The sequence below is a fragment of the Thermovibrio sp. genome, assembly GCA_015488335.1.
In the GTDB taxonomy this organism is placed as follows: domain Bacteria; phylum Aquificota; class Aquificia; order Desulfurobacteriales; family Desulfurobacteriaceae; genus Balnearium.
The window spans coordinates 1-44,142 of sequence record WFNZ01000031.1 but is presented as its reverse complement, the minus strand read 5'-3'; the positions used below and the strand labels follow the sequence as shown (position 1 = coordinate 44,142).

The following is a 44,142-nucleotide window of genomic DNA, read 5'->3' as shown; positions in this document are numbered from 1 at the left end:
TCTCCAAAGAAGAAGGTGGAAGGCACACACCGTTCTTCAACGGCTACCAGCCCCAGTTCTACTTCAGGACGACGGACGTAACAGGGAAGGTAAAGCTGCCAGAAGGCGTAGAGATGGTAATGCCTGGAGACAACGTAACGTTTGAAGTTGAACTACTCAAACCTGTAGCTATAGAGGAAGGACTCAGGTTTGCTATCCGTGAAGGTGGAAGGACAGTTGGAGCTGGCGTTGTTACTGAAATTCTTGACTAATTTTCGGGGGCCCTGCCCCCTTTAACAATCCTGCTTAAGGAGTTGCAAAATGGCTAAAAAGGGACCCCGTGAAGTAATACAGCTTGCCTGTACAGAGTGTAAGCGCAGGAACTATTCCACAACAAAGAACAAGAGGAATACTCCAGATAGACTTGAGCTCAGGAAGTACTGCCCTTGGTGTAATAAACACACCTTGCATAGAGAAGTGAAGTAGGTTATATTTCCTGTTACAGGTAGGCCAGTAGCCCAATTGGTAGGGCTCCGGACTCCAAATCCGGCGGTTGGGGGTTCGAGTCCCTCCTGGCCTGCCATTTATTTATTTTTCCTTTTTTATTAAAATCCCCCCTGTAAACTTAAATAAAAGAGGTTTTTATGTCTCCTGTTCAATTTTTGAAAGAAGTAAGGGAAGAACTGGGAAGGGTCACTTGGCCTACAAAGGAAGAAGTTGTAGAAGCTACAACGGGAATAATTGTTTTCTGCGCTTTTATTGCTGTTTACTTCTGGATATTGGATACGATTTTCTCCAAAGGTCTTGAGCTGATAATTGCTAAATAGGGGAGTTAATAATGGCAGATAAAAAGTGGTATTCGCTCCATGTTCAGTCCGGATTTGAACACAGGGTTAAGGCAAATATTCTGAAAGCCTTAAGGGAAGCTGGAAAAGAGGATAAAGTAGAGGAAATTTTTATACCTGCTGTTGAAAAAGTTGTTTTTAAAGCTATGGGGAAGGAAAAGGGGGAGCTCCCCCTCCACAGCGAGGAACCCCGCATATTTGAAGTTGAAGGAGAGGAAGGGAAAAAGGTCGTTTTTAGAGTAGAAGACGGTAAGGTTTTTGTTGAGTCCTGCGAGTGTGAGAAGAAAAAATGCATTCCGGATAAACCTATAGAAAAAATAGGTCAGAAGATAAAGTGCCCTGAAAACAGGGTTGAGGCCAAGATAGAGCTCCGCGACAGACTCTACCCCGGCTACATCTTCATAAAGGCCGATTTAGATAAAGACCTTCAGAGCCTAATAAGAAGAGTTCCAAGAGTTTTAGGCTTTGTAAGTGCAGGAGGGAAGCCTGTTGTTGTTAGTGAGTCTGAAATTACAGCAATAAAAGAGAGGCTCAAGAGAGGAGTTCCTAAAGTTAGGAAGCTCAAGTTTGACATTGGCGACAAGGTGAAGATTAACGAAGGACCCTTTATCGGATTTGAAGGAACCATCTCAGAGATTGACCCTGAGCACGAAAAGCTTATAGTTTTGGTGAACATTTTTGACAGGCAGACTCCCGTTGAGCTGGAGTTTGACCAGGTAGAGAAAATAAGCTGATAGGCGGAGGATACAATGGCTAAGAAAGTAGTGGCTGAGGTTAAGCTTCAGCTGCCTGCCGGAGAGGCGAGCCCTGCACCACCTGTAGGTCCTGCTTTAGGTCAGCACGGTGTAAACATCATGGAGTTCGTTAAGGCCTTCAATGCTGCAACTGCAGACAAGAAGGGTCTTATCATTCCTGTAGTTATTACAATTTACGCAGACAGGTCTTTTGACTTCGTTCTCAAAACTCCCCCTGCTTCTGTTCTCATCAAGAAAGCTGCAGGAATTGAGAAGGGAGCTCACCAGCCCAAGAAGGAGTGGGTAGGACAGATTACAAAGGAACAGCTCAGGCAGATTGCAGAGCAGAAGATGCAGGATCTCAACTGCTACGACATTGAAGCTGCAATGAGGATTATTGCAGGAACGGCAGAGAACATGGGAGTAAAAATCGTAGACTAACGGAAACACTACCACCGTTTAGGTGGGAGGCATAAAAGCCGAAGGAGGTAGAGATGCCGAAACACGGAAAGAAGTATATGAACGCCCTTGCCCTCATTGACAGGGGTAAGCAGTATCCCCTCAAAGAGGCCATCTCCCTCGTTAAGAAGATGGCAGACGTTACAAAGAGGAACTTTGACCAGACGGTTGAGATGGCCGTTCGCCTCGGCGTTGACCCCAAGTATCAGGATCAGATGGTAAGGGGAAGCGTAGTTCTCCCACACGGCCTTGGAAAGGAAAGAGTAGTTGCCGTAATTGCTCAGGGAGAAAAGCTCAACGAGGCGAAAGAGGCTGGAGCCGACTACGTAGGCGGAGATGACCTCATCCAGAAGATCCAGCAGGGATGGTTGGACTTTGACGTTTTAATTGCGACCCCCGACATGATGGGTAAGGTAGGTAGGCTCGGTAGGATTTTAGGTCCAAGGGGGCTTATGCCAAACCCGAAGACAGGAACTGTAACTTTTGACGTTGCAAAAGCAGTTAAGGAAGCAAAGAGCGGTAAGGTTGACTTTAAGGTTGAGAAGGCAGGTATTGTTCACGCTCCAATTGGGAAAGTTTCCTTTGATGAGGAGAAGCTCTACGAAAACGCTGTTGCTCTTCTTAAGGCTATTCTTGCCGCTAAGCCTTCTGGAGCTAAAGGACAGTACGTGAGAAGTGTTGCTGTTGCTGCAACTATGGATCCCGGCGTGAAAGTTGACGTTTTTGACGCAGTTAACGCAGCACAATCTGCAGAGTAGGTGTTGACAACTGAGATTTTCTGAATAGAATTACCGCTGCCAGCGGAAAGACCGGTTGAAGAGGGTAGGTGCATAGCTTAAATGCCCTGAAAAGGGCAGCCTACTGAGACCGGCGAGGAAGCTTTACCCCGCCAAACTATGCCCACCCTCTTCACCCCGCCAAACCCATCGGGAGGTAACTCCGTTGAAAACGAGGAAACATAAAGAACAGATAGCACAGGAGCTGAAAGAGAAGTTTGAGAAAGCTCCGTTGGTTATCCTTACAAACTTTCAGGGTATGACTGTTGCCGAATCAAACGCCCTAAGGCGCAAGCTCAGGGAAGCAGGAGCAGAGTATAAAGTTGTAAAAAATACCCTTATGCGCTACGCCTACCCCGGAACTCCTGTTGAACAGATAAAAGACGCATTTGTTGGCCCTACAGGAATTGTTTTTGCCTTTGATGACATTGTTGCTGCTGCTAAGGCTCTGAAAGAGTTTATGGAAGGAGAAGATTCAAAGCTCAAGTTTAAGGCTGCTGTTGTTGAAGGAAAAGTTGCCGACTACAACATGATTAAGCAGCTGGCAGAGCTCCCCAGCAGAGAAGAGCTCCTTGGTCAGCTTGCATTTACACTCAAGTATCCTGTCAACGCTGTTGCCTGGTCTCTTGAGAACCTCTTTACAAAGCTTGTTACAGTGCTTGAAAACATCAAGGCTGAGAAAGAGGGAGCAGCTTAAAACGGAGAAAATTTTTGAATACTTACAAGGAGGAGCGAAATGGCTGAAATCACAAAGGAGCAGATCATTGAAGCTATCAAGAACATGACAGTTCTTGAGCTTGTAGACCTCATCAACGCTATTAAGGAAGAGTTTGGCGTATCCGACATGCCTGTTGTTGCAGCTGCAGGTCCTGTTGCTGCAGGCGGTGCTGCTGGAGCTGCTGCTGAGGAGAAAACAGAGTTTGACGTTATCCTCAAGTCTCCAGGAGCCAAGAAAATTCAGGTTATCAAGGTTGTAAGGGAAATTACTGGTCTTGGACTTAAAGAGGCTAAGGAGCTCGTTGACAACGCTCCCAAACCTGTAAAAGAGGGCGTATCTAAGGAAGAGGCTGAGGAGATCAAGAAGAAGCTTGAGGAAGCTGGAGCTGAAGTAGAGATCAAGTAAACAGGTTGAAACCAACATCGGTTAAGACTATAATTTATCGGCTGGGAGACTGCCTACAGGGGTAGTCTCCCTTCTGTCATTTAAACCCAAAAACTCTTTGAGGTAGAGGAGACTATGGGAAAAGTCCAGAAAACAACTCCCTCTGTAAGAAAAGAAAAAATAACAATCCTTCCGAGGAAAAGTTTTGCGAAAAGGGAAGAAAAATACCCGGTTCCAGATCTTCTTCAGTTTCCCTTTGAGTCTTACGAAAGGTTCCTTCAGCTCAACAAAGCTCCCCACGAAAGGGAAAATGTAGGTCTTGAATCTGCCTTCAGGCAAGCTTTTCCCATCGTTGATGAGGCTACAGGCGTTGAGATCCACTACAAAGGCTATGAAATAGGGGATTGGTACTGTAAATGCGGAAAGTTCCAGGGCCTTGGTGGTAAAGGGGTTGTCTGTCCTAAGTGCGGAATGGAAGTTGTTTTCCGCCCAAAGTATACGCCAGACGAGTGTAAAGAGAGAGGGATTGACTACAGCGCTCCTTTAAGGGTTCTCTTTGAGCTCCACGTATGGCAGAAAGACCCGAAAACCGGCGAAAAGATTGCTCCGATTATCAAAGAAAACAAGATGTACTTTGGGGAAATTCCCCTTATGACCGACAGGGCAACGTTTATCATAAATGGAACGGAAAAGGTTGTTGTAAGCCAGCTCCACCGTTCTCCCGGTCTCTTCTTCAAAAACGAGGTTTCCAAAACTACACAGGTTGCCCGCATAATTGACATAGCCAGCATAATTCCTGCAATGGGCTCCTGGTTAGAGTTTGAGATTCCTTACAACGATATTCTCTACGCAAAAATTGATAGAAAGAGAAGGTTCATAGGAACTTACCTCTTAAGGGCTTTCGGCCTTAGGACAGACGAGGAAATAATCAACGTTTTCTACGGGGATGTTGTTGAGAAACTGAAAGTTGAAAATGGCGAGATAGTTGATGCTGAAACCGGAGAGGTTAAGGGCGAAGAGGAGTTAAAGGACTACTACCTTGTTTCAGATATTGTTGATCCTGAAACTGGAGAGGTTGTTCAGGAGGCTTACGAGGAGCTCTCCACAAGCTCAAGGAAGCTTCCTGAGGGAGCTGAGTTTAAGGTTATCAATAAGAAGAAAACCCCTTACGGTGCGGTAATTGTAAACACCCTCAGGAAGGAAAAGAGAGACAGGGTTCGGGAGAAGATAGAAGATCCTCTCATTGCCGCTTACGTTGAGATATTCAGGAAGGTTCGCCCCGGAGATACTGCTACCGTTGAAGGAGCAAGGAAACTCTTTGAGTCTATGTTCTTCAGCACAAAGAACTATGACCTTTCAAGGGTTGGTAGGGCTAAAGTTAACGAGAAGATTTACCCGAAGGAGAAACTTGAAAAGCTTACAAAAGAAGACCTTAAAAACATTGAGTGGCTTCCGCCTCTAAGAGTCAGGGAAGACATACTTAACGAGGAAGGAGATATTGTCATTCCTAAAGGAACTCTCATCACTCCTGAAGTTGCCCTTAAGCTTGCGGCGGCAAAAGTTGAGGAGATTCCCGTTGAGCCTGATTACGACGATGCTGGAAGACTTCTCCACAAGGCAGACATTGTTGGTGCCGTTAAGGCCCTTATGGAGGTTCACGCGGAGCTCCGCCCCTACGACGACATAGACCACCTTGGAAACAGAAGAGTTCGCGGAGTTGGAGAGCTTGCTGAAATTGCCTTCAAGTCTGGCCTCTTCAAGCTTGAAAAGGCTGTTAAGGAGAAGCTTGCAGTTGCAGATATAGACTCTGTAATGCCTCAGGATTTAATCAACCCGAGAACTGCCCTTAACCCGCTGAGGGAATTCTTTACCCTTACTTCACTCTGCCAGTTTATGGACCAGACAAACCCACTTGCTGAAACAACCCACAAGAGGAGGCTCTCAGCGTTAGGTCCTGGCGGTTTAACAAGGGAGAGGGCCGGCTTTGAAGTCCGCGACGTTCACCCATCCCACTACGGCCGTATCTGTCCAATTGAAACACCTGAAGGTCAGAACATCGGTCTTATCAACTCTCTCACTACTTACGGCCGTATCAACTGGTTGGGCTTCCTTGAAACTCCATACAGAAGGGTTGTAAACGGAAAAGTTACAGATGAGATCGTCTACATGACCGCAGAGGAAGAGGAGAACTACGTAATTGCCCAGGCCAACGCTCCTGTAGATGAGAACGGATACATAACCGCCGATACGGTAATGGCCCGCCACAAGGCGGAGTTTAAGCTCGTTAAGAGGGAAGAAGTCCAGTTTATGGACGTTTCACCAAAGCAGGTCTTCTCAGTTTCTGCTTCTCTCATTCCCTTCTTGGAGCACGACGACGCCAACAGGGCCCTCATGGGTTCAAACATGCAGCGTCAGGCCGTTCCCCTCATCAAAACGGAGGCGCCACTCGTTGGAACGGGAATGGAGAAGGAGGTTGCCCTCTACAGCCGTTCTGCTGTTGTGGCAAAGCGTTCTGGCGTTGTAGAGAGCGTTACTGCCGATAAGATAATTATTAAGGTTGACCCCGAAGAGCTGGAAGAGGGTGGCCTTTCTGTAGATACCGGTTTTGACGTTTACAACCTCAAGAAGTTCCAGAAGTCAAACCAGAAGACCTGCATCAACCAGAAGCCGATAGTTAAGAAGGGGCAGAGAGTTAAAAGAGGGCAGATAATTGCCGACGGCCCATCCATGGAGAACGGAGAACTTGCCCTCGGTAAGAACGTCCTTGTGGCCTTTATGCCCTGGAGAGGTTATAACTTTGAGGACGCTATCCTCGTCAGCGAAAGGCTCCTGAAGGATGACGTTTACACGTCTATTCACATTCAGGAGTTTGAGTGTGAAGCTGTTGAGACGAAGTTAGGTAGGGAAGAGATAACAAGGGATATTCCGAACGTTTCCGAGGCTGCACTCAGGAACCTTGACGAGTCTGGAATTGTAAGAATTGGAACCTACGTTAAGCCTGGAGACATCCTTGTTGGAAAGGTTACTCCTAAGGGAGAACAGGTTCTTACTCCTGAGGAGAAGCTCCTTCAGGCAATCTTCGGTGAGAAGGCTAAGGGAGTTAAGGATACTTCCCTCAGGGTTCCCCACGGCGTTGAAGGTGTTGTTATTGATGTAAAGATCCTCTCAAGGAAGGGTGAGGCTAAAGACCCGAGAACTCAGCTCATTGAGGCTGAAGAGAAGGCGAAATTAGAGAGGGAAAAGCAGGAGGAAATTAACCTCATTAAGAAGGATAGGGATAGAAAAGCTGCTGAGCTTATCCTCGGCAAGAGAGTTCGTGAGGATGTTTACGATGCTTCCGGAAACCTCATCATCTCAGCCGGTGAGGAGATTACGGAGGATAAGGTTGACGCCCTTGTCTTCTTTGCCCTCAGGAAGCCTTCAATAATTGACGATGAGGAAGTGGCTCAGGAGCTTAAGAGGATCAGACTCCAGGCCGTTGACAAGATTACCCTTGTTGAGAACATCTACGAGGAGAAGAAAGCTGCCCTTGAGATGGGCCACGACCTTCCTGCAGGAGTTAACAAGAAGGTTAAGGTTTACATTGCCACGAAGCGTAAGCTCACGATTGGCGACAAGATGTCTGGTCGCCACGGTAACAAGGGTGTTATCTCCCAGATAAGGCCTGTTGAGGATATGCCTTTCCTTGAAGATGGAACTCCTATTGATATCGTTCTTAACCCCCTTGGTGTTCCATCCCGTATGAACGTTGGTCAGATTCTTGAGGTTCACCTTGGGCTTGCTGCAAAGGCACTCGGTAAGAAGATTGAGGAGCTCCTCAAAGTTGGCCTTGAAAAGGTAAGGGAGGAGCTGAAGGCCATCTACAACGACGAGAGGATAAGCAAGCTCATAGACTCCCTCTCCGACGACGAGCTGAGGGAGGTTGCTAAGAAACTTGCCAACGGAATCAGGTTTGAGTCTCCTATCTTCAACGGTGCAAAAGAGGAGGAGATCAAGGAGCTCCTCAGGCGTGCAGGACTTCCTGAAACAGGACAGCTCACAGTTTACGACGGTCTCACAGGTGAGCCTTTTGACCAGGATGTAACTGTAGGATACATGTACATGCTCAAGCTCATCCACCTTGCCGACGATAAGATCCACGCCCGTTCAACAGGTCCATACTCTCTCATTACACAGCAGCCCCTTGGCGGTAAGGCCCAGTTTGGTGGCCAGAGGTTTGGAGAGATGGAGGTGTGGGCACTTGAGGCCTACGGTGCTGCCTACACCCTTCAGGAGATGCTTACAGTTAAGTCCGACGACGTTGAGGGCCGTTCAAGGGTTTACGAGGCAATCGTTAAGGGCAAATACTCCTTTGAACCGGGGCTTCCTGAGTCTTTCAACGTCCTCGTTCGCGAGCTCAAAGCCCTAGCCCTTGACGTTAAGTTCATCAAAGAGCTTGAAGAGGAAGAGGGAGAATCTCAAGAGTAGATTTGAGGGGGCTGAGCCCCCCTTTTTAAACCCCTTTAGGAGGAGCCTGTAGTGAGCAAGAGAGAGATAATCTTCTCTGAAGAGCCGAAAACTTTTGACTTTGACGCCGTTGAGATTGGACTTGCTTCACCTGAGCAAATAAGGGCGTGGTCTCACGGAGAGGTTAAGCTCCCCGAGACCCTTAACTATAGAACCTTAAAGCCTGAAAAGGACGGCCTTTTCTGTGCCAGAATTTTTGGCCCCATAAGGGACTGGGAGTGCCTCTGCGGGAAGTATAGAGGTTCTAAATACGCAGGAGTTATCTGCGACAGGTGTGGAGTTGAAGTAACCCTCTCTAAGGAGAGGAGAAGGCGCTTTGGCCACATAGAGCTTGCGGCTCCCTGCACCCACATATGGTACGTGAAGTCTGTTCCCAGTAAGATTGGAGCTCTCCTTGGCCTCTCAGTTCGCGAAGTTGAAAGGGTCGTTTACTTTGAGAGCTACATCGTTTTAGACCCGGGCGACCTGGGAGAGGCTGTAGAAGAGGAAGGAAAGCCTGTTCTTAAACAGTTCCAGCTCTTAACAGAAGAGGAGTACAGAGAGTTAGTTGAAGAGTACGGAGAGGAGGCCTTTGAGGTAGGAATTGGTGCCGAAGGGATAAAGAAGGCTCTTCAGAAGGTTAACCTTGAGGAGCTTGCAGAGGAGCTCCGTGAAGAGATCAGGATGTATTCCGGTGAGATCTCCTCAATCAATGCAGATCTCCAGAAAAAGCTCCCCAACGTCTTTAAAGCTGCAGTGGAAACCCTTTCCTACTACACAGGTCTTTCTGAAGACACAATAGTTGGAATTGTTAAGAACGTTTTAGTTGTTGTTACAGACCCGGGAGATTCCGGCCTTGAAAAAGGGCAGATCATTGAATACTCACAGTACAAAGAGCTTAAGAATAAGGTAAATATTGAAGTTGAAAAGGGCGGAAAAGCCCTTGAGTGGTATGTTGATTTCCTTGTTGAACAGGGCAAAATCCAGAGCAAAGAGCTTGTTAAAGAAGAGATAAGAAGGGCCACAAGGAAAGACACAACAGAGGCCAAGCTCAAGAAACTGGTTAGAAGGCTCAAGATAGTTGAAGGATTCCTCAACTCAAACAACAAGCCTGAGTGGATGGTTCTTGAGGTTCTGCCGGTTCTTCCACCGGAGCTCCGTCCCTTAGTTCCCCTTGAAGGTGGAAGGTTTGCAACCTCAGATCTTAACGACCTATACAGGCGGGTAATAAACAGGAACAACAGGCTCAGGAGACTCAAAGAGCTTGATGCCCCAGACATCATCATCAGGAACGAGATGAGGATGCTTCAGGAGGCCGTTGACACCCTTATAGACAACGGCCGCCGCGGAAGGCCCGTTAAGTCCTCAAAGGGCCATCCATTGAAGTCCCTCTCCGATGTTTTAAGAGGAAAGCAGGGAAGGTTCAGGCAGAACCTGTTAGGTAAGAGGGTTGACTACTCTGGCCGTGCTGTCATCGTCGTAGGACCAGAGCTAAAGATGCACCAGTGTGGCCTGCCGAAAATCATGGCACTTGAGCTCTTCAAGCCATTCATCTACAGGAGGCTTGAGGAGAAAGGTTACGCAAACACGATGAAGCAGGCCAAGAAGATGGTTGAGAGGCAGGAGCCTGAGGTCTGGGAGTGTCTTGAAGAGGTAATTAAAGAACACCCTGTTCTCCTCAACAGGGCTCCAACCCTCCACAGGGTATCAATTCAGGCCTTTGAGCCTGTTCTTGTAGAGGGTAAGGCTATCCAGCTCCACCCGCTCGTCTGCCCGGCGTTCAACGCAGACTTTGACGGCGACCAGATGGCCGTCCACGTTCCGCTCTCCTTAGAAGCCCAGCTTGAGGCCTACACACTCATGCTTTCAACACAGAACATCCTCTCACCAGCCCACGGTAAACCTTTAGCCGTTCCTTCTCAGGATATGGTTTTAGGCCTTTTCTACATGACGCTTGAGAAAGAGGGGGCAAAGGGAGAGGGTAAGGTATTCTCTTCTGTTGATGAAGTCCTCAAAGCCCTTGACCTTGGAGAGGTTGACCTCCACGCCCGTATAAAGGTGAAGCTCCCTACCAACAAAACAGAGAGCGGAAAAGAGGAGATTGTAGAAACAACCGTAGGAAGAGTTAAATTCAACACACTCCTTCCTGAGAACTACCCGTTTGTTAACAAGGTTATGACCAAAAAGGCCGTTGCAGCCCTTATCTCAGACGTTCACAAGAAACTGGGTAACGAAGTTACAGTTGATATGCTTGACCGCCTTAAAGAGGCCGGTTTCGTTCAAGCTACACTTGGCGGCCTTTCAATTGGAATTGATGACCTTCACATTCCACCAACCAAGAAAGAGCTCATTGAAAAGGCTAAAAAAGAAGTTGCAGAGATTGAGGAGGGTTACAGGAAAGGTCTCCTCTCCAAAGATGAGCGCTATAACAAGATAGTTGATATCTGGACAAGGGTTACAGAACAGCTTACCCGTGACATGATGGAGTACATGGAAAACCACGACCTCAACGCCCGTGGAAGGCTTCCAAACAACGGTAAGTTCAACCCGGTGTTCATGATGCTCCAGTCTGGAGCTCGTGGTAACGTCACACAGATCCGTCAGCTTGCCGGTATGAGGGGGCTTATGGCCAAGCCTTCCGGTGAGATTATTGAGACGCCGATTATCTCCAACTTCCGTGAAGGTCTTACAGTCCTTGAGTATTTCATCTCAACCCACGGTGCAAGGAAAGGTCTTGCAGATACGGCCCTTAAAACCGCCGATGCCGGATACCTTACCCGTAGGCTGGCCGATGTTGCTCAAGATCTCATCATCACTATGGAGGACTGCGGCTGCGAGGACGGAATAGAGGTTTCAGCCCTTATAGAGGCAGGTGAGGTCGTCATTCCACTCTCCAAGAGAATCGCAGGAAGGGTTGCAGCAGAAGATGTTGTTGACCCTGTAACCGGTGAGATTCTCGTCAGGAGAAACGAGGAGATCTCTGACGAGGTTGCCCAGAGAATTGAAGACCTTGGCATTGAGAAAGTGAAGATTCGTTCCGTTCTTACCTGTAAAGCACCTTTTGGCGTCTGTGCTAAGTGTTACGGTAGAGACCTTGCAAGGCAGAGACCCGTCCAGCTTGGAGAAGCCATCGGTATCATTGCCGCCCAGTCTATCGGTGAGCCTGGAACACAGCTGACGATGAGAACGTTCCACATTGGTGGTATTGCTATGCGGGGTGCCGAAGCCTCTGAGTACAGGGCTAAGCACGATGGAACTGTGAAGATATTTGACGTCAACACGATTACAGATGAGGAAGGTAGAGTTATCGTAATCAACAGGGCAGGTAAGATTGCTGTTGTTGATGAGAGCGGTAAACACCTTGAGCGCTACGACATCCCATACGCTGCTGTTCTCAGGGTTAAAGACGGTGATAAGGTTCAGAAAGGGCAGATACTTGCTGAGTGGGATCCCCACGCCATTCCTATCCTTGCATTAAGGAGCGGAACAGTCAGGTATAAAGACATCATTCCCGGCGTAACGGTTTCTGAGACTGAACCGGTTATCCTTGAGTACAGGACTCTTCCCTACGAGCCGACGATAGAGCTCCTTGACGAAGAGGGCAACGTCGTTGACTTCTATCCTCTTCCTGTTGGTGCCCGGATAATGGTTAAGGAGGGGCAAAAGGTTAAGATTGGAGACCAGCTTGCAAGGCTTCCAAGGAGAATTGGGGGAACTAAGGACATTACAGGTGGTCTTCCAAGGGTTGCTGAGCTCTTTGAGGCAAGGAGACCTAAGGATACCGCCATCCTTGCAGAGATAAGCGGTAAAGTCTACGTGGAGACTGAGAAGAACAAGATAATTATTACGATCCTTGACCCTGAGACGGGAGTTAAGAGAGAGTATGAAGTTCCGAAGGGTAAGTACATCTACGTAAGAACCGGAGACTTTGTTAAAGCTGGAGAGCCCCTGACAGACGGTCAGCTCAACCCCCACGACATCCTAAACATCCTTGGAGAGAGGGCCGTTGCCAGGTTCCTCTTAGACGAGATTCAGTCCGTTTACCGTGCTCAGGGTGTTGACATCAACGACAAACACTTTGAAGTGATTATCAGGAAGATGCTCTCTAAGGTAAGGATTGAGGACTCTGGAGACTCCAACTACTTAGTTGAAGAAGTTGTTGACAGGCATGAGTTTGAAAGAGTAAGGGAGCGGCTCTTTAAGGAGGGTAAGAGGCCGCCTAAGGCCAAGCCCGTTCTTACAGGAATTACAAAGGCTGCCCTCTCTACAGACTCCTTCATCTCTGCTGCTTCATTCCAGGAGACTACGAGGGTTCTCTCTGAGGCTGCCATTGCCGGCAAGAGGGACTACCTGAGAGGTCTCAAGGAGAACGTAATAATCGGTAGGCTCATCCCTGCCGGAACGGGAAGGAAGGAGTACAGGAGAGTTACCTGGGACTACTGTGAGCAGGCAGAAGCTGGGGAATCTCAGGAGCAATAAGTCTTAACTGCTAAAACAGTATCGGCCCCGCCCCGTGCGGGGCTTTTTTATTTTGGTACCATTAGCTCCAGAAATCGGGAAGGAGGTTGAGAATGAGGGTTGACCGTTCAAGAGCTCTCTTTGAAGAAGCAAAAAAATACATACCGGGTGGAGTGAACAGCCCTGTTAGGGCTTTTAAGTCTGTTGGAGACGTTCCCCGCTTTATTGCAAAGGCTAAAGGCTCCCACATCTGGGATGTTGACGGAAACGAGTATATAGACTACGTCTGCTCCTGGGGGCCTATGATTTTGGGACATGCCCACCCGTCAGTTGTTGAGGGTATTAAGGAGCAGGCTGAGAAGGGGACGAGCTACGGAGCTCCCACCGAATTAGAAGTAGAACTTGCAAAGATGATAGTTGACCTTGTTCCCTCTGTTGAAAAGGTGCGTATGGTCAACTCTGGAACAGAAGCAACAATGTCTGCAATAAGGCTTGCAAGGGGATATACTGGAAGAAACAAGGTCATAAAGTTTGAGGGGGGATACCACGGCCACGTTGACGCCCTCTTAGTTAAGGCCGGCTCCGGTTTGACGACCTTTGGAGTTCCAACAAGCCCTGGAATTCCTGAGGACTTTGCAAAGCACACAATCACAGTTCCCTTTAACGACATTGATGCCCTCAAGAAAGTTATTGACGAAGTTGGAGACGACGTTGCCGCCGTTATTATGGAGCCCGTTATGGCAAATGCAGGGCTCATCATTCCTGAACCGGGATTCCTTGAGAAAGTCAGGGAGCTGACGGCTGAGAAGGGAATTGTCCTTATATTTGATGAGGTTATCACAGGCTTCAGGCTCTCTTTAGGGGGAGCTCAGGAGTACTTTGGGATAACCCCTGACCTTTCCTGCTTTGGAAAGATTATCGGCGGTGGCCTTCCTGTTGGAGCCTTTGGCGGAAAGGCTGAAATTATGGACTACTTAGCCCCCGAGGGACCTGTTTATCAGGCCGGAACCCTTTCTGGAAACCCACTTGCAATGGTTGCAGGGATAAGGACGCTGAAGGAGCTCCAGAAGCCCGGCGTTTACGATGAACTCAGGAAGAAGACTGAGAAACTCTCTGAAGGCTTGAAAGAGGCTGCGAAGTCTGCTGGAATCTACGATAAGCTCTGCTTCAAGCAGATTGAGAGCATTTCCATAGTTTACTTCACCCCCGTTGACGTTAAGAACTATAAAAATGCCCTTACCTCAAACACAGAAGCCTATGCCAGGTTCTTTAGGAAGATGTTAGAGCAGGGAGTTTACTTAGCTCCGTCTCAGTTTGAGGTTGCCTTTATGTCAACAGCCCACACAGACGAGGACATTGAGAAGACAGTAAAGGCTGCAGAGGTTGCCTTTAAAGAAGTTTCCGATATGTTAAGTTAACCGCGTTTTTCGGGAGAGCAGTGGGAAAGCTTAAAGACTACATAGAGAGAACGTCCTACATGATGGTGGGGGTTCAGTTCGCCCTCGCCATCTTCATCGGCCTTGCCATAGGCTACTGGTTGGATAAAAAACTCCACACTTTTCCTTGGTTGACAATCTTCTGGTTCTTCATAGGTTTAGCCGCCGGATTTAAGAACGTTTACAGGGAGCTTAAGAAGATATCCAGATGAGGGAGTTTGAGAGCTTTATTAAAACGTTTACCGTTGTGGAGCTCCTTTCCTTTTTCTTCGGTTTCCTCATCTCCTTTGTTTTTAAAGGTTTTTCAAACTTTACGCTCTCCTTTATTGCAGGCTATCTGGTTATGGCCTTTGACTACTACTTGCTCGTTAAATTCTCCAGGCGCCTTCCGCAGCAGGTTCTTGCCGGCTACTTTCCAAAACCCGGATTCTTCTGGCGCTACCTCTCCATCATTCTTATCCTTGTTGGCTTAAGTCTGTTTACTCGCTTAGACTTCTTTGCTATAATTTCGGCGGTTGCGCTGAGCCAGTTAGGGCTCTTTGTCTCCGTTTTAGTTCACCGTAAGGAGTGGAGGAAATGGAAGGAAGCGTGATAAAGATTGTGGGAATCCCAGACCACGTTACAATGACGTGGCTTGAGATGGCTGTTGTCCTTACGTTTGCTTATATCCTTGGTAAGAACCTGAAGAAGTTTCCTGATAGAATCCAGTATATTTTTGAATCCCTTACTTCTTTCATCGTTTACACACTTGAAGATGCAATGGGAAGCTACGGAAGGAAGTTCTTCCCTCTTATTTCAGGCCTCGCAGTATTTATTCTTGTTGGAAACCTAATGGGGCTAATTCCTGGCCTTGCCCAGCCGACGGCAAACCTCAATACAACCCTTGCCCTTGCCATCATTTCATTCCTCGTTTACAACTATGAAGGTATTAAGAAGCACGGCTTTATCAACTACTTTAAGCACTTCGCCGGACCCATTCCCTGGATGGCTCCACTGATGTTTCCAATTGAGGTTGTTTCACACCTTTCAAGGATCCTCTCTCTCTCCTTCCGTCTGTTTGGAAACATGTTCGGCGATGAGATGGTTGTAATGGTTCTCCTTATGTTAATTCCGTTTTTAGTTCCTGTTGCAGGTGAGTTTATAGTCTTTGCCAACAGCTTCCTCCAGACCTTTATCTTCTGTATATTGACTGTTGTCTACATTGCAACTGCAATTGAGGAGCACGAGGAAGAACACGTAGGTTATTAATAGAAACAGGAAGGGAGGTACTGATGAAAAAGAGTTATCTCAAGAGCATCCTCTTTACGCTCTTCCTCATGGTTGTAGGAGCTCTCCCGGCTCTTGCAGGTGAGGGAGGAGCTGAGTCTGGCAAGGCCCTCATCTTAGGTCTTTCAGCAATCGGTGCAGGCCTTGCTATCGGTCCTGCTGCAGGTGGTGCTGGTGCCGGACAGGGTCAGGCTGTAAGGGGTGCCTGTGAGGGAATGGCAAGGAACCCTCAGATGGCTGGTAAGCTTACAACTACAATGTTTATTGGCCTTGCTATCATTGAAGCACTTGCCATCTACGGTCTCGTTATCGCCCTCATTCTCCTCTATGCTAACCCACTTGCTGGCTAATTGTCTGGTGTAGGAAGTGAGGCTGCCCCCGCACATGCGGGGGCTTTTTATTTTTAGTGGTCTCTGTGCCAGAAAACCCTTGCAAGCTTTTCACCTTCGTTATACTTAACCTCAAAGTTTCCTTTAAATGCTCTGTTTACCGCCTCTCCGATGTGGCGAGCAAGATGTTCGCTTGTGGTTGCGATTTCGGTTGTTCCGTCTTCCTTATCTTCAATCCAGAGAATCCTCTGGAGAGGCCTCTGGGACATTACCTCATCAACAACGTTCTTTATCCTGTTGAGAATTTCCTCCCTGTGGTTTTCAAAGAACTTCCCGCTCAGGTAAACAAATCCGCCGGGATACCTATCCCTCTTCCTTCTACAGGCGGGGCAGAGGGATCTGTTTGCGTTCTCTGGAACGGGCTCTGGGAGCTGCTCGGGCCACTGCCAGCGGCCGTCTTTAAATACTGCTCCACACTCCTCGCAGACAGTCGGTTCTGGGTATTTTCTTTTTTCGTAGTAGGGATTGTCACTCTCCCAGGTGTACTCCTTCCTTCCTGCAGGAACATACTTGTTTCCCATTCTACCCTCCTCACGTTTTTGTTCTCTACTCTTAAATTAGTTCCTTTCAGTAGAGAACTTCCAGAGGGAAGGGGCGAGAGAGGAGTTTTACGCACCCTTCCCTTCTATGCCTGATTAGTTCTGAAGGATCTGAGAGAGTTGAATCTCTAAAGGGAATAGATGTGGGAAGTTTAAACTTTTCAAGGAGCTTCTCTTGTGTTTTAAAGGAGGGAGAGGCGACCGTTGACCGGGATTTTCTCCCTACTGCTACTCCCTCTTTTACTCCAAAGCCTGCCATGTGGAGAGCTCTCCTCACGGCCGTTGAAGCCGAGTAGGTGGCAAGTATTCCTGTCTCTTTTGTCATTTTCCTTATTCCCTTGAAGAACTCGTAAGTCCAGAGCTCCGGGTTTACTTTTGGCGAAAAGGGGTCGTGAAAAACGGCGTCAGCAAAGTTCTCATATTTACAGGAAAATTCCTTCAGGAATTCTCTACCTTCTGTTATGTAAACCTTCAGTGAAATCTGAGGAGTTTCTGTTGATAGGGCTAAAACGCCTTTTTCACAGTGTCTGTTCCTGAGAGCTCCCCTCAAAACCCACTTCCATTTGTTAAACCTTTTCCAGTCAAGATTAAGGGACTTCTCAATTACTGAGATGTCAAACTCGAAGGAAACTATTTTCAGTTTGGCTTTTGGGTTTTCTGAGAGGGCTTCGTCTATAAAGGCGACTGTGTTGTACCCGAGGCCGAAGCAGACGTCTAAGAGGTGAACTTTCCCTTTTCTTGCCTTTTCCCTTATCCGACAGGGCTTGCAGAACTTCTCTACCGCCTCTGTGAATGCACCGGCCGTTACTGAGTGGTAGGGCTCTTTGAACTTTTCAGAGAACAGGGTTAAAGAGCCGTCTTCTGTCTTTACCTCTTTTACCATCAGAGCTTTTCTTCTACGGCTTTAACTTTCTCCTCTATGTGGAGCTCCCTATCAATCCTTTCATCTATCCTGATTGAGGTTACTACCCGGGGAGCTCCCATCTCAAATGGAACCCTGTGCATCCTCTTTGCCGCCTCGCAGAGCTCCTCCAAACTCCCCTCAACAATTGTTCCCATGGCCGTTAGCTGGTATTTAAGTCCCATCTCCTTTAAAACTTTTATACAGCCTGCAACATACTCACTTACTCCCGGCTTTCCCGTTCCCATGGGGATGACGACAATCTCCATTACGGCCACTACTCACCTCCAAAGAGCTCCCTTATCAGCCTCTCCCACTGCTCCTGACACTCGTCCCCTTCACACTCGTCTAACGGAATTACAGAGGCCTTCTCTATTACGTCCTTTTTCACGTAAATAGGGGCGTTGACCCTTACTGCAAGGTTAATTGCGTCGCTTGGCCTTGAGTCAACCTTTAGGAGTTCGCCGTCTGGCCTTCTAACTTCAATAACGGCGAAGTAGATGCCTTTATCAAAGTCGTTAATTACAACCCTCTCAACCTCTCCACCGAAGATTGAGAGGATTTCCCTCAGTAGGTCGTAGGGGAAAGGCCTCGGCGGGACTGCTCCAAGGAGCTCCGTTTCTAAGAGTTCTGCTTCCCAGTGACCTACCCAGATGGGAACGGCAAACCTTTCCTGTTCATTACCCAAAATAATTATCGGCATTCCTGTATACCTGTCCTGGGCTATTCCGATTACGGATACCTCAACCATGGCCCTCTCCTCTGCAAAGATTTATGGCTCTATCTAAAAATCTAGCCAGATCCATCTCGCTGCACGGTTTTTCTATATGTCTTTTGGGATTCTCAATCGGGTGTTCGTGGCAATTTTCGTCAAGTTTGTCAAATCCGTATATCCTGGTTCCATCTTTAACCACAGCCATTAAGAACTTTTTTTTAGCCACGTTAAAGTAGAGCTGGATAGAACAGTTTTCTGAAATTCTGACTCTTGCCGAGTATATGTCAGGATTAATTTCTTCATCTAAGAGGGTGAGTATTCTTTTCCTTATTTCCAGATTTACTTCTTTTTTTATCTGTTCTGGAGTAATAAAAGACTTTTCCAATTCTGAAGCTCCTTCAGCTTCCTATTACAGAATTTCATTTCAGATTCTGCCTTATCCCAATCAATATAATCTTTTTCTACTTCCCATGAATAGTTTAATTTTTCAAGTTGTTTGCTTTCCTCAAATTCCTTTAAGCTCATTCCGTATTTCTTTTCAAATTTTTCAATTGTCTTCTGTGCTCTCTCAAGCCGAGTTCTCAGCTCTTTCTCAAGACTTTCAACAACGAGATAGGCAGGAAATGTTTTAAAAAACTCTTTAACCTCCAACCTTTACCTCTTTAAGAACCGGTTTACCCTTTAAGAAAAAGGGGGAGCTTTCCGTTATCTCAACCTTTACTGTTTTCCCGATAAGCTCCTCTCCGCCTTCAACTGCAATGGGCTTGTTGGCCCTCGTCCTTCCGTAGAGCTCCGTCCCCTTAGGGCTGAATCCCTCTATGAGAACCTCCTCAACCTTTCCAATCCTCTCTCTGTTTCTCTCCTCTGCCTGACGCTTTATGAGGTTTTGGAGCTCTGTAAGTCTTCTGTTCTTAACCTCTTTGGGAATGTCGTCAGGGAAAGTAGCTGCTTTTGTAAATGGCCTTGGAGAGTATTCAAAGACAAACCCCTGGTCAAAAACGCACTCCTCAACTAAAGATAGTGTATCCTCAAAGTCCTTCTCTGTCTCTCCCGGGAAGCCGACTATAAAGTCTCCGGAAAGGGCAACTTCTGGAACTATCTCTTTCAGCATCTTCACTTTCTCAATGTACTCTTCCCTTGTGTATCCCCTGTTCATCCTTTCCAGAATTTTGTTTGAGCCGCTCTGGGGAGGCAGGTGAACATATGGGCAGACCTTATCAATCTCCTTTATTGCCCTTGCAATCTTTTCGTTGAACCCGGCAGGGTGGGAAGTTGTAAATCTGACTCTCTCTATTCCCGGAACTTCCGAGACCATGTAGAGGAGGTCTGCAAGATCTGTTCCGCCGTAGGAGTAGAAGTCTACGTTCTGGCCTAAAAGGTGAACCTCTTTAACGCCTCTTTCAGCAAGCCTTTTAACCTCCTCCAGAACCAGCTCCGGCTTTACGCTCCTTTCCCTTCCCCTTGTAAATGGAACGATACAGTAGGTGCAGAACCTGTTGCACCCCCTCTGAACGGTTACGTAGGCAACGTAGGGGTTCTCAAGGGAGCTCTCTATAAGCGGAATTCTCTCCTCTTCTGGAATCTTAGAATGGAGAATCTCAACAACTTTTCCCTCTTCCTTCACTCTCTCAAGGAGTTGGGGAAGCTTTACGAAGTTAAACGTTCCAAAAACCAGGTCAACGTGGCCGAACCTTAGAATCTGGTCTCTCTCTTTCTGTGGAACACACCCTGCAACGGCGACAACGGTTTCAGGTCTTCTCTTCTTTATCTTTTTCAGATTTCCGATAAACGAGTAGGCCTTGTTGTCCGGCTTTGCACGAACGGAACAGGTGTTGACTATGATAACGTCGGCCTCCTCAGGGGTTTCGGCCTTTTCATAGCCCATACCCTCAAGGAGGCCGGCCATCTTCTCTGAGTCGTTAACGTTCATCTGACAGCCGAATGTCTTTATGAAATACCTCTTTGCCATCTCTCTCCTTTAACGGGGTTTAAGGAGAAATATAGTTTTAATCGCACGGATGCGGTATCTCTACCCCTTTTGGGTAGACGAGGATCTCAACTCTCCTGTTGAGAGCTCTTCCCTCGGGTGTATTGTTGGGAGCTATTGGATTCTTTGGCCCACATCCGAAAGTGAGAACTCTCGTTGGGTCAACACCGTTGAGAACCAGCTCGTTTTTAACAGCCTCTGCCCTCTTCTCAGAGAGCTTTACGTTGTAGTCAAAGCTTCCTGTGCTGTCTGTGTATCCAACAACCAGTATTACTGTGTCGGGGTTCTGGTTGAGGGTTTTGGCAATTCTCCTCAGCATCTCTTTCGCCTCGGGCTTTAACCGGTAGCTGTTAAAGTCAAAGAGAACGGAGTCTTTCATTATCAGCTTAACCTTCTGCGGCTCTTTCACAACTGCAACGGGCTTCTTCTCAGAAATTGGCGGCTGCTGAGGTTTAACTTCCGGGTTTGTGTTGTCTATGGGCTTAACTCCAACGTCGTTTGCAAGGGCTTTTGCCTGCTGGTCTAAGATGTATCCGATTGTTCCCCCTATGAGAGCTCCCGCCGCTGCACCTATCAGAATTCTCTTCCCTTTATGGTGTTTAGGGCCTGTAGCGGCTCCGACAATTCCCCCAACGACGGCTCCTATTGCAGCTCCAGTTGCCGTTTTGCTTGGTGTAGTCTGGGCTCCCTGCTGGGTAGTTGCGCATCCACCTAACAGGAGGGTTCCCGTTAAGGTCAATGCTAAAATTTTCCTCATCGTATCCCCCTTTAAAACTTTTGATTTTCAATTTAAACCTTAAACAGGAGGGAATCTAATGTTTGACGTTAAAGGAATTGCAAAACGTGCAAAAGAAGTGAGCTACAGCCTTATAGACATTTCAACGGAGGTAAAAAACAGAACCCTTCTTAAGGCTGCTGAGCTTATAGAGAAAAAGAGAGAGCTCATTCAGGAGGAGAACAGGAAAGACCTGATTGCAGGAGAGGAGAAAGGCCTTTCTAAGGCTATGCTTGACAGACTCCTTCTCAACGAAAAGAGAATTGCCGGAATGGTTCAGGTTCTAAAGGACGTTGCAAACCTTAACGATCCCGTTGGTGAAGTTGTGAAGATGTGGACACGGCCAAACGGCCTGAAAATGGGAAAGATGAGAGTTCCCCTAGGAGTTGTTGCAATTATCTACGAATCCCGTCCGAACGTTACCGTTGAAGCAGGTTCACTCTGTATAAAGAGCTCCAATGCAGTCCTTTTAAAGGGCGGTTCAGAGGCTATAAACTCAAACAGGGTTCTTGTGAATATCCTTAAAGAGGCTGCTGCTTCTGAGGGTTTCCCCGAAGAGGCCATTCAGTTCATAGATACGACAGACAGGTCTGCCGTTAAGGAGCTCCTCCTTTTAGACGAATACATAGACGTTGTCATCCCCAGGGGCGGGGAAGGCTTAATCAGGTTCGTTTCAGAGAATGCCCGTATGCCTGTAATAAAGCACTACAAGGGTGTGTGTCACGTTTTCGTTGACGAGTTTGCAGACCTTGAAAAGGCCTGGAACATCTGCTTTAACGCAAAAGTTCAGAGGCCGGGAGTCTGCAACGCAATGGAGACAATGCTTGTCCACTCAAAGATTGCCGACGCATTCCTACCAACAATGATAGAGCTCTTTAAGAAAGCTAAGGTGGAGCTCCGTGGAGACGAGAGGACAAGGAGTTACGACCCGGATTACATAAAGCCTGCAACGGAAGAGGACTGGTATGCAGAGTATTTAGACTTAATCCTTGCCGTTAGAGTTATTGACTCTTTGGACGAAGCAATAGACCACATAAACACCTACGGCTCACACCACAGCGACGCAATAGTTACAGAGAACTACACAAACGCAATGAAGTTTCTAAACAGGGTAGACTCTGCTGCCGTTTACGTAAACGCCTCAACCCGGTTTACAGACGGAAACGTCTTCGGCCTTGGAGCTGAGATGGGAATCTCAACCGACAAAGTCCACGTTCGTGGCCCTATGGGTCTTGAGGACTTAACAATTCCTAAATACATAATCTTTGGAAACGGTCAGATAAGGGAGTAGATTTTGATAAACAGGCCTGAAGCTGGAACTCTCTTTTTCTGGTTTTTCTTCGTGGTAACTGTTGCGTGGACAGTTGTTGCCATTCTATTTAAAGCGAAGGAGCTCCTCAAGAAAAGAAGAAATTAAAAGTGCTTGTCTCCAACCAGGAAAATTGGGCCGTATTCCGTTTCAACAATTTTTACCTGAACCTGGTAGATGCGGGAGAGGAGCTCCTCGTTGAGTATCTCTTCTTTGTTTCCGATGAAGTACTTTCCGCCGTATCCCAGAAGTATTATCCTGTCTACGTAATCCCAGACGAAGTTAATGTCGTGGGTTACCATGCAGATGCCGAAACCTTTTTCTTTGTGGAGCCTGTCAAGGAGTTCTAAGATTTTGCGGGAGCTCCTCAAGTCTACTCCCGTTGTCGGCTCGTCTAAGAAAATGTAGTGGGGGTCGCTGATGAGGGCCCTTGCTATGAGAACTTTCCTCTGCTGGCCGCCAGAGAGTCTGCTGAATGGTTTATCGGCAACCTCTTTCAGGTGGAGCTCTTCCATCCACCGGAGAGCTCTCTCAACATCTTTCTCCCTTACCCTTTCAAACCTTCCCAACCTTGGGAACAGACCAGAGAGAACCACATCTAAAGCCGTTGCGGGAAAAGAGTGGGAGTAGCTCTCCATCTGCGGAACGTAGCTTAAAAACCGCCTCTCGTCGCACCTTCTTGTACAATCTTTTCCGTGAATGAGTATCCTGCCGGATAAGGGGGGGATAATTCCAAGAATGGTTTTAACGAGTGTGCTCTTTCCTGCACCGTTTGGGCCGACAACGACCCAGAACTCCCCCTCTGCCATGTGAACAGAGAGGGAGGAGATAAGGGGTCTTTTATAGCCGATGGATAAGTCTTCTAAAGTAATTCCTTCCATTACTTTTCTTTTATGAGTTTGTCTATAGGCATAAATCCTACGTGTATCGTTCCTCTGTTTTCTCCAGGTGGTGCATAAATTAGTGTAGGTGTCGCCCTTACTCCATTCTTAACCAGCTTAACCTCTATGTCTTTAATAGTTTTTATTATCTTTTCCTGGTCAGGAGTTATTTCCTTCTGACGCTTGATTTTATTTTCAAGGGTTTTTGCATACTTCATAAAATCGCCATTTCCCATGTTGTAGAGCTCTTTAAGGGCTTCTGCTGTTCCTTTTTCTCTGGCAAGTTTTGTATAGTAAACAAGACCTTTAATAGAGTTTTCTCCGTGAACTGCCAAAGGAATCATATGGATTTCAACGTTATTCTTTTTAGCTATTTCTTCAACCTGATTGAAGTGACCATAACAGAATGGACAGAATACGTCCCACACAATGTAAACTTTCTTTTCACCCTTTCCTACAACATGGGGAATGTTTGCCCTTGTTAGTTCTTTGTCTATCTCCTTTATGAATGAAATGTTCACTTTTAAGGGTTTCTCAGCATTCTTCGGTTTGAGTGTTTGAAGAATAACGCTCTTTCCTTTAATTGAGTACTTAAATATCTGGAGAGCTATATACTTGTCTTCTGTGTTGATAAAGATATACCTTTTGAGTTCTCTGTGGTTTCTGTTGTCTATCAAGTCAACTTCAAACGTTTTAAATCCTGGAACTTTAACTTCCTGCGTAGCTTTAACCGATTTTACCTTTATTCCTCTTGTGGATAGAGGATTAAGTAGGGCTTTTATTACTTTTTCTGCTTCTTCTAAACTGTTTTTATTTGAAACTTGGCCATTTTTGTTTAATATTTTATCTGGTGAGGTGTTTTCTTTCTGTTCTGCTTGAGAACATCCAGAAATGACAAGAGCAATTAAAAGCGCTGATAGAAGAGTTCTCATAGGTTTCCTCCCTCGTGAGATTTGTTGTTAATTTTACGGCTTTTGAAAAGAAAAAGGGGGCGCAGAGCCCCAATTCCGGTCTAAAAGAATCTATTAAAGTTCTCCTCTCATCTGTCTTATCTTAGCCTGAGCTGCCGCAAGCCTTGCGATTGGAACCCTAAATGGAGATGGGCTTACGTACTTAACTCCAACCTTCTGGAAGAAGTTGATTGACCTCGGGTCTCCACCGTGCTCCCCGCAGATTCCGGTCTTCATGTTGGGGCGAACGGAGTTCCCCTTCTCTATTGCAAGCTCTATAAGCCTTCCAACGCCGTTCTCGTCTATGTGCATGAACGGGTCGCCTTTGAGGATTCCTTCTTCTATGTACTTTCCTATGAACTTTCCAGCATCGTCCCTTGAGAGGCCGAAGGTCATCTGTGTAAGGTCGTTTGTTCCGAAGGAGAAATACTGGGCATAGCGGGCAAGCTGATCGGCAATGAGGGCAGCCCTTGGAACCTCAACCATCGTTCCAACCTGATACTCAACCTCTGTTCCCTGCTCAAGGAAGACTTTTGCTGCAACGTCGTCTATCAGCTCTTTCAGTTTCATCAGCTCCCTGTCGTCTGCAATCAGAGGGAGCATTATTTCAGGAAGGACGTTAATTCCGTTTTTCTTACAGATGCAGGCGGCCTCAAGGATTGCCCTTGCCTGCATTCTGTAGATTTCGGGGTAGGCTATTCCAAGCCTTGAACCCCTCAAGCCCAGCATCGGGTTGACTTCGTGGAGCTCCTCAGCCCTCTTTTTTAGCTCCTCAACGGGAAGTCCCATCTCCTTTGCTGTTCTCTCAAACTCTTCTTCAGTTCTTGGGAGGAACTCGTGGAGTGGCGGGTCAAGGAGCCTTATGTTGACAGGAAGCCCGTCCATCACCTCAAAGATGGCAATGAAGTCTTCCCTCTGCATTGGAAGGAGCTTCTCAAGGGCTCTCTCCCTCTCCTCTTTGGTTTTTGCAAGTATCATTTCACGAACAACGGGAATTCTCTCTTCCTTGAAGAACATGTGCTCAGTTCTGCACAGACCTATACCTTCAGCTCCAAAGTCCCTTCCCTGCTTTGCATCTTCAGGAGTGTCAGCGTTTACCCTTACCTGGAGTTCTCTTATCTCGTCTGCCCACCTCATAAGTTCTTCAAACTCGCCGGAAATCTGGGCAGGAATTGTCTTTAACTCTCCGTGGAATATCTCACCGGTAGAACCGTCTAAGGTTATAACGTCTCCTTTCTTAACTACAACGTCTCCTACTCTGAACTCCTCTTTATCGTAGTCAACGTGGATAGACTCGGCACCAACTATACAGGTCTTGCCCATTCCCCTTGCAACAACAGCAGCGTGGGAAGTCATTCCACCCCTTGCAGTTAAGATACCCTCAGCTGCGTGCATTCCGTGGATATCTTCGGGGGATGTTTCGTGGCGGACCAGGATTACCTTCTCTCCCTTCTCGGCTAGTTCAACAGCCTCGTCGGCGTTGAAGACAACTTTACCGCTTACAGCTCCCGGAGCGGCAGGGAGACCTTTTGCTATAAGCCTTCCTTCGGCTATTGCTTTCTTCCTGTCTTTTTCATCAAGCATCGGATGGAGGAGCTGGTTAATAAGGGATGGGTCAACCCTTAGGATAGCTTCCTCTTTTGTGATAAGCCCCTCCTTAACCATGTCAACGGCTATCTTTACGGCAGCCCTTGCAGTCCTCTTTCCAGCTCTTGTCTGGAGCATCCAGAGTCTGCCGTTCTCTATTGTGAACTCAATGTCCTGCATATCCCTGTAGTGCTTCTCAAGTATGTCCCTGATTTTCAGGAGCTGTTTGTAAACTTCGGGGAACTCCTCTTCTAAGGAAACCTGGTCTTCGCTTGTCTTTTGAGCCTTTGTAAGGGGCTGTGGCGTCCTGATTCCTGCAACAACGTCTTCACCCTGGGCGTTCTTCAGGTATTCACCATAGAAGACGTTTTCTCCTGTTGACGGATTCCTAGTAAATGCAACTCCCGTTCCGGAGGTCTCTCCCATGTTCCCGAAGACCATAGCAACGATGTTTACGGCTGTTCCGTAGTCTTCCGGTATCTTGTTTATCTCACGGTACTTTATGGCCCTTGGGTTGTTCCAGGAGTCAAAAACGGCCTTTATGGCCATTTTAAGCTGTTCGTAAGGGTCTTGAGGGAAGTCCCTTCCGGTCTCCTTTTTAACAAGCTCTTTGTAGCGCTTTACAACGTCTTTCAGGTCTTCTGCTGTAAGGTCAACGTCCTGCTTTGCTCCAACCTCTCTCTTCTTCTCCTCTAAAATCTCCTCAAACTTCTCGTGAGGGATTCCCATAACGACGTTTCCGAACATCTGGATGAATCGGCGGTAGGAGTCCCAGGCAAACCTCTCGTTTCCGGTTGACTCTGCAAGACCCTCAACGGTTTCGTCGTTGAGGCCTAAGTTGAGGATTGTGTCCATCATTCCGGGCATTGAGACGGGAGCTCCCGACCTGACAGAAACAAGGAGAGGGTTCTTCCTGTCCCCAAACTTCTTGCCCATTTCCTTTTCAATCTTGTGGAGCCCCTCTAAAACCTGCTCCCACATTCCTTCCGGGAACTTCTGTCCCTCCTTGAAGTATTCCTTGCACACCTCTGTTGTTATTGTGATTCCCGGCGGAACGGGAAGTCCTAAGTTGGTCATCTCGGCAAGGTTTGCACCCTTACCACCTAAAAGCATCTTCATTTCGGCACTTCCTTCGGCCTTTCCGCCGCCGAAGTAGTAGACCATCTTTTTAGGCATCTCCGCGCCCCCTAAAATACGAGTTTTGAAAAGTCTGCTAATCTTAAGAGGTGGTCTGCTATTGCTTTAAGGAGGCTGAGCCTCCTGTTTCTGACCTTTTCGTCTGTCCATAACCATCACGTTGTCAAAGAAGCTGTCAACGGCCGGTTTCAGCTCGCCGATTTTCAGAAGTGCCCCCTCGTAGTCTTTCTCTTTAAGGAGCTCCTCAATTTCCCCCTTTACCCTCTGGAACGTTTCCCAGAGGTTTACTTCGAACACCCCTTCAGGCTCAAAAGGTAAAGGAGAAAAGTTTTCAGGAATTATATTAACAACTCTTCTCATCGTGTAAAGAACGGCCTCAAACTCAGGGTTCTGCCTCAACTTTTCTATTGCTTCCACCCTTAGGAGAGAGTCGTACGGGTCGTCTGAAACGGAAAGGACTGCATCTACCGAATCGGGGCTGAAGCCTCTATCCCTCAGGTAGTTCTTGAGCCTCTCCTTTATGAAAGAGAGGGTCTCTTCAACGGTATTTTCAGAGAGCTCTATGCCCTGATCCCTGTAGAGTTTGCTGGCTTCTTCTATTAGAGGGGTTATTCCGGTGGAGATTCTATTTTCAATTAATGTCTGAATCAAACCTAAAGCGTTTCTCCTTAAAGCAAACGGGTCTGCCGAGCCGGTAGGTTTGAGCCCTGCTCCTATGAAACCAGTAAGGTTGTCAATTTTTTCGGCTATTGAGAGTGAAATACCCGTTTCTGTCTCTGCAACTCTGTCTCCTGAGAACCTCGGTAGGTAGTGCTCCTCTATGGCTACTGCAACTTCCTCGTCTTCCCCGTCTAAGAGGGCGTAGTATTTGCCCATAGTTCCCTGGAGCTCCGGGAACTCGTTAACCATTTCTGTTAAAAGGTCTGCTTTACACAGGTGTGCAGCCCTCTTAGTCTTTTCCTCTTTATCAAATCTCAACTGTATAGAAACAAAAGGAGCTAAAGTCTCAAGCCTTTCTGTCTTGTCAAGCATTGTTCCCAGTTTCTCGTGGAAGACAATCCCTGAGAGGTCTTTAACCCTCTCTTCTAATTTCTTTTTCCTGTCTTCCTTGAAGAAGAAGTAGGCGTCTGAGAGCCTTGCCCTTAAAACCTTTTCGTAGCCTAAGCGAACTGTTAAGTCATCAACCGGTTTTATGTTTGAAACGCCTACAAAGTAGTTTTTCAGGTTCCCGTTTCTATCAACAACTGAGAAGAACTTCTGGTGGTCTTTCATCACTACAACGGGAACCTCTTTAGGGAGCTCCAAAAACTCCTCTTCAAAGGAGCCCAGTATCGGGTATGGAAACTCAACAAGGTTTGCAACTTCGTTTAAAAGCTCTTCGTCTTCAAGGAACTCCCCACCAATCCCTTTTGCCAGGTCCTTTGCCCTGTCAAGGATTATTGCCTTTCTCTTATCTATGTCTGCAACTACAAACCTCTCCTCAAGCTGAGAGATAAACTCAGACGGCTCCTCAACAACAAAAGGCTCTGGAGAAAGAAATCTGTGGCCGAAAGAGACATTTGAACTCTTTATTCCGTCTATCTCAAACTCAACCGGTTCTTTCCCGTAAACGGCGGTTATCCACCTTATCGGCCTTCCAAACCTTATCCTCTTCTCCCCCCAGCGCATGCTCTTTTTAAAAGGAATAGAGGTAATAACTTCCGGGAGAATCTCTTTTAAGACCTCAACAGCTTTTCTCCCCTTAACTACTCTCCTGACAGCAACGTATCTTCCCTTTCTGCCTGGAGGGTTCTCAACAACTGTTAATTCTGAAACGTCAACCCCTTTAGACTTCGCAAATCCAAGTGCCGCCTTTGTCGGGTTTCCGTTCTCGTCAAATGCAGCCCTTTCAGAGGGTCCAACTATCAGCTCTTCCCTGTCTGGTTGAACCTGTGGAACGTCGTAGACGATAACTATGAGCCTTCTTGGAGTTCCGAAAGTTTCAACAGATGTAAAAGAGAGATGGTTCTCTGAGAGTTTCTGAGAGATTTTCTCCTTAAGGTAGGAAAGTGCCGGCTCAACGAAGGAAGCCGGGAGTTCCTCACACCCTATCTCAAGCAGTAGATTTTGCGCCTTCACCTTTACCCTCTTTCAGTTCTAAATACTTTTTAGCGCAGTTTGCAGCCAGTCTCCTAACCCTTCCTATAAACGAAGCCCTTTCGGCAACAGAGATTGCTCCCCTTGCGTCAAGGAGATTAAAAACGTGGGAGCACTTCAAACAGTAATCGTAGGCGGGAAGAACTAAATCTTCCTTAACGAGCCTTTCAGACTCCTTCTCAAACATGATAAACAGGTTAAAGAGCATTTCTGTGTCGGCCTTCTCAAAGTTGTAGACAGACCACTGATACTCGTTCTCTTTATAAAGGTCTCCGTATTTAACTCCCTTTGTCCACTCAATATCGTAAACGCTGTCAACTCCCTGTATATACATGGCTATACGTTCAAGGCCGTAGGTAATCTCAACAGATACTGGGTCAAGGGTTATCCCGCCTGCCTGCTGGAAGTAGGTAAACTGGGTAATCTCCATACCGTCTAACCACACTTCCCAGCCGAGTCCCCAGGCACCAAGTGTTGGAGACTCCCAGTCGTCCTCAACGAACCTTACATCGTGCTCCCTCATGTTAAAACCAAGGGCTTCAAGGCTTCCAAGGTAGAGTTCCTGAGAGTTTTCTAGAGATGGTTTTAGAATAACCTGAAACTGGAAGTAGTGTTGGAGCCTGTTTGGGTTCTCTCCGTATCTGCCGTCTGCCGGCCTTCTGCAGGGCTGAACGTAGGCAACCTTCCAGGGTTCTTTCCCGAGAACTTTCAGAAAAGTAAACGGGTGCATCGTTCCGGCACCCTGCTCAACGTCGTATGGTGAAGCTATAATACAGCCCTGCTTTGCCCAGTAGTCCTGAAGGGTGAAGATGAGTTCCTGAAATGTCAATGCTCTCCCCGCACTGTAGTAATTGTCGCCGTAATTTTATTTTGTTGTTTATGGGTCGTCAAATTCGGAGGAACCTTTATTCTAAAGCTCCTTTAAATCGGAAACAGCTGACTTCATCAAATTTAGGTAGTTTTTGAGTTTGGGTAGAACAGACTCCACAACCTCACGGCGGTAGACGTGGGGAAGGAGATTTCTGTCGCTGACCATAGAGAGGCAGAGTTCCAACTCATCATACGTTAAGTAGCCAAGTTGAAACAAGGCTTTGAAAACTCTGCGTGGAGAACCTGCGTCTATACCTTCTTCTGAAAAAAGCTCCTTCCCAACTTTCCAAAAAAGCTCGTAACTCACTTCAAACTTCTGAACCTGCCCGCTCTCTAAAACGTCCCTTACAGACGGCGGAAATTCAGAGAGTTCAATATTGAGGGATTCTTCAAAATTCTTGAGGGCTTTCTCAAGGTCTTTCAGCTTTTTTATTTCCACCTGATACCCTCTTTGAGAACTTCTCTTATAAAATCTTCCGAAACTTTATTCAGGTTAACAACGTCAACGGTAAAAGGGATGGAGCTCCCCTCAACCGTCTCATCTAAGAGGAGCTTAAACCTATTAAATTCTTCTTCAGTCAAACCCTCTACGGCTATGTCGGCATCGGAGGAGCGGCGGTAATTCCCTTTCCCCCTTGAGCCAAACAGGTAGACTCTGCAATTTTTACCGTTTAAGAGATTTAAGACGATTTGGCGGAGCTCCTCTAAAAACCGCTCCTCTCTCTTCCTATCAACGGAAAGGTCAAGAGGAATAAGACCCTCCTTAAATCCGGTTTACGGGTATTATTATATCCTTAGCCTTAAAACTCTTTTGGGAGAAAGTATGAAATCGGCAGTGGTCATATTCTCGGGAGGTCTTGACTCAACAACGGCCCTCTACTGGGCAAAGAAGCAGTTTGACGAAGTTTACGCCATCACCTTCTACTACGGCCAGAGGCATTCAATAGAGATAGAAATGGCAAAGATAACGGCGAAGAATGCCGGAGTAAAGGAGCACATTCTCTTTGAAGTTGATTTATCAAAGTTTGGAGCTTCTGCACTTACAGACAGGAACTTAGAAGTTCCTGAAACCCATTCCGTTGAGGAGGTAAAGGAGAGAGGGATTCCCATAACCTACGTTCCCTTTAGAAACGGGGTCTTTATCTCCATTGCTGCGGCTTACGCTGAAAGCAGAGGGACTACACACCTTGTAGGAGGCTGGAACGCCGTTGACTACAGTGGATACCCAGACTGCCGCCCAGAGTTCCTCTCAGCTATGGAGGAGGCTTTAAACAGAGGAACAAAACTTGGAGCAGAGGGGAAACAGTGGAAGATTCATGCTCCCCTTATAAACCTCACAAAGGGCGAAATCATAAAGCTTGGTCTCTCTTTAGGTGCAGACTACTCCTACTCAATCTCCTGCTACAGAGGGGAGGAAATCCCCTGTATGAGGTGCGACAGCTGTATCTTAAGGGCTAAAGGATGGGCAGAGGCAGGAGAGGAAGACCACCTCATAAAGAGGCTGAAAGAGGAGGGAAAGATAGTTGAGTAGGAAGTTTAAACTGACCCAAACCGTTAGGGCTTCCGGCTGAGGAGCAAAGCTCAGCCCGGTCGGGCTCTCAGAGGTTTTGAGTAAGGTCTCTTTTCCTGTAGATGAAAACGTATTGGTTGGAATTGAAACGGCCGAAGATGCCGGAGTCTACAGACTTACAGACGAGATAGCTCTGATTCAAACTGCGGACTTTATTACTCCCGTTGTTGACGATCCCTTCGTTTACGGCCAGGTTGCCGTTGCAAACGCCCTCTCAGACGTCTACGCAATGGGAGGAAAGCCCATAACGGCAATAAACCTTGTTATGTTTGACACCTGCAAGGTTCCCATGGACTACCTGGCAGAGATTTTAAAGGGAGGAGCTGAAAAGTTAAAAGAGGCCGGAGTTTCCCTTGTTGGAGGCCACACAGTTGACGACCTTGAAACAAAATTTGGCCTTTCTGTTACAGGCATCGCTCACCCTAAAAGGATTGTCAGGAACTCAACGGCTAAGCCGGGAGACGTTCTTGTCTACACAAAGCCTTTGGGAATCGGCGTTTTGACAACTGCTATAAAGGCAGATATGGCATCAGATGAGGAGGTAAAGGCTGTTTCTGAGGTTATGACCCACCTTAATAAATCTGCCTCTGAGGCTATGGTTTCAGTTGGAGTAAGTGCCTGCACAGACGTTACAGGGTTTGGCTTTTTAGGGCACCTCTACGAGATGGTCAAGTTCAGCGGAGTTTCAGCAGAAATAGATTCCTCTGCCTTTAAGCTCCTTCCCGGAGCTAAAGAGTACGCCTCTATGGGGCTTCTGCCTGCTGCTACATACGACAACGTTGACTACGTTGGGGATGCGGTGGAGTTTCCAGAAGGTTTTGATGAAGATTTGAAGATGCTCTTCTTTGACCCGCAAACTTCCGGTGGACTTTTAATTGCCGTTCCTGAGGAGAAATTACCGGAGCTCCTCTCAAGGCTCAGCGAAAAAGGAGAGCCCTGGGTTCAGGTTGTTGGTAAGATTAAGGAGGGAACCGGAATAAAGGTTTACTGAGGGAGAGTGAGTTGAAGAAAAAGGTTGCGGTTATAAGCCTTGGCTGCCCTAAAAACCTTGTTGATACTGAAACCATGGTTGGCCTCTTAAAGGCTACAGGAGACGTTGAGTTCGTGAACAGTTTGGAGGATGCCGACGTAATCCTTGTTAACACCTGCGGATTTATCCAGCCTGCTAAGGAGGAGTCAATAGACGAGATTCTCAACGCCATAGAGGAGAAGAAAAACTCTCCTGAGAAGAGGGTTGTTGTTGCAGGTTGTCTCTACCAGAGGTATAAGGAGGAGTTAAAGAGGGAGCTCCCTGAAGTTGACGCATTCATCGGCGTAAACGAGCTCCTTTCAAGCGTTGAGAAGATTTTAAACAGAAAGGCCTCTTTCCAGAAGCCATACCTTTTAAGGGAGATTCTCACTCCAAAACACCTTGCCTACCTGAAAATCTCTGAGGGGTGTTCAAACGGCTGCACCTACTGTGCCATTCCCCTAATCAGAGGGCCTTTAAGGAGCAGACCAATTGAAGAGCTTGTTGACGAAGCCAAGAGGCTTGCAGACCTTGGAGTGAAAGAGCTCTACGTTATAGCTCAGGACACAACCGCCTACCTCTACGACAGAGGCGAGAAAGAGGGACTTGTCAAACTCCTGAGAGAACTTGAAAAGATTGAGGGTATTGAATGGATAAGGCTCATGTATACCTACCCGTCCCACATTACAGATTCACTCATAGATTTTGTAGCTTCCTCTGAGAAAGTCCTTAAATACTTTGACGTTCCTCTTCAGCACATAAGCGACAAAGTCCTTGCCTCTATGGGCAGGAAATACTCAAGGAAGTTTGCAGAGAATCTCATAGAGAAGCTCAGGAAGAGGATTCCCGGAGTTGCCATCAGAACAACATTTATAGTCGGCTTCCCTACAGAGGGAGAGGCGGAGTTTGAGGAGCTCCACTCCTTTATAAAAGAGGCTGAGCTTGACTGGGTGGGCTTCTTCAAATACTACAGGGAAGAGGGAACGGCCGCCTACAAGCTTGGAGATCTTCCGGAAGAGCTAAAAGAATCAAGACTTTCTCTCCTTGAGGAGACCCAGTTTTGGATTTACGAGAAAAAGCATAGAGAGTTAATCGGAAAAGAGCTTGAGCTCATTGTTGACTCCCCCTCTTCAGAAATGCCTGGCTTCGTAGAGGCCAGAAGCTACAGGAACGCCTACGAGATAGACGGAATCATCTACCTTAAAGGGAACTTCAAACCTGGAGAGTTCGTTAAGGCCAGAATAACAGACCTTGCAAGCAACGTTGACCTTATGGCAGAGCCTGTAGGTGATAAGGGTTAGACTTCTAACGGACGAAGAGATACTGAAGAAAATTGTTGAAATAGTTTCTAAATACCTTCCCAACTGCCGCATTTACCTCTTTGGCTCAAGGGCTAAGGGAACTGCAAGGGAAAATTCAGACTTTGACATAGCCGTTGACTGTGGCTCTAAAATCCCTTTTAGCGTAATGGCGAAGATTGAGGAGTTCCCCACGCTCAAAAGCTTTGACCTTGTAGACCTCTCTTTAGTTTCAGACGATTTCAGAGAAACGGTTAAGAAAACGGGAGTTATCCTCTACGATGGAAGAGCTGAGAAACTCCTTGAGTGTTTCAGGAGCTTATAGATAAACTCGGCAGGGAGCTCTAAACCACTATAATTCTTAATTACCCACTCAAAAGAGGTAGAGCCAATGGAGCAGTTCAAGGTTGTTAAGACCTACGAGGAGATAAACGAGAAGATAAGGAGAGGCGAGGCGGTTGTCGTTACTGCCGAGGAGATGATAGAGATAGTTGAGGAGTTAGGAGTTGTTAAAGCGGCAGAAGAGGTTGACGTAGTTACAACCGGAACCTTCGGTGCAATGTGCTCCTCAGGAGCATTTCTAAACGTTGGCCACACAAAGCCCAGAATGAAGATGGAGGAGATCTACCTCAACGGCGTTCCAGCCTACGGAGGAATTGCAGCCGTTGACCTCTACATAGGAGCAACAGCCCTTCCCGAAAACGACCCCCGGAACGAGGTCTACCCGGGAAAGTTTGAGTACGGCGGAGCCCACGTTATAGAGGAGCTCATAGCCGGAGAGGACATAGAGCTTGAAGCCTACGCTTACGGAACGGACTGTTACCCAAGGAGAGAGATAAAGAAGCTCATAAACATAAAGACGATAAACGACGCAATCCTCTGCAGCCCGAGGAACGCCTACCAGAACTACAACGTTGCCGTCAACAAGTCCTCAAGGACTATCTACACCTACATGGGAACGCTGAAGCCAAACTTTGGAAACGCGACCTACTCCGGAGCCGGCCAGCTCTCTCCACTTATGAACGACCCGTTCTTTGAGACCATTGGAATAGGAACGAGAATCTTCCTTGGCGGTGGAATAGGCTATGTCGCTTTCCACGGAACCCAGCACTCTCCCTTTGGAGTGAAGAGGAGCAAGAAAGGTCAGCCCATGGAGGGAGCTGGAACCCTGATGGTTGTTGGCGATATGAAACAGATGTCAACGGACTTTATAAAGGCTGCATCAATATTGGGCTACGGCGTCTCAATGTTCGTCGGAATTGGAATTCCAATACCGATACTCAACGAGAGAATTGCCTACTACACCTCTGTTAGAGACGACGAGATATTTGCCCCTGTAATAGACTACTCTGTTGACTACCCTTCTGGAAACGCAAAGCCGATTAAGTACGTGAGCTACGGGGAGCTCCGCCGGGGCTACATTGAGATAAACGGCAAAAAAGTCCTAACCTCTCCGGTCTCTTCTTACTATAAAGCCCGTGAAATCGCTGAGATCCTGAAAGAGTGGATAAAGAGTGGAAAGTTTGAAATCAGCAAACCCGCCGAAACTCTTCCTGCTCCGGAACCAGATGTAAAAATTGAATACGACGAGAGGAAAAGCTGAATTTGGATTTTTTGAAAAGAGTAGAAGAAGAGATTTTTAATGCTGGAGCATCAAACAGTGATATTCAGGATAAACTCAGGTTTAATTATTTGTGGAAATTTGCAGATTCCATACACTGTTTACTTTTTGAAGAATTTGGTAAAGAGTTTGCAGTAAAAATTACACTATGGAGAGATTGGATTGAGTTTTCTTATGGCTGGAGAAGTCTTGAAAAAGGAAGACGTTTAACGTCAATTTCTCACCTGCCTAAGTATTCGGTTTGCATTTTCAAAAACAGATCCGTTTCTTGTTCTCTTAACAGTTTTTACAATAAACCCGCAGTGATGTTTCTTTCTAAGAATTTCAAGAAAGCAGCTTCTTCAGAGTTTGTTAAAAGAACGATTGATAGATTTTTGAAGGAATTTCCTGGATGCTTACTCTGGATTCATGATTCCTCAGGAAAACGGAGTTATGAAGTATCAAACTTTAATGTTGATGAATTTATAAAAATCCTGTCGTCTATAACGCCGTCTGAAGAGTATCCTCTTAAAGGAGGTGATGTAGCTCTTAAGATTTTTACTGATGAAAAGGAGTTCCATGAGTTTTTCTCATTCAAAATTAGAAAGTTCATTCGGTTAACTAAACCAATTTTTTTATCTTTTTACCTGCCGTTAACAGAAGTTCAGCCTAAAAGAAAGATTAGAAGTGCTAAGGAGCGGAAAAACTGGGAAAGAGTAAAGAAAGAAATCCTCAAGCTGGAGAACCGATGTCAGCTGTGCGGAACTGAAACTCCTCTTGAAGTTGCACATATCGTTCCTTTTAGTAGAGGAGGCTCGGATTCTATAGATAATCTTCTCGTTCTATGTTCCAACTGTCACAGGAAAATGGCTCCAACAGAACCTATAGAGGTAAGAAAGAGAAAAGGCAAATATTGGATTTCTTACGTTGATAGGAAGAGCAAAAAGCTGAAAGAAAAACCATTGATTTACTGTAACCATACTATTAAGGAGAACTGTTTATTAAGTGGAGGCGGCGGGCGGAATCGAACCGCCGAATAAGGGATTTGCAGTCCCCTGCCTTACCACTTGGCTACGCCGCCTTAATGGAGCGGGCGACGGGACTTGAACCCGCGACCCCAACCTTGGCAAGGTTGTGCTCTACCAACTGAGCTACGCCCGCCCTATGGTGCGGGAGGTGGGAGTCGAACCCACACGCCACGAGGGCACTGGATCCTAAGTCCAGCGCGTCTGCCAGTTCCGCCACTCCCGCATGGCGGAATTGTGGGGTGGGAGACGGGACTTGAACCCGCGACCGCCGGGGCCACAACCCGGCGCTCCACCAACTGAGCTACTCCCACCACAATAAATAAATGGCTGGGGCGGCAGGATTCGAACCTGCGAATGGCGGATCCAAAGTCCGCTGCCTTACCGCTTGGCTACGCCCCAGCTCTACACTGCGGAGAGAAATTTATACCACCAGCCGCTCTTTTTCAAGGGGGTTAAATCTACTTCATCGTTTTCTTCAAGGAGTACAAAAACAGATGAGCCGCTTCCGCTCATAAGAGGTTTTAAACCCATCTCTTCGAGAGCTGCTTTTACTTTTTTGACCTCTTTAACGCATTCAGCTTCGCTTCTTTCAAGGTCGTTTTCCATGTTCTCTTTAACTTCTTTTAACCTGTGAGCTACAAGGGGAGAGATTATCAGTTTTTCAGCGTCTTCAGGTGTAATTTCTCTCTCTATTTTTGGGAGCTTCTGGTAAACCTCTGCAGTTGAGCAGGAGAAGTTTGGATAGACTAAAAGAAGTTTGAAGCTTGCCGGGTTGTAGTGTCTGAGCTTTTCCCCTCTGCCGAAAGAGACTGCTAATCCCCCTTTTATGAAGAAAGGGACATCGCTTCCAATCTGTGCTGCCAATTGGTGGAGCTCTCCCTCTCCCAGCGGTTCGCCGTAAAGGGTATTAAGTCCTTTTAAAGTTGCCGCCGCGTTGGAGCTTCCTCCCCCAAGCCCTGCACCAACGGGAATAACTTTCCTTAGTGTTATTTTCACGTGGGGCTTTATTCCCGTTGCTTCTTTAAAGAGCTCCTTTGCCTTAACTATCAGATTGCTCTTCCCAAGGGGCAGGGGCTGGTTTCCCTCTATCTCAAGCTCAAAACGGTCAGACGGTAGGAATGTTAAGGTGTCAAACAGGTTAACTGTGTGCATAACGGTTACAAGCTCGTGGTAGCCGTCTGGCCTTTTTCCCTTTATCCAGAGTGATAAATTAACCTTTGCAGGTGATGGAACTATCAGTTTCATCTAAAGCCACCTGTTTGAGGAGTTTTTATGGCAGATGTGGTTTTCTACCTCCACAAAGTATACCCTGAAAAGGGGAAAGATGACCTCTCCCTAAAGGATTTCGTTCGGTTTCTGACCCTTGTAAAGAGGAGATTTAAGATTGTTCCTTTTGAGGCCCTTTTTGAGGAAAGGGGAAACAGCCCAAGGGCTGCAGTTACGTTTGACGACGGCTACGCCGACAACTTCGTCTATGCTTATCCCGTTCTGAAGAAAATGGGAATTCCAGCCCACCTCTTTATAACTGCAGACAGGATAGGTTCCGGTAGTGTAAGGAAGAACCTTTCAGACTACTGGAGCGGCAAAGTCTCTTTCAGTGAACTTCAAAAACCCCTCTCAATGTTTGAGTCCCATACGGCCTACCTGAGAGGGGAGAGGGCGGATTACCTTACCTGGGAGGAGCTCTCCCTGATGAAAGACCTTTTCACTTTCGGCTCCCACGGCCTTAGGCACCTGAGGGAGCCGGTTTCCCCTGAAATCGTTGACTTCTACGACGGCAGTAATTTCCACTGGGAGTATCTCCTCTTTGGAAGTGCTGGAATCGGCACTCCGAGGTTTAAGACTAAGAGCTCTCTCTCGTCGCCCCTCTTTAAGGTGAACCCTGAAGTTGTTGAGTTCTGCAGGTCTTTTTCCAAAAAAGGGAGCTGGAAAGAGAGTTTAAAAAAGGAGCTGGAGAGAAGTTTTAAATCTCTGGGAGAGTTTGAAACGGAAAATGAGGCCTCTAAAAGGATAGAGAACGAGCTGAAAGAGTCAAAAAGGCTGATTGAGAAAAACTTAGGAGTTAAAGTAGATACTTTCTCTTGGCCTTTTGGCCATTTTTCAGAGTTCTCTGAAGGAATTGCTAAGGAACACTTTAAATACCTCTTTACAACAAAGCGGGGAGTTGTTTCAGAAAGCTCAAAACCTTACCGTCTGCCAAGGGTTCCCGTAGGAAAGGATATTTTTACGGCTTTCGGCCGAGTTCTGATCTTTTCAACGCCGCTATACAGTTTTTATAAATGGTTTAAGAAGGAGAAAGTGGTTTGAGCTTGAGCGTTGGGATTCTTACCTTTAATTCGGAAAGACATATAAAGGAAGTTCTTGAAAGCGTTAAAGAGATTGCAGACCAGATTGTTGTTCTTGATTCAGGCTCAGAAGATAGAACTCTTGAGATAGTCAAGAGTTTTGGAGCGGAAGTTCACTACAGGCCTTTTGATAACTTTGTGAACCAGAAGAACTACCTCCTCAAGCTGTGCAGGGGAGACTGGGTTCTCTTTTTAGACGACGATGAGGTTGTATCAGCGGAGCTCTCTGAGAGCATAAAAAAGGCCGTTTCTGAAAGCTCCCACTTTTCAGGCTACAGGATGAACCGGATTACTAATTACCTTGGCAGGTGGATACGCCATGCCTGGAACCCTGACTACCAGCTGAGGCTTGCAAAGAGAAAGATGTGCCGCTGGGTAGGTAATATGGTCCACGAGAGGTTAGAAGTTGATGGAGAGGTGGGAACGATTAAAGGGGAGCTCCTCCACTACTCCTACGACTCCATCTCTCAACACCTTAGAAAAATTGACCTCTACTCAACGCTTTACGCAGAAGGAGCTTATGAGAGAGGAAAGCGGTTTTCACTCTTTAAACTTCTCACCTCTCCGGCCGGTTCCTTCTTTAGGCGGTATGTTTTAAAGAGGGGCTTCTTAGACGGCTTTGAGGGTTTTGTCCTGAGCGTTATGGCCTCTTACTACTCTTTCCTCAAATACCTGAAGCTTTGGGAGATTGAAAAACGTGAAAGCTCTTGTCGTCCTTGACGAGCGGTGGAACAGCGCGCTGACCGATTTAGGCTTAAAAGTTGCGAGAGCCCTCTCTGAAAAGTGCATAGTATCGGTTGCCGCAATCCCCGGATTTCCGGCCTACAGAATTGCGAAGGAGATAGGTTTTAACGTTCTTTCCATAGAAGACCCACGGAAAGGGCTTCCCTTTAAGGCCTTTTTCTCCTTTAAGAGGGCTGTTGAGACCTTTAAGCCTCACGTTGTCTTCACAATCAGGGGAGATGAGATGCTCTTCGGAGCTCTCCTAAAAAACCGCTACGGCTACCGCCTCTTCCGTCTCCACGGTCAGGCTAAAGGTGTTAGAAATACGTTCTTGAACAGGGAGCTCCACCGGCGGTTCGTAGACGGCGTTATCGTTTCGTCAAAAAGGCTGGTAAACGATGTTATAGCTCCTCTTCCAAAAATTTTTATTCCGGGAATAGTTGATAAGGAAACTTTTAGATTCTCAGAAGAGGGAAGAAAAAAGTTTAGAGAGAAACTTAACGCTGGAAACAGAAAACTGATTGGAGTTGTCGGCCGTTTAGATCCTGTTAAAGGTCACAGGCTCCTTTTAAAAGCCCTTTCTCTTCTTAAGAGAGACGATTTTTTAGCCGTTATCGTTGGCGAGGAGAAGAATGAAAAGCTGGAAGATTTAAAAAACCTTGTTAAAACACTCGGAGTTTCAGAAAAAGTTCTCTTTATCCCGGAAAGGATCTCTCCCATCTCAGACTTTATGTCTGCCTGCGATCTGGCGGTCGTTCCGTCGGTCGGTTCAGAGGTGATAGTGAGAGCTCCCTTAGAGTTTATGGCCTGCAGAACGGCTGTTGTCTCTACAAATGTGGGAGCTCTCCCCGAGGTGATTCTCCCCCCTTACGGAACAACAGTTCCGCCGGATGAACACTCTCTATCAAAGGCTATAGACAAATTTCTCTCATCAGACCTTGAGAAATTGGGTAAGATTGCACAAGAGGTGGCATATGAAAAGTTCTCTTTTAAAGCTCTCTCTCCTGCTGTTTGCAGGTTTATTTGCGGCAGGGTGTAAAACAACCGACAGGGACTACACGATAACCTACCCGGCAGGGTTGCTTGCCAACCACCCGAAAGGCTACTGGGGCTGCTACGTCAGGGTTATAGGGAAGCTCACATACAAAAGGCCCCAAGACCTGTTCCCGCCATACCCGGGAGACCCCTTAGTCTGCGACTCTTCCGGCTGTATCTACGTCCACTACGACTACGGCGACCTCTCAAAACTGGTAGGAAAGAGAGTAAAGGTTGTTGGCTACGTCAAGGCAACGAAGTTCAACTTCCCCTACATAGACGCTATCAAGGTGGAGCCGATTTATAATTCCCCCGGCAAAGGGAGGTAGCTGTGCCGAAACTCTTTGAGCTCTTTGTTGTTGCTTTAGTGATAGTTTCTGCTCTGCTTCTTCTCCTTATGGCCGTCGGTTCCACCGTAAGGAAGAGGTAAGGTGTTTGTTGAAGTTGCCCTTGACATCCCTTTAGACCAGACCTTTACCTACAGGCTAACGGGCTACGAGAGTTTCCCCCCTGAAGTTGGGAAGAGGGTTATCGTCCCCTTTGGGAGGGGAGATAGGTTAAAGACGGGAATCATAACCTCTGTAAGAGAAGAAACTCCCCTTTCCTGCGAAATAAAAGAGGTTTTTGACATTCCAGACCCCTACCCCCTCTTTACGGAAGAAACCCTCAACCTCTGCCGGTTTATCTCTGAATACTACTGCTCCTCTTTCGGCAAAGCCCTCTTCCGGTTTCTCCCTGAAGGGTTTGTCGTTGAAGAGAACATTAAACTGAAGGTTAACCGTAAGTTTTCCGGAAAGCTCTCCCCAAACGAGGAGAAGATCTTTTCTCTGCTCCTCTCCTCATCTTCCGGAGCTCTCTCCCTCTCAACCCTCAAAAAAAGACTCTCCATCTCAAACTTCAACGACTGCGTAAAGAGGCTCGTGAAGAAGGGAGCTGTGGAGCTCCTTGAGGAGATAAAGAAGGACGCCGTTAAAAGGGTTCCCTACCTGAAGTTTGTTTCAGATAACTACACAGGTAGAGGGAAAGCTATCGGGGAGCTCCTTTCCTATTTAAAGGAAAACCGGATAGTTCCTCTCTCTGAAGTTAACAAGAACTTCTCCCGTTTTGCTGTAAGAAGACTGTGTGAGTTGGGCCTTGCAGAGGTCGTTTACGAAAGGGAACTGGGAGAGGTTCGCCGTCAGGAGCTTAAAGATAAAAGAAGAGTAAAACTTACGGCTGAGCAGGAGGGAGCTCTCTCAGAAATCCTCAAGACTGGGGTTCATCTCCTCTACGGGGTTACAGGCTCAGGAAAGATGGAGGTCTACCTTCAGGCGGCAAAGAGGGTTGTTGACTCCGGTAAGAGGGTGATAATTCTGGTTCCAGAGCTCCTCTTAACCCCGGAGCTCCGCGCAAGGGTGGAGGCCTACTTTGGCGAGGTTGGAGTCTTCCACGGGAAACTAACAAGGAGAGAGAAAGTTTCCCTCTGGCTTTCAGCCCTTCAGGGGCGCTACAGAGTATTCATTGGAACAAGGCCTGCCGTCCTGCTTCCTGTTAAGAACTTGGGTCTTATAGTTGTAGATGAGGAGCAGGACTCTTCCTACAAAGAGCAGCAGAGACCCTACTACAACGCCAGAGACGTTGCCGTTCGCAGAGCTAAGATTCTGGGAATTCCAGCTGTTCTCGTTTCTGCAACTCCCTCTGTAGAGTCTTACAAAAAGGCAAAAGAGGGAACATACACAACCGTTCAGCTGAAAAACAGGGTTACCGGTCTTCCGCTTCCAAAAGTGGAGCTCCTTGACCTCAAAACAGAACCCCGAAAGGGAATATTCACAGAGAAGCTCCTTAAAGTCCTTGAGAGGGTAGTTGAGAGTGGAAATCAGGGGCTCCTCTACATAAGCCGCAGAGGTTACTACTCTCAGGGGTTCTGTCCAAAGTGCGGCTACGTGGCAGAGTGTAAATACTGCAAGGTTTCCCTTACCTACCACAGGGCTAAAAACCTCTTTATCTGCCACATCTGTGGAAGGCGCTACAGGCCTATTTTCCGGTGTCCAAAGTGTGGAACTCCCCTGGAGTTTAAGGGATACGGAACAGAGAGGGTGGAAGAGGAATTAAAAAAGCTCTACCCCAGCTGGAACATCGTCCGTTTAGACCTTGATACGGTAAGAGACCCTTTCAGGGGAGCCCAGCTGATAAAGGAGATAAAAGAGGGGAAGTTCAGCGTGATAGTTGGAACAAACATAGCAGTTAAAGGGCACAACTTCCCCCGCCTCACCTTTGTGGGCATTTTAGTTGCAGACCTTTTGGGGGGAGCCCCAGACTTCAAAGCCTCGGAGAGGATCTTCCAGTCAATCGTCCACGCAGTTGGAAGAGCTGGAAGGTTCCAGCCCGGCTCTGCAATCGTCCAGGCCTACGATACTGAAAAGCCGTCAATCAAGTATGCCGTTAACTACAGGTTTGACGAGTTTTACGAGGGGGAGCTCCTCTCAAGGAAGCTCTTTGGCTACCCGCCATACTCCGTTGGGGTTCTCCTTGAGTTCCAGCTTGAGAAACAGAAGAAACTCCAGAAACTCAGGGAAGCCTACGAAACCCTTTCCATTAAACTTTCCAACGACTTTAAATTCCCGAAGCTCAATCCGGCTCCCATCCCAAGACTTAAAGGGAAATACAGATACATTGCATTCCTTACAACTTCAGAAGAGAATCTTCTGGATAAACTGAAAAGGCTGAAAGAGGAAGGGGAGCTCCTCTTCAGACCCCTCTCAATCAGGTATAAAATAGACGTAGACCCGGTTAGAATCTTTTAATTCAGGAGGGGAAAATGAAAAAGGTTTTTCTTATTCCGGTTATTTTAATAGTCTCGGCCTGTGCTCCCGTTTCCCACCAAAAAGTTGAAACAGCGCCAGTTCCTCAGGAGCAACAGGTCAAAGCAGACCTTTTAGAGGAGAACATTCCTGTCTATCCAGGCTTTCATCTTATCCCGGAAAAGAGCTTCATCTACGAGTCGGGAAACATAAAGGTTGGGAGACTCATTTTTAAAGGGAATGCTTCTGTTAAAGACATAGTTTCCTACTACAAAGCAACACTTCCCGACAAAGGCTGGGAACCGCTAACAATAACCATATACGGAAAGAGCGCCGAACTTACCTTCACGAACCCCGAACAGGTTCTCCAGATACAGGTAAGCAGAGGATTTAGCGAAACCTATCTGACAATTCAGGTTGGTCCGAAAGGGGAGTTGACAAACCAGCAATAGTTCCTATCTTTACTAACCGCCTTGAGCGGGCGTAGCTCAGTTGGTAGAGCGCAACCTTGCCAAGGTTGAGGTCGCGGGTTCAAGTCCCGTCGCCCGCTCCATGATTTAAAATAGGACTTGACATTTTCTAATAGCTTACTTAAATTTAGAGCAAGCAACAAGGTAAAAGTCTGGAGACAGTAGAATAGGTCAAAGGAACGAACCTCAAACTTGAGGTTCCTCTCCACCAGCCCTTGACAGGGCATCAAGCGAGTCATAAATTATGAACTTGCGCTCTTTGAAACAAAACTGAATAGGCCTCTCGCAGACTTTCAGGCTCTCCCTCAAGGTGTTGGAGCCTGAGAGCTTGACAATCTAAAAGGTGAGGTATAGATTAGAATTTTGCCTCGCCGATTGAAAACCTAAAAGGCCGATTGAGAATAAATCTGGCCTGAGGGGTTGACAGGCTGGGAAGAGAGGCATAAATTCAAACATCGCCGTCAAAAGCGGTCTTTGACAGGAGAATAAGGGACACGCGCCCTGCGGGGCAAGTGGTAAGAAGCCCGATAGGGCTTGTAATTGAGGTGTTCCGCAGGTTCATTGAGCC

Annotated in this window: 45 protein-coding genes and 7 tRNA genes; 31 read left to right on the top strand and 21 right to left on the bottom strand. The window is 47.0% G+C overall.

The window, feature by feature from the left end; genetic code table 11:
- From F8H35_RS03885 to atpE, 16 genes are all read left to right on the top strand, one after another.
- A partial coding sequence (locus tag F8H35_RS03885) for an EF-Tu C-terminal domain-related protein (RefSeq protein ID WP_472572159.1) occupies window positions 1–251 on the top strand: 251 nt, incomplete at its 5' end.
- Window positions 252–300: 49 nt separating this feature from the next.
- Window positions 301–465 carry a 50S ribosomal protein L33 gene (rpmG, locus tag F8H35_RS03880; protein WP_121169299.1) on the top strand — a complete coding sequence of 55 codons (165 nt, stop codon included), beginning with the start codon at window positions 301–303 and terminating at the stop codon, window positions 463–465.
- A gap of 21 nt (window positions 466–486) precedes the next feature.
- Window positions 487–562, top strand: a tRNA-Trp gene (locus tag F8H35_RS03875).
- Between the two features lie 61 nt (window positions 563–623).
- Window positions 624–806, top strand: coding sequence for a preprotein translocase subunit SecE (gene secE, locus F8H35_RS03870; protein ID WP_472572235.1), 183 nt, complete (start codon window positions 624–626; stop codon window positions 804–806).
- Window positions 807–817: 11 nt separating this feature from the next.
- Entirely contained in the window at window positions 818–1,558 is a 741-nt protein-coding gene (gene nusG / locus F8H35_RS03865; protein WP_472572234.1) for a transcription termination/antitermination protein NusG, read from the top strand.
- Between the two features lie 15 nt (window positions 1,559–1,573).
- A complete protein-coding gene (gene rplK, locus F8H35_RS03860; protein ID WP_472572233.1) occupies window positions 1,574–1,999 on the top strand; it encodes a 50S ribosomal protein L11 in 426 nt (141 codons plus the stop codon).
- Window positions 2,000–2,052: 53 nt separating this feature from the next.
- Complete coding sequence (gene rplA, locus F8H35_RS03855) at window positions 2,053–2,775, top strand: 50S ribosomal protein L1 (protein ID WP_472572232.1); 723 nt, start codon at window positions 2,053–2,055, stop codon at window positions 2,773–2,775.
- Window positions 2,776–2,959: 184 nt separating this feature from the next.
- The gene (gene rplJ, locus F8H35_RS03850) at window positions 2,960–3,490 is read left to right on the top strand and encodes a 50S ribosomal protein L10 (protein WP_472572231.1); all 531 of its coding nucleotides are present in this window, start codon (window positions 2,960–2,962) and stop codon (window positions 3,488–3,490) included.
- 48 nt (window positions 3,491–3,538) lie between these two features.
- A complete protein-coding gene (gene rplL, locus F8H35_RS03845; RefSeq protein WP_472572239.1) occupies window positions 3,539–3,916 on the top strand; it encodes a 50S ribosomal protein L7/L12 in 378 nt (125 codons plus the stop codon).
- A gap of 114 nt (window positions 3,917–4,030) precedes the next feature.
- Window positions 4,031–8,362: a DNA-directed RNA polymerase subunit beta gene (gene rpoB, locus F8H35_RS03840; protein ID WP_472572230.1), complete on the top strand. Its 4,332-nt coding sequence runs from the start codon at window positions 4,031–4,033 to the stop codon at window positions 8,360–8,362.
- A gap of 51 nt (window positions 8,363–8,413) precedes the next feature.
- Window positions 8,414–12,859, top strand: a complete 4,446-nt coding sequence (gene rpoC / locus F8H35_RS03835) for a DNA-directed RNA polymerase subunit beta' (RefSeq protein WP_472572229.1) — start codon at window positions 8,414–8,416, stop codon at window positions 12,857–12,859.
- A 92-nt stretch (window positions 12,860–12,951) separates the two neighbouring features.
- Window positions 12,952–14,256, top strand: coding sequence for a glutamate-1-semialdehyde 2,1-aminomutase (gene hemL / locus F8H35_RS03830; RefSeq protein ID WP_472572228.1), 1,305 nt, complete (start codon window positions 12,952–12,954; stop codon window positions 14,254–14,256).
- Between the two features lie 20 nt (window positions 14,257–14,276).
- Window positions 14,277–14,486: an AtpZ/AtpI family protein gene (locus F8H35_RS03825; RefSeq protein WP_472568647.1), complete on the top strand. Its 210-nt coding sequence runs from the start codon at window positions 14,277–14,279 to the stop codon at window positions 14,484–14,486.
- Window positions 14,483–14,866: a hypothetical protein gene (locus F8H35_RS03820; RefSeq protein ID WP_472572227.1), complete on the top strand. Its 384-nt coding sequence runs from the start codon at window positions 14,483–14,485 to the stop codon at window positions 14,864–14,866. The genes F8H35_RS03825 and F8H35_RS03820 overlap by 4 nt, the downstream gene beginning before the upstream one ends.
- A complete protein-coding gene (gene atpB / locus F8H35_RS03815; RefSeq protein ID WP_472572226.1) occupies window positions 14,851–15,522 on the top strand; it encodes a F0F1 ATP synthase subunit A in 672 nt (223 codons plus the stop codon). The genes F8H35_RS03820 and atpB overlap by 16 nt, the downstream gene beginning before the upstream one ends.
- 23 nt (window positions 15,523–15,545) lie before the next feature.
- Window positions 15,546–15,890, top strand: a complete 345-nt coding sequence (gene atpE, locus F8H35_RS03810) for an ATP synthase F0 subunit C (protein ID WP_142934125.1) — start codon at window positions 15,546–15,548, stop codon at window positions 15,888–15,890.
- A gap of 53 nt (window positions 15,891–15,943) precedes the next feature.
- Here the strand turns inward: atpE and F8H35_RS03805 are convergent, their stop codons facing one another.
- From F8H35_RS03805 to F8H35_RS03770, 8 genes are read right to left on the bottom strand one after another with little or no spacing between them, the layout of a single operon-like run.
- Window positions 15,944–16,450: a BCAM0308 family protein gene (locus F8H35_RS03805; RefSeq protein ID WP_472568650.1), complete on the bottom strand. Its 507-nt coding sequence runs from the start codon at window positions 16,448–16,450 to the stop codon at window positions 15,944–15,946.
- Window positions 16,451–16,496: 46 nt separating this feature from the next.
- Complete coding sequence (locus tag F8H35_RS03800; protein WP_472572225.1) at window positions 16,497–17,351, bottom strand: tRNA (5-methylaminomethyl-2-thiouridine)(34)-methyltransferase MnmD; 855 nt, start codon at window positions 17,349–17,351, stop codon at window positions 16,497–16,499.
- Window positions 17,351–17,638, bottom strand: a complete 288-nt coding sequence (locus F8H35_RS03795) for an MTH1187 family thiamine-binding protein (RefSeq protein ID WP_472572238.1) — start codon at window positions 17,636–17,638, stop codon at window positions 17,351–17,353. The genes F8H35_RS03800 and F8H35_RS03795 overlap by 1 nt, the downstream gene beginning before the upstream one ends.
- 8 nt (window positions 17,639–17,646) lie before the next feature.
- A complete protein-coding gene (locus tag F8H35_RS03790) occupies window positions 17,647–18,120 on the bottom strand; it encodes a bifunctional nuclease family protein (protein WP_472572224.1) in 474 nt (157 codons plus the stop codon).
- The gene (locus F8H35_RS03785; protein WP_472572223.1) at window positions 18,113–18,469 is read right to left on the bottom strand and encodes a hypothetical protein; all 357 of its coding nucleotides are present in this window, start codon (window positions 18,467–18,469) and stop codon (window positions 18,113–18,115) included. Before F8H35_RS03785 ends, F8H35_RS03790 begins: the two co-directional genes overlap by 8 nt.
- Window positions 18,436–18,735, bottom strand: coding sequence for a hypothetical protein (locus F8H35_RS03780; RefSeq protein WP_472572222.1), 300 nt, complete (start codon window positions 18,733–18,735; stop codon window positions 18,436–18,438). Before F8H35_RS03780 ends, F8H35_RS03785 begins: the two co-directional genes overlap by 34 nt.
- Entirely contained in the window at window positions 18,725–20,053 is a 1,329-nt protein-coding gene (gene miaB / locus F8H35_RS03775) for a tRNA (N6-isopentenyl adenosine(37)-C2)-methylthiotransferase MiaB (RefSeq protein ID WP_472572221.1), read from the bottom strand. The genes F8H35_RS03780 and miaB overlap by 11 nt, the downstream gene beginning before the upstream one ends.
- A gap of 37 nt (window positions 20,054–20,090) precedes the next feature.
- Window positions 20,091–20,828, bottom strand: coding sequence for a YiaD family glycine zipper/OmpA-like lipoprotein (locus tag F8H35_RS03770; protein ID WP_472572220.1), 738 nt, complete (start codon window positions 20,826–20,828; stop codon window positions 20,091–20,093).
- Between the two features lie 58 nt (window positions 20,829–20,886).
- On the opposite strand from F8H35_RS03770, the gene F8H35_RS03765 reads away from it, so the two are divergent.
- Window positions 20,887–22,137: a glutamate-5-semialdehyde dehydrogenase gene (locus tag F8H35_RS03765; protein ID WP_472572219.1), complete on the top strand. Its 1,251-nt coding sequence runs from the start codon at window positions 20,887–20,889 to the stop codon at window positions 22,135–22,137.
- 3 nt (window positions 22,138–22,140) lie between these two features.
- Window positions 22,141–22,263 carry a hypothetical protein gene (locus F8H35_RS03760; protein ID WP_472572218.1) on the top strand — a complete coding sequence of 41 codons (123 nt, stop codon included), beginning with the start codon at window positions 22,141–22,143 and terminating at the stop codon, window positions 22,261–22,263.
- Here the strand turns inward: F8H35_RS03760 and F8H35_RS03755 are convergent.
- From F8H35_RS03755 to F8H35_RS03725, 7 genes are all read right to left on the bottom strand, one after another.
- Window positions 22,260–23,036, bottom strand: coding sequence for a metal ABC transporter ATP-binding protein (locus F8H35_RS03755; RefSeq protein ID WP_472572217.1), 777 nt, complete (start codon window positions 23,034–23,036; stop codon window positions 22,260–22,262). The genes F8H35_RS03760 and F8H35_RS03755 overlap by 4 nt on opposite strands.
- Window positions 23,036–23,968 (bottom strand): DsbA family protein, encoded by a 933-nt coding sequence (locus F8H35_RS03750; protein ID WP_472572216.1) that lies wholly within the window; start codon window positions 23,966–23,968, stop codon window positions 23,036–23,038. Before F8H35_RS03750 ends, F8H35_RS03755 begins: the two co-directional genes overlap by 1 nt.
- Window positions 23,969–24,061: 93 nt before the next feature.
- Window positions 24,062–26,749, bottom strand: a complete 2,688-nt coding sequence (gene ppdK / locus F8H35_RS03745) for a pyruvate, phosphate dikinase (protein ID WP_472572215.1) — start codon at window positions 26,747–26,749, stop codon at window positions 24,062–24,064.
- 66 nt (window positions 26,750–26,815) lie between these two features.
- Window positions 26,816–28,828 (bottom strand): glycine--tRNA ligase subunit beta, encoded by a 2,013-nt coding sequence (gene glyS / locus F8H35_RS03740; protein WP_472572214.1) that lies wholly within the window; start codon window positions 28,826–28,828, stop codon window positions 26,816–26,818.
- A complete protein-coding gene (locus tag F8H35_RS03735; protein ID WP_472572213.1) occupies window positions 28,803–29,675 on the bottom strand; it encodes a glycine--tRNA ligase subunit alpha in 873 nt (290 codons plus the stop codon). Before F8H35_RS03735 ends, glyS begins: the two co-directional genes overlap by 26 nt.
- An 81-nt stretch (window positions 29,676–29,756) precedes the next feature.
- Window positions 29,757–30,155 carry an HI0074 family nucleotidyltransferase substrate-binding subunit gene (locus F8H35_RS03730; RefSeq protein WP_472572212.1) on the bottom strand — a complete coding sequence of 133 codons (399 nt, stop codon included), beginning with the start codon at window positions 30,153–30,155 and terminating at the stop codon, window positions 29,757–29,759.
- Window positions 30,146–30,469 (bottom strand): nucleotidyltransferase family protein, encoded by a 324-nt coding sequence (locus tag F8H35_RS03725; RefSeq protein WP_472572237.1) that lies wholly within the window; start codon window positions 30,467–30,469, stop codon window positions 30,146–30,148. The genes F8H35_RS03730 and F8H35_RS03725 overlap by 10 nt, the downstream gene beginning before the upstream one ends.
- 70 nt (window positions 30,470–30,539) lie before the next feature.
- Between F8H35_RS03725 and queC the strand changes: the two genes are divergently transcribed.
- The 6 genes from queC (at window position 30,540) to F8H35_RS03695 (ending at window position 36,233) form a co-directional block, all read left to right on the top strand.
- Window positions 30,540–31,247 (top strand): 7-cyano-7-deazaguanine synthase QueC, encoded by a 708-nt coding sequence (gene queC, locus F8H35_RS03720; RefSeq protein ID WP_472572211.1) that lies wholly within the window; start codon window positions 30,540–30,542, stop codon window positions 31,245–31,247.
- Window positions 31,240–32,277 carry a selenide, water dikinase SelD gene (selD, locus tag F8H35_RS03715; RefSeq protein ID WP_472572210.1) on the top strand — a complete coding sequence of 346 codons (1,038 nt, stop codon included), beginning with the start codon at window positions 31,240–31,242 and terminating at the stop codon, window positions 32,275–32,277. The genes queC and selD overlap by 8 nt, the downstream gene beginning before the upstream one ends.
- Window positions 32,278–32,288: 11 nt before the next feature.
- Window positions 32,289–33,596, top strand: a complete 1,308-nt coding sequence (gene rimO, locus F8H35_RS03710) for a 30S ribosomal protein S12 methylthiotransferase RimO (protein ID WP_472572209.1) — start codon at window positions 32,289–32,291, stop codon at window positions 33,594–33,596.
- Window positions 33,583–33,918: a nucleotidyltransferase domain-containing protein gene (locus F8H35_RS03705; RefSeq protein ID WP_472572208.1), complete on the top strand. Its 336-nt coding sequence runs from the start codon at window positions 33,583–33,585 to the stop codon at window positions 33,916–33,918. The genes rimO and F8H35_RS03705 overlap by 14 nt, the downstream gene beginning before the upstream one ends.
- A 66-nt stretch (window positions 33,919–33,984) precedes the next feature.
- A complete protein-coding gene (locus F8H35_RS03700; protein ID WP_472572207.1) occupies window positions 33,985–35,196 on the top strand; it encodes a homocysteine biosynthesis protein in 1,212 nt (403 codons plus the stop codon).
- Between the two features lie 11 nt (window positions 35,197–35,207).
- Window positions 35,208–36,233, top strand: coding sequence for an HNH endonuclease (locus tag F8H35_RS03695; protein ID WP_472572206.1), 1,026 nt, complete (start codon window positions 35,208–35,210; stop codon window positions 36,231–36,233).
- Here the strand turns inward: F8H35_RS03695 and F8H35_RS03690 are convergent.
- From F8H35_RS03690 to ispE, 6 genes are all read right to left on the bottom strand, one after another.
- Window positions 36,200–36,274: transfer RNA gene (locus tag F8H35_RS03690), tRNA-Cys, on the bottom strand. The two genes, F8H35_RS03695 and F8H35_RS03690, sit on opposite strands and share 34 nt — an antisense overlap.
- A gap of 4 nt (window positions 36,275–36,278) precedes the next feature.
- Window positions 36,279–36,354 (bottom strand) — tRNA-Gly (locus tag F8H35_RS03685).
- A gap of 4 nt (window positions 36,355–36,358) precedes the next feature.
- Window positions 36,359–36,444, bottom strand: a tRNA-Leu gene (locus tag F8H35_RS03680).
- A 12-nt stretch (window positions 36,445–36,456) separates the two neighbouring features.
- Window positions 36,457–36,532: transfer RNA gene (locus tag F8H35_RS03675), tRNA-His, on the bottom strand.
- A gap of 13 nt (window positions 36,533–36,545) precedes the next feature.
- Window positions 36,546–36,620 (bottom strand) — tRNA-Gln (locus F8H35_RS03670).
- A 3-nt stretch (window positions 36,621–36,623) separates the two neighbouring features.
- Complete coding sequence (ispE, locus tag F8H35_RS03665) at window positions 36,624–37,466, bottom strand: 4-(cytidine 5'-diphospho)-2-C-methyl-D-erythritol kinase (RefSeq protein WP_472572205.1); 843 nt, start codon at window positions 37,464–37,466, stop codon at window positions 36,624–36,626.
- Window positions 37,467–37,493: 27 nt separating this feature from the next.
- Between ispE and F8H35_RS03660 the strand changes: the two genes are divergently transcribed.
- The 7 genes from F8H35_RS03660 (at window position 37,494) to F8H35_RS03630 (ending at window position 43,657) form a co-directional block, all read left to right on the top strand.
- The gene (locus tag F8H35_RS03660; protein WP_472572204.1) at window positions 37,494–38,528 is read left to right on the top strand and encodes a polysaccharide deacetylase family protein; all 1,035 of its coding nucleotides are present in this window, start codon (window positions 37,494–37,496) and stop codon (window positions 38,526–38,528) included.
- Entirely contained in the window at window positions 38,525–39,286 is a 762-nt protein-coding gene (locus F8H35_RS03655) for a glycosyltransferase family 2 protein (protein WP_472572203.1), read from the top strand. Before F8H35_RS03660 ends, F8H35_RS03655 begins: the two co-directional genes overlap by 4 nt.
- Window positions 39,264–40,328, top strand: coding sequence for a glycosyltransferase family 4 protein (locus tag F8H35_RS03650; RefSeq protein WP_472572236.1), 1,065 nt, complete (start codon window positions 39,264–39,266; stop codon window positions 40,326–40,328). The genes F8H35_RS03655 and F8H35_RS03650 overlap by 23 nt, the downstream gene beginning before the upstream one ends.
- A complete protein-coding gene (locus F8H35_RS03645) occupies window positions 40,264–40,653 on the top strand; it encodes a hypothetical protein (protein WP_472572202.1) in 390 nt (129 codons plus the stop codon). Before F8H35_RS03650 ends, F8H35_RS03645 begins: the two co-directional genes overlap by 65 nt.
- Window positions 40,654–40,755: 102 nt before the next feature.
- Window positions 40,756–43,107: a replication restart helicase PriA gene (gene priA, locus F8H35_RS03640; RefSeq protein WP_472572201.1), complete on the top strand. Its 2,352-nt coding sequence runs from the start codon at window positions 40,756–40,758 to the stop codon at window positions 43,105–43,107.
- A 14-nt stretch (window positions 43,108–43,121) separates the two neighbouring features.
- Window positions 43,122–43,556, top strand: a complete 435-nt coding sequence (locus F8H35_RS03635) for a hypothetical protein (protein WP_472572200.1) — start codon at window positions 43,122–43,124, stop codon at window positions 43,554–43,556.
- 25 nt (window positions 43,557–43,581) lie between these two features.
- Window positions 43,582–43,657, top strand: a tRNA-Gly gene (locus F8H35_RS03630).
- Window positions 43,658–44,142: the final 485 nt, after the last annotated feature.

Bases quoted from the DNA above. Each gene is read 5' to 3' on its own strand.
- rpmG (WP_121169299.1), top strand. From the start codon at position 301: ATGGCTAAAAAGGGACCCCGTGAAGTAATACAGCTTGCCTGTACAGAG.
- secE (WP_472572235.1), top strand. From the start codon at position 624: ATGTCTCCTGTTCAATTTTTGAAAGAAGTAAGGGAAGAACTGGGAAGG.
- nusG (WP_472572234.1), top strand. From the start codon at position 818: ATGGCAGATAAAAAGTGGTATTCGCTCCATGTTCAGTCCGGATTTGAA.
- rplK (WP_472572233.1), top strand. From the start codon at position 1,574: ATGGCTAAGAAAGTAGTGGCTGAGGTTAAGCTTCAGCTGCCTGCCGGA.
- rplA (WP_472572232.1), top strand. From the start codon at position 2,053: ATGCCGAAACACGGAAAGAAGTATATGAACGCCCTTGCCCTCATTGAC.
- rpoB (WP_472572230.1), top strand. From the start codon at position 4,031: ATGGGAAAAGTCCAGAAAACAACTCCCTCTGTAAGAAAAGAAAAAATA.
- hemL (WP_472572228.1), top strand. From the start codon at position 12,952: ATGAGGGTTGACCGTTCAAGAGCTCTCTTTGAAGAAGCAAAAAAATAC.
- F8H35_RS03820 (WP_472572227.1), top strand. From the start codon at position 14,483: ATGAGGGAGTTTGAGAGCTTTATTAAAACGTTTACCGTTGTGGAGCTC.
- atpB (WP_472572226.1), top strand. From the start codon at position 14,851: ATGGAAGGAAGCGTGATAAAGATTGTGGGAATCCCAGACCACGTTACA.
- atpE (WP_142934125.1), top strand. From the start codon at position 15,546: ATGAAAAAGAGTTATCTCAAGAGCATCCTCTTTACGCTCTTCCTCATG.
- F8H35_RS03805 (WP_472568650.1), bottom strand. From the start codon at position 16,450: ATGGGAAACAAGTATGTTCCTGCAGGAAGGAAGGAGTACACCTGGGAG.
- F8H35_RS03800 (WP_472572225.1), bottom strand. From the start codon at position 17,351: ATGGTAAAAGAGGTAAAGACAGAAGACGGCTCTTTAACCCTGTTCTCT.
- F8H35_RS03795 (WP_472572238.1), bottom strand. From the start codon at position 17,638: ATGGAGATTGTCGTCATCCCCATGGGAACGGGAAAGCCGGGAGTAAGT.
- F8H35_RS03790 (WP_472572224.1), bottom strand. From the start codon at position 18,120: ATGGTTGAGGTATCCGTAATCGGAATAGCCCAGGACAGGTATACAGGA.
- miaB (WP_472572221.1), bottom strand. From the start codon at position 20,053: ATGGCAAAGAGGTATTTCATAAAGACATTCGGCTGTCAGATGAACGTT.
- F8H35_RS03770 (WP_472572220.1), bottom strand. From the start codon at position 20,828: ATGAGGAAAATTTTAGCATTGACCTTAACGGGAACCCTCCTGTTAGGT.
- F8H35_RS03765 (WP_472572219.1), top strand. From the start codon at position 20,887: ATGTTTGACGTTAAAGGAATTGCAAAACGTGCAAAAGAAGTGAGCTAC.
- F8H35_RS03755 (WP_472572217.1), bottom strand. From the start codon at position 23,036: ATGGAAGGAATTACTTTAGAAGACTTATCCATCGGCTATAAAAGACCC.
- F8H35_RS03750 (WP_472572216.1), bottom strand. From the start codon at position 23,968: ATGAGAACTCTTCTATCAGCGCTTTTAATTGCTCTTGTCATTTCTGGA.
- ppdK (WP_472572215.1), bottom strand. From the start codon at position 26,749: ATGCCTAAAAAGATGGTCTACTACTTCGGCGGCGGAAAGGCCGAAGGA.
- queC (WP_472572211.1), top strand. From the start codon at position 30,540: ATGAAATCGGCAGTGGTCATATTCTCGGGAGGTCTTGACTCAACAACG.
- F8H35_RS03700 (WP_472572207.1), top strand. From the start codon at position 33,985: ATGGAGCAGTTCAAGGTTGTTAAGACCTACGAGGAGATAAACGAGAAG.
- ispE (WP_472572205.1), bottom strand. From the start codon at position 37,466: ATGAAACTGATAGTTCCATCACCTGCAAAGGTTAATTTATCACTCTGG.
- F8H35_RS03660 (WP_472572204.1), top strand. From the start codon at position 37,494: ATGGCAGATGTGGTTTTCTACCTCCACAAAGTATACCCTGAAAAGGGG.
- F8H35_RS03645 (WP_472572202.1), top strand. From the start codon at position 40,264: ATGAAAAGTTCTCTTTTAAAGCTCTCTCTCCTGCTGTTTGCAGGTTTA.
- F8H35_RS03635 (WP_472572200.1), top strand. From the start codon at position 43,122: ATGAAAAAGGTTTTTCTTATTCCGGTTATTTTAATAGTCTCGGCCTGT.